The sequence below is a fragment of the Paenibacillus shenyangensis genome, from assembly GCF_000346635.1.
Taxonomy (GTDB): domain Bacteria; phylum Bacillota; class Bacilli; order Paenibacillales; family Paenibacillaceae; genus Saccharibacillus; species Saccharibacillus dauci.
In genome coordinates this window covers 115,344-173,014 of record NZ_AOIG01000016.1, presented here as the reverse complement: position 1 = coordinate 173,014, position 57,671 = coordinate 115,344, and the positions used below count along the sequence as shown (strand labels likewise).

At 46.3% G+C, this 57,671-nt stretch carries 57 protein-coding genes (2 of these 57 cut by a window edge); all 57 read right to left on the bottom strand.

Going from position 1 to position 57,671, the window contains the following annotated elements; translation table 11 throughout:
* A protein-coding gene (locus H065_RS0114150) for an FtsK/SpoIIIE family DNA translocase (protein ID WP_017813734.1) crosses the window boundary here: on the bottom strand, positions 1-782 show its 5' portion. The gene continues 2,023 nt to the left of window position 1, outside the view; the window shows 782 of its 2,805 coding nt (coding positions 1-782); it begins with the start codon at positions 780-782; the stop codon falls past the left edge of the window.
* 261 nt (positions 783-1,043) lie between these two features.
* Entirely contained in the window at positions 1,044-2,723 is a 1,680-nt protein-coding gene (locus H065_RS0114145; protein ID WP_017813733.1) for a ribonuclease J, read from the bottom strand.
* Between the two features lie 524 nt (positions 2,724-3,247).
* Positions 3,248-4,123 (bottom strand): 4-hydroxy-tetrahydrodipicolinate synthase, encoded by an 876-nt coding sequence (gene dapA, locus H065_RS0114140; RefSeq protein WP_017813732.1) that lies wholly within the window; start codon positions 4,121-4,123, stop codon positions 3,248-3,250.
* Positions 4,124-4,157: 34 nt separating this feature from the next.
* Positions 4,158-5,396, bottom strand: a complete 1,239-nt coding sequence (dapG, locus tag H065_RS0114135; protein ID WP_017813731.1) for an aspartate kinase — start codon at positions 5,394-5,396, stop codon at positions 4,158-4,160.
* An 18-nt stretch (positions 5,397-5,414) separates the two neighbouring features.
* Entirely contained in the window at positions 5,415-6,464 is a 1,050-nt protein-coding gene (locus H065_RS0114130; RefSeq protein ID WP_017813730.1) for an aspartate-semialdehyde dehydrogenase, read from the bottom strand.
* A gap of 211 nt (positions 6,465-6,675) precedes the next feature.
* On the bottom strand, positions 6,676-7,131 hold the full coding sequence (gene dut, locus H065_RS0114125) for a dUTP diphosphatase (RefSeq protein WP_036629987.1): 456 nt from the start codon (positions 7,129-7,131) through the stop codon (positions 6,676-6,678).
* Positions 7,115-8,368, bottom strand: coding sequence for a M16 family metallopeptidase (locus H065_RS0114120; protein WP_017813728.1), 1,254 nt, complete (start codon positions 8,366-8,368; stop codon positions 7,115-7,117). Before H065_RS0114120 ends, dut begins: the two co-directional genes overlap by 17 nt.
* Positions 8,369-8,512: 144 nt before the next feature.
* A complete protein-coding gene (pnp, locus tag H065_RS0114115; protein WP_017813727.1) occupies positions 8,513-10,621 on the bottom strand; it encodes a polyribonucleotide nucleotidyltransferase in 2,109 nt (702 codons plus the stop codon).
* Positions 10,622-10,801: 180 nt separating this feature from the next.
* Complete coding sequence (gene rpsO / locus H065_RS0114110; protein WP_017813726.1) at positions 10,802-11,071, bottom strand: 30S ribosomal protein S15; 270 nt, start codon at positions 11,069-11,071, stop codon at positions 10,802-10,804.
* Positions 11,072-11,258: 187 nt separating this feature from the next.
* On the bottom strand, positions 11,259-12,197 hold the full coding sequence (locus H065_RS0114105; RefSeq protein ID WP_017813725.1) for a bifunctional riboflavin kinase/FAD synthetase: 939 nt from the start codon (positions 12,195-12,197) through the stop codon (positions 11,259-11,261).
* 79 nt (positions 12,198-12,276) lie between these two features.
* The gene (truB, locus tag H065_RS0114100) at positions 12,277-13,236 is read right to left on the bottom strand and encodes a tRNA pseudouridine(55) synthase TruB (protein WP_017813724.1); all 960 of its coding nucleotides are present in this window, start codon (positions 13,234-13,236) and stop codon (positions 12,277-12,279) included.
* A complete protein-coding gene (locus H065_RS0114095) occupies positions 13,233-14,210 on the bottom strand; it encodes a DHH family phosphoesterase (RefSeq protein ID WP_017813723.1) in 978 nt (325 codons plus the stop codon). The genes truB and H065_RS0114095 overlap by 4 nt, the downstream gene beginning before the upstream one ends.
* Before the next feature lie 17 nt (positions 14,211-14,227).
* Positions 14,228-14,590, bottom strand: a complete 363-nt coding sequence (rbfA, locus tag H065_RS0114090) for a 30S ribosome-binding factor RbfA (RefSeq protein ID WP_017813722.1) — start codon at positions 14,588-14,590, stop codon at positions 14,228-14,230.
* 17 nt (positions 14,591-14,607) lie between these two features.
* Positions 14,608-17,172, bottom strand: a complete 2,565-nt coding sequence (gene infB, locus H065_RS0114085; RefSeq protein WP_017813721.1) for a translation initiation factor IF-2 — start codon at positions 17,170-17,172, stop codon at positions 14,608-14,610.
* The gene (locus tag H065_RS0114080) at positions 17,147-17,488 is read right to left on the bottom strand and encodes a YlxQ family RNA-binding protein (RefSeq protein WP_017813720.1); all 342 of its coding nucleotides are present in this window, start codon (positions 17,486-17,488) and stop codon (positions 17,147-17,149) included. The genes infB and H065_RS0114080 overlap by 26 nt, the downstream gene beginning before the upstream one ends.
* Positions 17,481-17,789, bottom strand: coding sequence for an RNase P modulator RnpM (rnpM, locus tag H065_RS0114075; protein WP_017813719.1), 309 nt, complete (start codon positions 17,787-17,789; stop codon positions 17,481-17,483). Before rnpM ends, H065_RS0114080 begins: the two co-directional genes overlap by 8 nt.
* A 117-nt stretch (positions 17,790-17,906) precedes the next feature.
* Positions 17,907-19,004, bottom strand: a complete 1,098-nt coding sequence (gene nusA / locus H065_RS0114070; protein ID WP_017813718.1) for a transcription termination factor NusA — start codon at positions 19,002-19,004, stop codon at positions 17,907-17,909.
* A gap of 35 nt (positions 19,005-19,039) precedes the next feature.
* Positions 19,040-19,501 (bottom strand): ribosome maturation factor RimP, encoded by a 462-nt coding sequence (gene rimP, locus H065_RS0114065; RefSeq protein ID WP_017813717.1) that lies wholly within the window; start codon positions 19,499-19,501, stop codon positions 19,040-19,042.
* A gap of 293 nt (positions 19,502-19,794) precedes the next feature.
* Positions 19,795-24,120 (bottom strand): PolC-type DNA polymerase III, encoded by a 4,326-nt coding sequence (locus tag H065_RS0114060; protein ID WP_017813716.1) that lies wholly within the window; start codon positions 24,118-24,120, stop codon positions 19,795-19,797.
* The gene (locus H065_RS28465; RefSeq protein ID WP_269430649.1) at positions 24,104-24,238 is read right to left on the bottom strand and encodes a hypothetical protein; all 135 of its coding nucleotides are present in this window, start codon (positions 24,236-24,238) and stop codon (positions 24,104-24,106) included. The genes H065_RS0114060 and H065_RS28465 overlap by 17 nt, the downstream gene beginning before the upstream one ends.
* 159 nt (positions 24,239-24,397) lie before the next feature.
* A complete protein-coding gene (gene proS, locus H065_RS0114055) occupies positions 24,398-25,855 on the bottom strand; it encodes a proline--tRNA ligase (protein ID WP_017813715.1) in 1,458 nt (485 codons plus the stop codon).
* Positions 25,856-26,217: 362 nt separating this feature from the next.
* Positions 26,218-27,489, bottom strand: a complete 1,272-nt coding sequence (gene rseP / locus H065_RS0114050) for an RIP metalloprotease RseP (RefSeq protein WP_017813714.1) — start codon at positions 27,487-27,489, stop codon at positions 26,218-26,220.
* Positions 27,490-27,754: 265 nt separating this feature from the next.
* The gene (locus H065_RS0114045) at positions 27,755-28,906 is read right to left on the bottom strand and encodes a 1-deoxy-D-xylulose-5-phosphate reductoisomerase (protein ID WP_017813713.1); all 1,152 of its coding nucleotides are present in this window, start codon (positions 28,904-28,906) and stop codon (positions 27,755-27,757) included.
* Between the two features lie 183 nt (positions 28,907-29,089).
* The gene (locus H065_RS0114035) at positions 29,090-29,890 is read right to left on the bottom strand and encodes a phosphatidate cytidylyltransferase (RefSeq protein ID WP_017813712.1); all 801 of its coding nucleotides are present in this window, start codon (positions 29,888-29,890) and stop codon (positions 29,090-29,092) included.
* Positions 29,891-29,936: 46 nt separating this feature from the next.
* On the bottom strand, positions 29,937-30,701 hold the full coding sequence (gene uppS / locus H065_RS0114030; protein WP_017813711.1) for an undecaprenyl pyrophosphate synthase: 765 nt from the start codon (positions 30,699-30,701) through the stop codon (positions 29,937-29,939).
* A gap of 66 nt (positions 30,702-30,767) precedes the next feature.
* Positions 30,768-31,322, bottom strand: a complete 555-nt coding sequence (gene frr, locus H065_RS0114025) for a ribosome recycling factor (protein WP_017813710.1) — start codon at positions 31,320-31,322, stop codon at positions 30,768-30,770.
* Positions 31,322-32,050 (bottom strand): UMP kinase, encoded by a 729-nt coding sequence (gene pyrH / locus H065_RS0114020; RefSeq protein ID WP_017813709.1) that lies wholly within the window; start codon positions 32,048-32,050, stop codon positions 31,322-31,324. Before pyrH ends, frr begins: the two co-directional genes overlap by 1 nt.
* A 197-nt stretch (positions 32,051-32,247) precedes the next feature.
* Positions 32,248-32,898, bottom strand: a complete 651-nt coding sequence (gene tsf, locus H065_RS0114015; RefSeq protein WP_017813708.1) for a translation elongation factor Ts — start codon at positions 32,896-32,898, stop codon at positions 32,248-32,250.
* Between the two features lie 252 nt (positions 32,899-33,150).
* Positions 33,151-33,849 (bottom strand): 30S ribosomal protein S2, encoded by a 699-nt coding sequence (rpsB, locus tag H065_RS0114010; RefSeq protein ID WP_017813707.1) that lies wholly within the window; start codon positions 33,847-33,849, stop codon positions 33,151-33,153.
* 221 nt (positions 33,850-34,070) lie between these two features.
* Positions 34,071-34,691 carry a hypothetical protein gene (locus H065_RS0114005; protein ID WP_017813706.1) on the bottom strand — a complete coding sequence of 207 codons (621 nt, stop codon included), beginning with the start codon at positions 34,689-34,691 and terminating at the stop codon, positions 34,071-34,073.
* Positions 34,688-35,158, bottom strand: coding sequence for a hypothetical protein (locus tag H065_RS0114000; protein WP_443146859.1), 471 nt, complete (start codon positions 35,156-35,158; stop codon positions 34,688-34,690). The genes H065_RS0114005 and H065_RS0114000 overlap by 4 nt, the downstream gene beginning before the upstream one ends.
* Positions 35,159-35,361: 203 nt before the next feature.
* Entirely contained in the window at positions 35,362-35,667 is a 306-nt protein-coding gene (locus H065_RS0113995) for a hypothetical protein (RefSeq protein WP_238557960.1), read from the bottom strand.
* A 32-nt stretch (positions 35,668-35,699) separates the two neighbouring features.
* Positions 35,700-37,106, bottom strand: a complete 1,407-nt coding sequence (locus H065_RS0113990; protein WP_017813703.1) for a flagellar assembly protein A — start codon at positions 37,104-37,106, stop codon at positions 35,700-35,702.
* Between the two features lie 32 nt (positions 37,107-37,138).
* Positions 37,139-37,927 carry a FliA/WhiG family RNA polymerase sigma factor gene (locus H065_RS0113985; RefSeq protein WP_017813702.1) on the bottom strand — a complete coding sequence of 263 codons (789 nt, stop codon included), beginning with the start codon at positions 37,925-37,927 and terminating at the stop codon, positions 37,139-37,141.
* Positions 37,928-37,942: 15 nt separating this feature from the next.
* Positions 37,943-38,386, bottom strand: a complete 444-nt coding sequence (locus H065_RS0113980) for a hypothetical protein (RefSeq protein WP_017813701.1) — start codon at positions 38,384-38,386, stop codon at positions 37,943-37,945.
* A gap of 3 nt (positions 38,387-38,389) precedes the next feature.
* Complete coding sequence (locus tag H065_RS0113975) at positions 38,390-38,887, bottom strand: chemotaxis protein CheD (RefSeq protein ID WP_017813700.1); 498 nt, start codon at positions 38,885-38,887, stop codon at positions 38,390-38,392.
* Entirely contained in the window at positions 38,880-39,506 is a 627-nt protein-coding gene (locus tag H065_RS0113970; RefSeq protein ID WP_026136230.1) for a chemotaxis protein CheC, read from the bottom strand. Before H065_RS0113970 ends, H065_RS0113975 begins: the two co-directional genes overlap by 8 nt.
* 1 nt (position 39,507) lies before the next feature.
* On the bottom strand, positions 39,508-39,966 hold the full coding sequence (locus H065_RS0113965; protein ID WP_017813698.1) for a chemotaxis protein CheW: 459 nt from the start codon (positions 39,964-39,966) through the stop codon (positions 39,508-39,510).
* 29 nt (positions 39,967-39,995) lie between these two features.
* Positions 39,996-42,098, bottom strand: a complete 2,103-nt coding sequence (locus H065_RS0113960) for a chemotaxis protein CheA (protein WP_017813697.1) — start codon at positions 42,096-42,098, stop codon at positions 39,996-39,998.
* Between the two features lie 44 nt (positions 42,099-42,142).
* Positions 42,143-43,600, bottom strand: coding sequence for a protein-glutamate methylesterase/protein-glutamine glutaminase (locus H065_RS0113955; RefSeq protein WP_017813696.1), 1,458 nt, complete (start codon positions 43,598-43,600; stop codon positions 42,143-42,145).
* Between the two features lie 27 nt (positions 43,601-43,627).
* The gene (locus H065_RS0113950) at positions 43,628-44,518 is read right to left on the bottom strand and encodes a MinD/ParA family protein (protein ID WP_017813695.1); all 891 of its coding nucleotides are present in this window, start codon (positions 44,516-44,518) and stop codon (positions 43,628-43,630) included.
* Positions 44,515-45,852, bottom strand: a complete 1,338-nt coding sequence (flhF, locus tag H065_RS0113945; protein WP_017813694.1) for a flagellar biosynthesis GTPase FlhF — start codon at positions 45,850-45,852, stop codon at positions 44,515-44,517. The genes H065_RS0113950 and flhF overlap by 4 nt, the downstream gene beginning before the upstream one ends.
* On the bottom strand, positions 45,849-47,882 hold the full coding sequence (gene flhA, locus H065_RS0113940) for a flagellar biosynthesis protein FlhA (protein WP_017813693.1): 2,034 nt from the start codon (positions 47,880-47,882) through the stop codon (positions 45,849-45,851). The genes flhF and flhA overlap by 4 nt, the downstream gene beginning before the upstream one ends.
* Positions 47,883-47,904: 22 nt before the next feature.
* Entirely contained in the window at positions 47,905-48,975 is a 1,071-nt protein-coding gene (gene flhB, locus H065_RS0113935; RefSeq protein WP_046228133.1) for a flagellar biosynthesis protein FlhB, read from the bottom strand.
* A 42-nt stretch (positions 48,976-49,017) separates the two neighbouring features.
* Positions 49,018-49,815, bottom strand: coding sequence for a flagellar biosynthetic protein FliR (gene fliR, locus H065_RS0113930; RefSeq protein ID WP_026136229.1), 798 nt, complete (start codon positions 49,813-49,815; stop codon positions 49,018-49,020).
* Between the two features lie 11 nt (positions 49,816-49,826).
* Entirely contained in the window at positions 49,827-50,096 is a 270-nt protein-coding gene (fliQ, locus tag H065_RS0113925; protein WP_017813690.1) for a flagellar biosynthesis protein FliQ, read from the bottom strand.
* A gap of 36 nt (positions 50,097-50,132) precedes the next feature.
* Positions 50,133-50,900, bottom strand: a complete 768-nt coding sequence (fliP, locus tag H065_RS0113920; protein ID WP_017813689.1) for a flagellar type III secretion system pore protein FliP — start codon at positions 50,898-50,900, stop codon at positions 50,133-50,135.
* Complete coding sequence (locus tag H065_RS0113915) at positions 50,897-51,406, bottom strand: flagellar biosynthetic protein FliO (protein ID WP_026136228.1); 510 nt, start codon at positions 51,404-51,406, stop codon at positions 50,897-50,899. The genes fliP and H065_RS0113915 overlap by 4 nt, the downstream gene beginning before the upstream one ends.
* Before the next feature lie 33 nt (positions 51,407-51,439).
* On the bottom strand, positions 51,440-51,805 hold the full coding sequence (locus H065_RS0113910; protein WP_017813687.1) for a response regulator: 366 nt from the start codon (positions 51,803-51,805) through the stop codon (positions 51,440-51,442).
* Positions 51,806-51,832: 27 nt separating this feature from the next.
* Complete coding sequence (gene fliY, locus H065_RS0113905; protein ID WP_017813686.1) at positions 51,833-53,140, bottom strand: flagellar motor switch phosphatase FliY; 1,308 nt, start codon at positions 53,138-53,140, stop codon at positions 51,833-51,835.
* On the bottom strand, positions 53,130-54,128 hold the full coding sequence (gene fliM / locus H065_RS0113900; protein WP_017813685.1) for a flagellar motor switch protein FliM: 999 nt from the start codon (positions 54,126-54,128) through the stop codon (positions 53,130-53,132). Before fliM ends, fliY begins: the two co-directional genes overlap by 11 nt.
* Before the next feature lie 66 nt (positions 54,129-54,194).
* Positions 54,195-54,677 carry a flagellar basal body-associated FliL family protein gene (locus tag H065_RS0113895; protein ID WP_017813684.1) on the bottom strand — a complete coding sequence of 161 codons (483 nt, stop codon included), beginning with the start codon at positions 54,675-54,677 and terminating at the stop codon, positions 54,195-54,197.
* Positions 54,674-54,898, bottom strand: a complete 225-nt coding sequence (locus tag H065_RS0113890) for a flagellar FlbD family protein (RefSeq protein WP_017813683.1) — start codon at positions 54,896-54,898, stop codon at positions 54,674-54,676. Before H065_RS0113890 ends, H065_RS0113895 begins: the two co-directional genes overlap by 4 nt.
* Positions 54,899-54,972: 74 nt before the next feature.
* The gene (gene flgG, locus H065_RS0113885; RefSeq protein WP_017813682.1) at positions 54,973-55,791 is read right to left on the bottom strand and encodes a flagellar basal body rod protein FlgG; all 819 of its coding nucleotides are present in this window, start codon (positions 55,789-55,791) and stop codon (positions 54,973-54,975) included.
* 96 nt (positions 55,792-55,887) lie between these two features.
* Entirely contained in the window at positions 55,888-56,268 is a 381-nt protein-coding gene (locus H065_RS0113880; protein WP_017813681.1) for a TIGR02530 family flagellar biosynthesis protein, read from the bottom strand.
* Positions 56,265-57,050: a flagellar hook capping FlgD N-terminal domain-containing protein gene (locus tag H065_RS25980; protein WP_017813680.1), complete on the bottom strand. Its 786-nt coding sequence runs from the start codon at positions 57,048-57,050 to the stop codon at positions 56,265-56,267. The genes H065_RS0113880 and H065_RS25980 overlap by 4 nt, the downstream gene beginning before the upstream one ends.
* 22 nt (positions 57,051-57,072) lie before the next feature.
* Positions 57,073-57,671, bottom strand: the 3' portion of a protein-coding gene (locus H065_RS27030; protein ID WP_017813679.1) for a flagellar hook-length control protein FliK. It continues 826 nt past the right edge of the window; the window shows 599 of its 1,425 coding nt (coding positions 827-1,425); its start codon lies off the right edge, out of view; the stop codon is at positions 57,073-57,075.

Below are 57,671 nucleotides of genomic sequence, written 5' to 3'. Positions count from 1 at the left end.
TTTTTCTTATGAGGATGATCTTCCTCGTCAGCATACTCTTCTTCCGATTCATCATAGGATTCCAGCTCTGCTGCTTCTGAAGCCAGTTCGCGTTCACGACGCTGTTCGGCGAGAGCTTCACGAGAAGCGTTCCATTGCGACTGTACAGCTGTTCCTGCTTTGGCTCCATACATACGCATACGTTCCAGTAAATCGACCACAGACAGCTGAGTGATTAGCATCAAGCTGATCACCAGCATAACTCCGGCGATTAATTTGGTGCCAATCACACCAAACAGCATCATGAACAGCCACATCTGTACAGCACCAACATAACCTCCCGCCGCCTGCCGTGCTGGTAGTGAGAGTAGCTGATCCTCTGGTACATAAAGGAGTACACTCCATAGCGTCAATGTACATACAAGCATAACCAGACCGCTCCATCGACTGTTCCATCCCTGTGCCCAGCGCTGCCGCAGCATGGTCATTAATCCGATATAGGCTCCCGCCAGAGGAAGTACAAAGTACATTTTCCCCAGAATAAATGACGTTATGTAATATAGAAAATGTCCGACAGCTGCCTGACGGGATAAAGCAATGACCGATATCGTAATGAGAATGATTCCGTAAATTTCATATTTTAACAGGCTCAGTGCGGGAGCCTTGGGTTTACGTTTACGGCTTGTTGTTTTGCGCCTTGTCGTCTGCGTAGTTTTGGTTGTTTTGCGCGCAGTGGATGGCGGCGATTTGCGGGTTGATTTTTGTGTTGTTTTAGGTTTATCGGCCGTTTTGGTCTTAGCCACCTGTCACCACCTCCAATGCATTATTATATCACACTCTACCCGGTATAGGGCTCCTTTGTACCGGTATATTTACTACTGGATTCTCATAACATTACGATCTGGTTTCATTCATTTTTCATTCATCCAAATTGCAATAAAACTTTAGATTTTTGATTTTGGACATGACAAAACCCCTGTCCTCGCATGGGACCGTCCAATATACCATGCGAGGAGCAGGGGCGACTGGTTGCCTCTTACTCGTTATGCTTATTTAACATGTGATTAAACTTCCATAATGATTGGCAGAATCATAGGTCTACGGCGTGTTTGCTCATACAGGAAGCGGCCCAGTGCGTCTTTTACGCTAGTCTTCAGGGAAGCCCACTCATTTACATTTTCACTCATCAGACGCTGCAGTGTGCTGGTTACGATGCGGTTCGCTTCATCCAGTAATCCTTCGGATTCACGTACATATACAAATCCGCGGGAGATGATATCCGGACCGGATACGATCTGGCCGTTCTGCTTGCTCAGTGTAACTACAACGACCAGGATGCCATCCTGAGACAGCAGTTTGCGGTCACGCAGTACGATATTACCTACATCACCTACACCCAGACCATCGATCAGTACGTTACCGGAAGTAACTTTACCGGCTTTGCGTGCAGAGCCACCATGGATCTCTACTACATCACCAATATCTACGATAAAGATGTTATTAGGATCTACACCAACGGATTCGCCCAGCAGAGCATGTCTGCGCTGCATACGGTATTCACCGTGAATCGGCAGGAAGAATTTTGGTTTCATCAGGTTAAGCATCAGTTTGAGCTCTTCCTGGGAACCGTGACCGGATACGTGAACGCCCGGGTTAGCACCGCTGTAAAATACGTTAGCACCAAGACGGAACAGCTCATCGATTGTACGGCCGATATATTTTTCATTACCCGGTACTGGTGTAGCCGCAATAATAACGGTATCTCCAGGCAGGATATCTACTTTGCGATGTGTGGAACGGGCCATGCGTGTCAGCGCTGACATCGGCTCGCCCTGGCTGCCAGTGGACAGGATAACAACACGGTCCGCTGCCATTTTATTTACTTCTTCAGGCTCAATCAGCATTCCATCCGGAATCTCCAGATAACCCAGATCTTCGGCAATGCCTACTACGTTAACCATACTGCGTCCGATAACGGTAACTTTACGGCCTGTAGCTGCTGCTGCATTGATAACCTGCTGAATACGGTGTACGTTGGATGCAAATGTAGCTACAACCACACGCTGTGAAGCTTTGCGGAAGATATCTTCCATTACAATCCCTACGTTTTTCTCGGAAGGCGTGTACCCTGGTCTGTCAGCATTGGTACTGTCGGACAGAAGCGCCAGAACGCCTTTGCTTCCGATTTCAGCCATGCGCTGCAGATTGGCAAACTCATCATTGACCGGAGTATGGTCGAATTTGAAGTCACCTGTGTGTACAACGTTTCCTTCCGGGGTAGCCAGGCAGATACCGACGGAATCCGGAATACTGTGATTGGTACGGAAGAACGTAGCTGTCAGGGTGCTGCCTAGCTTCACTTCCGAATCTTCATTAATCAGAATCCGTTTGGTTTCGCCAAGAAGGTTAGCTTCCTTCAATTTGTTCTCTACCAGACCGATAGTTAATTTGGTACCGTATACAGGCACATTCAGATGTTTCAGTACATACGGCAATCCGCCAATATGATCCTCGTGACCGTGTGTTAAAAGGATACCGCGAACTTTGTCACGGTTCTCTGTCAGATAAGAAATGTCTGGTATAACGATATCAATACCCAACATATCTTCTTCCGGGAATTTGAGACCGGAGTCTATTACGACAATATCATTTCCATACTGGACAACATACATGTTTTTACCAATTTCACCGACGCCGCCCAGCGCAAAGATCGTCAGTTTTTCGTTGTTTGTTTTTTTGGACAATGTAATCTATACCTCCTATGAATGTTGGACGTCGTTTTAATATTTATAAACAAAAAATGATACACTTATACATACGTTATTTGGCAAAACTAACCAAAATGTTGGCTATGACAATATAAACTGGCTGTTCCGCCAATTGAATATGCAAGAAACCAGCATCCGAAAGTTTCATTTTCTTGCATGGTTTGCCGATTTTACCGAACGCTCTGCCTGACAAAGAATTCTATCAGCAAACTCTATTACTTTATACCGCACCCAGTCACTTGAGAATATTATACATGATTAAAAAACAAAAACACAAGTCATGTTTATTGGATGTTATTATAGCGTATGTAAAATCCTTTTGTAGCAAGGAATTTCCGCTCTCCCAAGATAGAGTTCCTTTTCTTCTCGAGAAGTTCTGTACAGATTCTATCCGTTTATTTGCATAAAAATAGCCGCCTGTTCCCAGACGGCCATAATTACTGTATTCAATACTACTGGTGAATCTATTGAAAAGGTCATCTTACCCCTTGCCCATTAAATTACAGCAACGCATCGATAAATTCACGTTCAGCAGCAGATGGAGCCAGCAAAGGCAGACGTACATTACCATTGCCGTATCCTCTTTGGAACATCGCATATTTCACTGCAGCCGGGTTAGGCAATGGATCCGGGCAAGCAAATAATCCCTGGAACAAAGGCAGCAGTTTTTGATTGATATGAGCTGCTTTTTGATAGTCTCCCTGCAGATGTGCCTGAATCATCTCGGCCATCTCGTCACCAGCTACATGGCTGGCTACACTGATAACACCATAAGCACCCACTGCAATCGCAGCAAAGCATGTTGCATCATCACCGGAATATACCCGGAATCCTTCAGGAGCATGTCCTGTAATATGTGTAACCTGCTCGATCGTGGCACACTCCTTGGTTCCAACGATATTATGGATCTCTGCCAGTTTCAGTGTCGTTGCTGCTGACAGACTGACTACGCTGCGTCCGGGTACATTGTAAAGAATAACCGGCAGCTCTGTCGCTTCGGCAATTGCTTTGAAATGGGCATACAGACCTGCCTGGCTAGGCTTGTTGTAATAAGGTACCACAAGCAGTACACCATCTACACCCAGCTTGGCTGCTTCCTGTGTCAGATGAATAGAGTGTTTGGTATTGTTACTACCGGTTCCTGCAATGATCTTGCAGCGACCCGCTGCATGCTTGACAGCAAAATCAAACATCTCCAGCTTCTCTTCGTCGCTGAGTGTTGGTGATTCACCGGTTGTTCCACATACGACGAGCGATTCCGACTTTTGCTCATTGATCAAATAATCTATTAGCCGGCCTGTCGCTTCCCAGTCGATCTCATCCTGATCATTAAAAGGAGTAATCATTGCCGTCATTAATCTTCCAAAATCCACCACTAAACTTCCTCCTTCGATAGAGGGCCTGCGCCCATCAGACATGCAGCTGGAACTGATTATGCAGCGCTCTTACGGCCTGCACCATATCTTCCTTTTTTACCAGCACCCATATGGTAGTATTGGAATCTGCTGATTGCAGAATAGATATATTCTGTTCACTAAGTGCTGCAACAATCCGGGCCATAATGCCTGGCACTCCGTTAATCCCGCCTCCGACAACAGATACTTTGGCACAGCCGGACAAGATCGAAGGACGAAGATTCATCTCTTCCAGTACAGCCTGTGCACGCTGCGCTTCATTGTCGAACACGGTATATACCGCACCATAAGGGGTAACATTAATAAAGTCTACGCTAATCCGGTTTTCAGCCATGGACTGAAATACTTTGAGCTGCAGCTGATCAATGCCTTCCTGCTGTCCTACGGTAATCTGGGTCACATTATTTACATAGGTAATCCCGGTTACGAAACGGTCTACGACACCACCAGGTGAATCTACAAACTGTTCCGGTTGGGTAACCAGCGTGCCTTCCCCTTCTGCAAATGTGGAACGGACACGTACAGGTACCTGTGCCTGCATTGCAATTTCCACAGCACGCGGATGAATAACCTTGGCACCCTGATGAGCCATATTGCAGATTTCTGTATAGCTCACATAAGTAAGCGGCTTGGCGTCTTCCACAATACGCGGATCAGCGGTCAAAATGCCGTTTACATCTGTATAAATATCTACCATGTCGGCATGCAGTGCAGCACCAAGCGCTGTAGCGGATGTATCGCTGCCTCCGCGTCCGAGAGTAGTCATATCTCCCAATTCACTTTGCCCCTGAAAACCGGTCACAATAACTACTTTGCCGGCTTCCAGCTCGCGCAGTACCCGATCCGGACGCACTGCCAGAATGCGGGCATTGCCAAAATTATCATCTGTAATAAAGCCGGCCTGAGCTCCTGTAAGAGCTACAGCAGGTATGCCTTCGCTGGACAGCATGCCGCTCAGGGTAACCGCAGATATAATCTCTCCGCATCCCATCAACAGATCACGTTCTCTGGCTGATGGAATACTGCCGTTTAACGCTGTACTATCCAATAACGTATCTGTTGCATAAGGATCACCGCTGCGTCCCATCGCGGATACAACAACAACAAGCTTGACCTGCTTGGCAAGCTCTCGTCTGATATGACGCAGCACATGCTCTCTCGCTTCAGGAGTGGAGAGCGATGTACCGCCGAACTTTTGTACCAGTATATTTTGTTTTTGCATTAAAGTTGCCATAATGACAATATGCCTCCGTTAGCTGCTAACTGCTGCTGTTTTTGCTGCAATGATCTCGGCGATTTGTACAGCATTCCATGCTGCGCCTTTGAGAAGGTTATCGGATACAATCCACATATTCAGACCGCGTGCATCTCCCAAGTCGCGGCGCAGACGACCGACAAACACATCGTTTTTGCCTGCGGCTTCGGTAGCCAGCGGATACGCCTGATTGGATGGATCATCCACAAGAGTAACGCCCGGCGCATTCTGGAGCAGCTGCTTTACTTCGTCCAGATCAAAGTCTTGTTTGAGTTCTACAAAGACGGATTCGGAATGACCATATACGACAGGAATACGTACACACGTCGTTGTTACTTTGATCGATTCGTCTTCCATGATCTTCTTGGTTTCCCGTACCATTTTCATTTCTTCCAGTGTATAGCCGTTATCCTGAAATTTATCAATCTGCGGGATCGCATTAAATGCAATCTGGTGTTTAACCGGCAACGAACCAACTGGCAGAATATCCGGTTCTACGGTTTCGTTATCCAGTACCGATTTGCTTTGACGTTTCAATTCTTCAATAGCCTGGTTGCCTGCTCCGGATACCGCCTGGTAGGTAGACGCAATAATGCGTTCGATACCATAACGATCATAGAGCGGCTTCAGTGCAGCCACCATCTGAATAGTAGAACAGTTCGGATTAGCGATAATTCCCTTGTGATCAGCGATACGATCGGCATTGACTTCCGGCACGATCAGAGGCGTATCCGGGTCCATACGATAGGCATTCGTATTATCGATACATACTGCGCCATGACGAACAGCATGTGGAGCCAGTGCCTTGCTGATATCACCGCCTGCACTGAACAAAGCGATATCCACACCTACAAAACTGTCAGGGGTAGCTTCTTCCACAGTCACTTCCTGGCCTTTAAAAGTAACCTTTTTACCGGCAGAACGTGCGGAAGACAGCAGCTTCAGTGTCTTCACCGGGAAATCCCGCTCTTCAAGCAATCTTACGATTTGTTGTCCTACTGCTCCTGTCGCACCAACGACAGCTACATTAAAGAATTGATTAGACATCTAGCATCTCTCTCCCCTTTGGTATTCCAGAGTCTATGTACAACAAGACCTGATCAAATACACAAACGGCGGTCTTTTACAGACCACCGCAGACCCTGGCCGGCTTGCACCGGAATATAATTTCAGTATCCTGCAATAATTGTAGAAATGATATCATTCCCTGTTATATCTTTCAACTGTTTCGCAAAAATGAATTTAACACAATAAAGTATTACTTCGTTCCTGTATGTCCGAAACCGCCTGCTCCACGTACAGTCTCCGATAATTCTTCTACCTGAATCAGGTCGGTATCAGGTACGGTCTGGAATACCATCTGTGCAATTCGCTCGCCGCGATTGATCACAAACGGTTCCTGCCCCAGATTAATCAGCAATACCTTGATCTCTCCGCGATAATCTGCATCGATGGTTCCGGGTGTATTCAGGCAGGTAATGCCATGTTTGAAGGCGAGTCCGCTTCGAGGACGAATTTGTGCTTCCAATCCGGCTGGCATTGCCAGCGCGATTCCGGTAGGTACCAGAGCACGTGTGCCGGGTTCCAGTGTCATCGGTTCGGTGACCGATGCATACAGATCATAACCGGAAGCAAGTTCCGACATTCTCCGTGGAAGTTCCAATCCTTCGCTTCCAGGAAGGGTTTTGATTTCTACTTTAATGGACAAGTTCATCTCTCCTTACATGTGCAATGCTTTTATCCGATCCGCCAACCATTGCCAGAGCATACGGTTCAGCGAACATATCGTCAATGACTGAACGAATATCTTCCATCGTCACTTCTTCGATATAGCGGATTGTCTCGTCTACGGTATTATGCTTTTGCAGCATAATCTCGTTTTTGCCGAGACGGTTCATAATACTGCTGGTGCTCTCCAGACTGAGAATCAGACTGCCTTTGAGCTGCTGTTTGCCCTGCTCCAGTTCTTCTGCTGTAAGACCATTTTGCTTGAGATCCTGTAACAGCGCATGAGTCAGTTCAAACACATCTCCGGTCTGCTTCGGTGCTGTACCTGCATAGATGGTAAACAAGCCACTATCAGCATGAGCCGTATAATAAGAATATACCGAATAGGCCAGTCCACGCTTTTCCCGGATTTCCTGGAACAGTCTGGAGCTCATACCTCCACCGAGTGCATTGTTAAGTAGTACCATGGCATAATATCTCGGATCATCTATTTTACCGCCAGGGAAGTTCATACAGATATGATTTTGCTCCGTTTTTTTCTTGCGGAAAATAACTTCTCCTTTAAAAACAGGTGCTGTTACAATCGGCTCCGGTCCATGTACATCAAAATCACCAAAATACTTGTCCAGCAGTGGAACAACACTATCATCGATATTACCGGCAATGCTGATCACCGTATTTTCGACCGTATAGCGATCTTTCATAAACAAACGCAGCTGTTCCGGCCCCATTGGTTTCAGACGTTCTTCTGTGCCGAGGATCGGATAGGCCAGTGGATGATTGCCATAGGAAGCCATCGTGACCAGGTCATGCACCAGATCGTCGGGATCATCCTCATACATGGAGATTTCCTCCAAGATGACGTTTTTCTCTTTGGCCAGTTCATCAGGGTCCAGTAGGGAATCGAAAAACATATCGGATAAAATATCCAGTGCAATCTCCAGATGTTCATCGAGCACTTTGGCATAAAAACAAGTATATTCCTTACTGGTAAAGGCATTTACATTACCGCCGATACCATCGAAAATCTCGGCAATCCGTTTGGCGTCGTAACGCTTGGTGCCTTTGAACAACATATGTTCAATAAAATGCGAAATTCCATTTGTCACCAGACTTTCATTGCGTGATCCGGTTTTGATCCAGATCCCGAATGTGACAGAACGGAAAGTAGGCATTTTTTCCATAACTATTCGAAGACCATTATTCAGTTGTACCCGTTCCATAGGCGGACCTCCCGTTTCATAAATGCATTCCTATCCTAACAGAATATGAGTATTGACTCAACATGATGGAATGAAAAAAAGAGACAGAAGAATTTCTGGCTCTTTTGGTTACTGCTATGAAGATGCGTTGTATAAAGGAATGGATTAGGAATTCGTTTTTTCGGATGTTTCTGCTGTCAGCAATACTTTGCGAGACAGGTTCACACGGCCCTGGTTATCGATTTCCGTAACTTTAACGGTAATCATATCTCCAATGGCAATAACGTCTTCCACTTTGGCTACACGCTCTGTAGAGAGCTGTGAAATGTGTACCAGACCATCTTTACCCGGAAGAATCTCTACGAATGCGCCAAACTTCTCGATTCGTTTTACTTTACCCAGGTACGTCTCGCCTACTTTCACTTCACGAACCAGATTTTCGATCATGGTTTGTGCTTTCTGGATCATTTCTTCATCGGACGAACCGATAAAGACGCGACCATCCTGCTCGATATCAATTTTCACGCCAGTTTCATCGATGATTTTGTTGATAACTTTACCACCGGGTCCAATAACGTCACGGATTTTATCCGGATTGATATTGATAATAACGATTTTTGGAGCATACGCAGACAGGCTCGTTCTTGGCTTGTCCATGATCTCATTCATTTTGCCAAGGATATGCAGTCGTCCTTCACGTGCCTGTGACAATGCTTCGGACAGGATCGCACGATCGATACCGTTGATTTTGATATCCATCTGAATAGCAGTTACGCCTTCAGCTGTACCGGCTACTTTGAAGTCCATATCGCCGAGGTGATCTTCCATACCTTGAATATCGCTCAGAATAGATACATGATCCTGATCTTTGATCAGACCCATTGCAATACCCGCTACTGGAGCTTTAATCGGTACACCCGCATCCATCATAGCCAGTGTGCTGGCACAGATACTTGCCTGAGAAGTAGAACCGTTGGATTCCAGAACTTCGGATACTACGCGAATCGTATAAGGGAATTCTTTTTCGGAAGGAATCACTTTGGACAATGCGCGTTCACCCAGTGCACCATGACCGATTTCGCGGCGGCCCGGCGGACGAAGTGGACGTGCTTCCCCTACGCTGAACGGCGGGAAATTGTAATGATGCATAAAGCGTTTGGATTCTTCTGGTGCAATACCATCCAGAATCTGTACATCGCCCAGTGCACCCAGTGTACAAATGCTCAGTACCTGTGTTTGTCCACGTGTGAACAGACCGGAACCGTGCGTTCTAGGCAGCATTTTTACATCACATTCGATTGGACGAATTTCTTCCAGACGACGTCCATCCGGACGTACTTTGTCATGGGTAATCAAACGACGTACTTCTTCTTTGACGATATCATGAAGGATTTCCTTCACATCATCCATCAGATCAGGAGTCTCGGCATACAGCTCTTCAAAATGAGCTACAGCTTCGTCGTTTACTTTGTCGATCGCTTCCTGACGTGCCTGTTTTTCGGCAATTTTCAGCGCATCAACCAGACGTGCAGATGCATATTCACGAACAGCAGTATTGGCATCACTGTCTACCGTATGCAGTTTTACTGCCATTTTCGGTTTACCGGCGACTTTAACCAGCTCTTCGATAGTTGCAATAATATTCTGGATTTCGCTGTGACCAAACATAATCGCTTCCAGCATGATATCTTCCGGCAGCTCATTAGCTTCGGCTTCTACCATCATGATTGCGTCTTTGGTACCGGCTACTACCAGATACATTTCGCTTACTTCCTGTTGTGCCAGTGTAGGGTTAACGACGAATTCGCCATCTACACGACCTACAGCTACGCCACCAATCGGTCCGTCAAACGGAACATCCGAAATGCTAAGTGCTGCGGAAGTACCGATCATTGCAGCGATCTGAGGCTCACAATCCTGTTCTACGCTCATTACGTAGTTGGCTACCTGTACATCATTACGGAAGCCTTCCGGGAATAATGGACGAATCGGACGGTCTGTCAGACGGCTTGCCAGAATAGCTTTCTCGCTCGGTCTGCCTTCACGCTTGATAAATCCACCTGGAATCTTACCTACAGCGTACAATTTTTCCTCGTAGTTGACTGTTAACGGGAAAAAGTCCAGATCTTTGGGTTCAGAGGAGGCTGTTACTGTACACAGTACCGATGTGTCACCGTAGCGTACCATTACGGCTGCGTTAGCCTGTTTGGCCAAACGGCCGGTTTCCAGTATCAGAGTTCTGCCTCCGAGCTGCATTTCAACTCGCTGTTCCATGAAATTCCTCCTTTTTAGGTCATCATCACTATTCTATAATCAAATCCAAATTCCCTGCCGGAAATGATAATCCATAACTTCAAAAATATGTGTACTTACAAAAAGCAACCCGGTCGTTGCCGTTGGCTCCGAAAAGACCATACGGCTGAACAACCAGGCTGCTTTGGAATTGCTTTAGTTTTAGCGACGAAGGCCGAGTCTTTCGATCAGCGCGCTGTAACGTCTAACATCGGTTTTCTTGAGGTAAGCCAGAAGCTTACGACGTTGACCTACCATTTTCAGAAGACCACGACGGGAATGATGATCCTTTTTGTGGCTGCGGAAATGATCCTGCAGGTTAACGATGTTTTCAGTCAGGATAGCGACTTGTACCTCTGGAGATCCTGTATCGGACTCGTGAGTTCTGTACTCTTCGATCAGCTGTTGTTTACGTTCTTGAGTTAATGCCATCCTATTCACCTCCTTAGAATTTTCATAATAATAACCACTAGCCTCGTTATCGGCGGTGAGACTCGAGTAACCAAGCTAAGGTTGTGTTGACTGTTTACTTGAAACAGCAACGTTAATCAGTATAGCACAACCTGATCGGGAATATCAATGTTGTACTCTAAATTTATTACGGATAAGTGCAAAGAAATCAGATCAATCGTCTTCTGGCTTCTTCGGCATCCAGTCTGATCTGGGTAACCAGTTCGTCAATCGAACCAAACTTTTGCTCCGGACGGATATAGTCAATCAGTTCTGCAGCCAGCTGCTGACCATACAGGTCTCCCTGATAATCGAAAATATGTGCTTCAAAGCTAGGACGTGTCTCTCCGGTCTGGAATGTAGGCTTGTAGCCAATATTCATGACGCCAGCACGCCATGCGCCTTCTGCCATTACCCTTACGGCATACACACCTGATTTGGGTACAACATACTTTTCGCTTAAATCCAGATTGGCGGTAGGGAATCCGATCGTCCGACCGCGCTTGTCGCCATCAATAACGGTTCCACGGATCTGGTAGGGACGACCCAGCAGACGGGCTGCCAAGGCAGCATCCCCTTCACGAAGCGCACGGCGAATCGCTGTACTGCTGACTTTGGTTCCTTCCAGCTGAAAAGCAGGCACGGTATCCACTTGCATGGATTCCTGTCCCAGCTCCCGCAGAAGCTCGGGAGTACCTGCACCTTTGTGACCAAAATGGAAATCAAAACCGACTACTGCCGTATGCACTTTGAGAGGACGCAGCATTTCATAGTAGAATTGCTCCGGTGTTACCGTCGAGAAAGCATGATTGAATTGAGCAACATACAGTGTATCCACACCCATGTTACGTAAAATCTCTTCCTTGATGGACAGAGGCGTCAGATAACCTTCATAATCTCCTTTGCCCAGAATTTCTTTGGGATTGGGATTGAAAGTCATGACCGAGGCTGCTATGCCAAGGCTTCTGGCCAGACGGATTCCGTGTTCAATCACACTCGTATGTCCAAGATGCAATCCATCAAACTGACCGATCGCCATGATCTGACTGTGGTCTGCATGAGGTCTGCTGCCCTCTGCCCAGGGATAGGATAACCTTACGATATTCACTATGATATCACCTGCATTTCCGCAATTAGTTCATTTCAGCTCTGCTGCCTGTATTGTAACTCATGAAGATAGCTTCACACTAGGCAGGCAAAAATACCTTTACAGGCACAATTTGTCCTGTCTGTTCATCTTTACGGAAAATTCCGATAAAAATCTGCTCCGGGCCATATAGCTTGAACAAGCTCATATCATTCTGTTCAGGCAGGTTAGCTGGAGGAGTGCCAGATACCGAAGCATCTTCTACAGGATGAATATGACGCTTATCGATCTTTTTGCCCTGCAGTGTTGAACGATATACTTCTTCATCAACTGTAAATGAAGGCAGCTCGGACATAGCCTGATCCGCGGGGATAAGATGCTGCTCTAATTCACCGTTCTGCACAAGCTCTTCGATCTGTTCAAAAGTCAAACATTGCTCCAGACGAATTCCTGCCGACTGTGTACGCACCAGCTGTACCATCGTGGAAGGAACATGCAGTGCACGCCCCACGTCCACACAAAGTGTGCGGATATAGGTACCTTTGGAACACAGTACACGGAACGATACTTCCGGATGGATACCCGGCTTCCAGCCTGTCATTTCCAGACTGTAAATGGTCACTTCACGCGCCTTGCGTTCAATCGTCTTTCCTTCACGCGCCAGCTCGTACAGACGCTTGCCGTCCACTTTGACAGCAGAATACATAGGTGGCACTTGAGATATAGTCCCGATCATGCTCTGCAGCGCCTCGTGCACCTGTTGCTCTGTCAATTGTACTTCGTCCACCTGCTCGGTAATCTCACCTGTGAGATCCTCCGTATCGGTAGCAATACCAAAGCGCAGAGTCGCCTCATACTCTTTGGGCATTTCCTGCAAATATTCCACAATACGTGTAGAACGTCCCAGACATAGCGGCAGCACACCGGTAACAGCTGGATCAAGTGTACCGGTATGACCGATACGCTTCATACTCACCAGACGGCGGACTTTGGCAACTACATCATGGGAGGTAAATCCTGCCGGCTTGTGTACCGCCAGTACTCCGTCAAACTGATTCATAAGGACTCCTTCACCCGCTGCACTACTTTTTCTACAACTTCATCCAGACTGCCTTCGAGCCGGCATCCTGCTGCCTTGATATGTCCACCACCGTCAAAATGTTGAGCAATCGCGGCTACATCCACTTTGCCGGCAGAACGCATACTTGCTTTTACCGCATTATCGTTGATTACTTTGAAAAAGATACCGACTTCTACACCCTGTATGTTGCGCGTGAAGTTAACGATTCCTTCCAGATCCTCGTTCTCTGCCCCTGACATAACCATGTGCTCTGGCGTAACATGCACATAGGCAATTTTGCCGTCTGCAGTCAGTTCCAGGGTAGACAAAGCAAGTGCAAGTACTTTGACCTGAGCCAATGTCACTTCTTCCAGCAGCGTCTCTGCCAGTTCTGGACCGTTCACTCCCAATTCCAGCAATCGGGAAGAAATCTCCATTACTTTGGGAGAAGTACTGGAATAGCGGAATCCGCCCGTATCTGTCAGCAGGCCTGTATAAATGGCCTCTGCTGCCGCAGTGGTCCATTCTACATCAAAGCAGTTAATCCAGTCATAGAGTACTTCAGCTGTAGCCGCAGCATCGGGCTTGATCACATTAACTGTGCCATATCCGTCATTGGTCGGATGATGATCTATGTTCAGAATAGCGGCGGATTCTGCCATCCATTCCTTTACCATGCCTACTCGCTTAAAGTCTGCACAGTCGACGCAGATTATGTTCTGATATTCACGTTGTCCGCCATCAGACAACTGGTTGATAATCTGATCCGACAGTGTAAGATAGCTCATACGCTTCGGGATCGGACCTTCATTTACCAGTGTGAATTTTTTGCCCAGACAAGACAGAAGCCAGCCCACTGCTACAGTGGAACTGACTGCGTCTCCGTCCGGCTGAACATGCGAAACCACCAGAAAATCATCGTGCTTCTCAACGAATGCTTTCGCATCCAGAAGCGCTTGTTCATAGGTTTGCATTGCCGTCTCCTTTGAAGTTACTCTTTGGAAGAATCTTCATCACGGTGGATCTGATTAATCAGCTGGTCAATCCGGTTGCCATAGGCAATGGACTCATCAAACTTGAAAATCAGTTCCGGTGTATGACGCAACCGGATACGCTTGCCGATTTCGGAGCGCAGGAACCCGGATGCTTTTTCGATTCCTTTCAGAGAACCTTGTTTTTGTTCATCATCACCCAGTACGCTGAGGTATACCTCAGCTTGGGAGAGATCATTGGTAACATCTACACCTGTAACGGTCACAAAACCGATACGCGGATCTTTGAGTTCATTTTGGATCAGCAGGCTCAGCTCTTTTTTGATCTGCTCGCCTACACGTCCTGTTCTAATCTTAGCCATTTCTTTTCACCTCGCGATTAGCGCTCTACAGCTTCCATGATAAAGGCTTCAATTACGTCGCCTTCTTTGAGATCATTGTAGCCGTCCAGCGTAATACCACATTCGTAACCTTGTGCCACTTCTTTGGCGTCATCTTTGTAGCGTTTGAGGGAATCGATCTTACCCTCGAAGATAACGATACCGTCGCGGATCAGGCGGGTTTCGGCAGATCGAGTGATTTTGCCGGAAGTAACCATACAACCTGCAATCGTACCAACTCTGCTGATTTTGAATGTGCTGCGGACTTCTGCATGTCCAATAACAACTTCTTTGTATTCCGGATCGAGCATACCTTTCATAGCCTGCTCAATTTCTTCAATAGCATTGTAGATAACGCGATGCAGACGGATATCTACCTGTTCCTGATCAGCGGTTTGTTTCGCTTGTACATCAGGACGTACGTTAAAGCCGATAACGATCGCATTGGAAGCTGCGGCCAGGATAATATCGGATTCGTTAATTGCACCTACGCCGCGGTGGATAATCTTGACGCGAACGCCTTCCACCTCGATTTTTTCCAGAGAGCCTTTGAGAGCTTCCACGGAACCCTGTACGTCACCTTTGATGATGACATTCAGATCTTTGATTTCACCGTCTTTGATATGTTGGAACAGATCATCCAGCGTTACACGCGTATTCGCGCCCAGCTCGGATTGACGATGTGTAATTGCACGCTTGTCGGCAATCGAACGTGCTTTGCGCTCGTCTTCGAATACCATAAATGGATCGCCCGCTTGTGGTACTTCTGTCAGACCGGTAATTTCTACCGGTGTAGAAGGACCAGCTTCTTTGAGGCGGCGTCCTTTATCATTTACCATCGCACGGATACGTCCGAAACAGTTACCTGCAACAAAAGCGTCTCCGACTTTGAGAGTACCATTCTGTACCAGAATACGAGCTACCGGACCGCGTCCTTTATCCAGTTCGGCTTCGATAACTGCACCACGGGCACGTTTGTCCGGGTTCGCTTTGTAGTCGTTCACTTCAGCGATCAGCAGAATCATTTCCAGCAGTTCTTCGAGACCTGTACGCTGCTTCGCAGACAAGTTAACGAAGATGGTGTCTCCACCCCACTCTTCCGGTACGAGTTCATACTCGGTGAGCTCTTGTTTTACTTTATCCGGATTCGCACCCGGCTTATCGATTTTGTTGACAGCAACGATAATTGGCAGACCTGCCGCTTTGGCATGGTTGATTGCTTCTACCGTCTGTGGCATAACGCCGTCGTCTGCTGCAACCACGATGATTGTAATGTCAGTTACCTGTGCACCACGAGCACGCATAGCAGTAAATGCTTCGTGACCAGGTGTATCCAGGAACGTAATTTTTTTCTTGTTAATTTCTACCTGGTATGCGCCGATATGTTGAGTAATACCACCTGCTTCGCCGCCTGTTACGTTCGTGGAACGAATAGCATCCAGCAATGTGGTTTTACCATGATCGACGTGACCCATGATGGTTACGACCGGCGGACGTGCTTTCAGATCTGCTTCATCATCGACTTCTTCCACTGTCTCGAAGCGATCATCTTCCACTGCGATCTTCACTTCTACTTCTACGCCATAATCATCAGCAAGCAACTGGATAGTATCCAGATCAAGCTCCTGGTTGATTGTAGCCATAACGCCGCTGCTAATCAGCTTTTTGATAACTTCGGAAGCATCTTTGTGCAGCAGTTTGGCTGTCTCGCCTACTGTCATCTCACCGCGAACGATGATTTTCTTAGGCGTGTTATCGATTTTCTCGCGTGGAGGCTGATTGTAGTTTTGGTTACGTCCGCCACGGCCTTTGCCGCCACGACCATTACGGTTACCACCGCCACCACGATTGTTATCGAAACGGCCACCACCGCCACCGCTACCACCACGGTTATTGTTGTTACGGTTACCGCCGCTGTTGCCGCCACGATTACCACCAGAGTTGGAAGCTGAACCTGTGCCACCGCTATTACGGTTGCCGGAAGCATCACTGCTCTGTGCAGTTCTTACTTGACCGGAAGGCTGACGATTCTGGGAACTCGATTGAGGGCGGGAAGCTGCACTGCTAGGCTGACGATTGCCACCCTGGCTATTGCTGTTACTGCGGTTACCCTGTTGACCCGTGGAGGATCCACCCTGGGAGCTGCGGTTGCCCTGTTGGCTAGATGAAGATCCGCCTTGTGCACTACGATTACCTTGTTGACTGGACGACGAGTTAGAGCGGTTACTGCTTGTACCGCTTTGGGACCTAGTATTCCCGTTGGTTGAGTTGTTCTGATTTTTTATATCCATACCTACCTGCTTTTCCTGTCTATTTTTTTCGCGTGACGTCGAAGAAGCGTCCGCTATGGTTGACTGTCCATTGCCTTGTTGCTCTGCATTGGACTTGATATTTTTAAAAAAACCTTCGACTTTGGTAACAGCGTCATTTTCCATAACGCTCATATGATTGTTGACCGGTACATTCAGCTTTTTCAAGATCGTAATGATTTCTTTGCTGCTCATATTGAGAGATTTCGCATATTCATAAACTCTCAGTTTATCCTTCTGCTCCTGTGTGCTCAATATATTCCACCTCCGACGAATCCCCTATTCGTTTGCGGAGAAGCTTGGCGAACCCGTTGTCGGTTAATGCCAGCACGACACGGCCATCCTTTCCGATGCTTGTTCCCAACTGATCACGATCATAGCCGATCAACAGCGGGATATGGTAACTACTGCACTTATCACGGAATTTCTTTTGCGTGTTGGCTGAGGCATCACCCGCCAGTACAACAAGTGAAGCGTCGCCGGAACGAATCGCTTTGAGAACGAGTTCGTCCCCGGATAATACTTTACCAGCCCGCATTGCAAGACCGAGTAGGGATAATTCGTTATTCATTAGCGTCTCTCTCCTGCACTGAACTAAAATTGCTTTCTACGCTGCTAAATTCGCTGGCAAGCCGTTCATATATTTCCGGACTTACCGGCACTTTGAGTGCGCGATCAAACGCACGACTCTTCTGTGCCAGCTGAAAGCAGGCCATATTGCCGCATACATAGGCGCCACGACCTGATTTTTTACCGGTCAAATCAATCTCTACCGTTTCTTCCGGTGTACGAACAATGCGCACCAGTGTTTTCTTGGGCATCATTTGCTGGCAAGCCACACATTTGCGCAGCGGTATCTTTTTGGTTTTCAATTATACCATCCCCCTTCAAACTTAGGAACTCTCCCGATTGCCATCGTGCACACACATCAGAACGGCCCTGGCAAACAGCGGCCTGTAAGAGTCCAATTCTGCAAGTAATGGGAAAGGTTAGTCCACCGATACGGAATCCTGATGCATTTCTTCGCCCATTTCTCTCGGACGGCCGAATTCCTCTTCTGCCTGAGTCTCGCTCTTGATGTCGATTTTCCAGCCAGTCAGTTTGGCAGCAAGACGCGCATTCTGACCTTTGATACCGATCGCCAGGGACAGCTGGTAATCCGGCACAATCACACGAGCCATCTTCTCTTCCTCGAATACTTGAACTTCGAGTACTTTGGAAGGACTGAGTGCATTGGCCACATATTCTTCCACGCTCTCCGAATAACGAACGATATCGATTTTCTCACCGCGCAGTTCACCGACGATGGTCTGTACACGTATTCCGCGAGGTCCTACGCATGAACCGACCGGATCAACTTCTGCATTGCGGGAGTAAACCGCAATTTTGGAACGGAAGCCGGCTTCACGAGCCACCGAGCGGATCTCTACTACGCCATCAAAAATTTCAGGCACTTCCAGCTCAAACAGACGCTTGAGCAGACCCGGATGTGTACGTGAAAGTATGATCTGAGGTCCTTTGGTTGTGTTTTCCACTTTGGTGATGTAGGCTTTGATGCGCTCGTTCATGTTGAACTTCTCATTCGGCATCAATTCGGTTAAAGGCAGTACAGCTTCTACTTTACCCAGATCCACGTAGATGTTGCGTGCATCCTGACGCTGTACAATACCGGTAACAATATCTTCTTCTTTATCAATAAAAGCGTTATAAATGAGCCCGCGTTCAGCTTCACGGATACGCTGTGTAACAACCTGTTTCGCCGTTTGCGCAGCAATACGCCCGAAATCACGTGGAGTGACTTCGATCTCGGCTACATCTTCCAGTTGGAAGTGCGGGTTAATCTCACGAGCGGAAGCAACCGAAATCTCTGTACGCTCATCCAGTACTTCTTCTACAACCATTTTACGGGCAAAGACTTTGATCGCCCCGGTGTTGCGGTTCATATCGACCCGCACGTTTTGCGCAGTGTTGAAATTGCGCTTGTAACTGGAAATAAGCGCTGCTTCGATCGCTTCGAATAGAATATCCTTGCTGATCCCCTTTTCGCGTTCCAGCTCATTCATTGCTTCAATAAAATCCATACTCATGGCTTTCAAGATCCCCCTTTCAAAAAACTACCGTTTTAAAAAATGATTGCCAGTCTGGCGCTGGCTACTTTTTCATATGGAATAGTGTAACGTTTCTTGCCCGCTTCAATGAGCATGTCATCATTATCGAATGAGAGCAACCGTCCTTCAAATTCCTTTGATCCATCTACTGGTTCATATGTTGTTACAAATACATCTTTTCCTACTGCTTTGAGAACATCCGACTCTTTTTTGAGAGGACGTTCAGCTCCCGGTGAGGAAACTTCCAGAAAGTAAGGATCTTTGATCGGATCATTGGCATCCAGCTTCTCACTCAAATACTCACTAACCCGGCCGCAATCATCGATATCGATGCCGCCTTCTTTGTCTACAAATACGCGCAGAAAAAAGTTCTTACCTTCTTTTACATATTCCACATCGACCAGCTCAAACCCATGTTCCTCCAAAAATGGCTGTACCATTTCCTCGACGGTCGTTTTAATCTTTGGTGTACTCAAACAATCCAACCCTCCATCGCCTTTAGAATCCTTTATTCAAATGAGCGCTGCCGAATGGCGTATAACTGCTGCATCTTAAAGAAAATCGAACCAAATAAAAATCTTTCGGTTCGATCTTTTCCATAGGCTATACCGTATACCTGAATTCAACAACCTCATACCAAACAGTAAAGAGTGGGTTTCCCCACTCTTTACAGGACGGTTATTTCTTTCTTAGCTCCCTAAAATTATATCATAATCCTGCATTAGTGACAAGTGAAACGCCTTGACCACATTTGGCACCCTTACGTCTCCTAGAAAAGGGACAGCTGGTTGCTTTCAGGCAGACCACGGAAGCAGCCCATCTGAGTCATTAGCTCGACAATCGTCTTGGTTGCTTTGGATTTCTGCTGGAAATCCTCAATCGACAGGAATTCGCCATGCTCACGTGATGCCGCAATATTACGTGCTGCGTTATCACCAATGCCCTGCACAGCAGAGAATGGTGGAAGCAGACTTTTGTCATCCACGATAAAGGAAGTCGCATCCGAACGATACAAGTCGATCGGTTTGAACGAGAATCCCCGTGCTGTCATTTCAAGTGCCATTTCCAGTGCCGGCAGCATGTTTTTTTCTTTTGGCGGTGCCTGGAAGCCCATTTGCTCAATCTCTTCAATCTTGCGATAGATGGCTTCGTATCCTTTACAACAAAGATCAACATCAAAATCTTCTACACGTACCGTAAAGTAGGTTGCATAGTATTCAATCGGATAATACAGTTTGAAGTAAGCCGTACGCACTGCGGAGATAACATAGGCAGAGGCGTGGGCTTTCGGGAACATGTACTGGATTTTCAGACAAGAATCAATATACCACTGTGGTACTTTGCATTTCTTCATTTCATCGATCCATTCCGGGGACAGACCTTTACCTTTACGTACACTCTCCGTAATTTTGAAGGCCAGACCGGCATCCATGCCCGCTTTGTAGATCAGGAAGAGCATAATATCATCACGACAACCGATAACGGTCTTGATTGTACATGTATTATTCTTGATCAGTTCCTGTGCATTGCCGAGCCAGACACCCGTTCCGTGAGACAGACCGGAAATCTGCAGCAAATCGGCAAAAGAAGATGGCTGTGATTCAACAAGCATCTGACGTACGAACTTGGTACCCATCTCCGGCACGCCATACGTCGCTACCGGGCTGCGCAGCTGCTGCGGAGATACTCCTAGCGCTTCTGTAGAGTTGAACATGCTCATAACCTTGGGATCATTCATTGGGATCGTTGTCGGGTCTACCCCGGTCAGATCCTGCAGCATCCTCATCATCGTCGGATCATCATGTCCCAGAATATCCAGTTTGAGCAAATTCGCCTCAAACGCATGATAGTCAAAATGTGTTGTTTTCCACTCGGCATTTACATCATCTGCTGGGTATTGCACAGGTGTAACATCTTCTACATCAATATAGTCCGGTACAACAACAATACCGCCGGGATGCTGACCCGTACTGCGCTTAACGCCGGTACAGCCGGAAGCCAGTCGGTTCAACTCTGCTCCGCGCCACTTTTTCTGATGCAATTCTTCATACTTTTTGGCAAACCCGTAAGCTGTTTTCTCAGCGACCGTACCAATCGTTCCGGCGCGGAATACATTTTCTTCTCCAAATAGTACTTTCGTGTAATTATGCGCTTTGGGCTGATAATCACCGGAGAAGTTCAAGTCAATATCGGGAACCTTGTCCCCTTTAAAACCCAGGAATGTCTCGAACGGGATATCCTGTCCTTCTCCTTTGAGTTTGCCTCCACACTGTGGGCAATCTTTCTCGGGAAGGTCGAATCCACTCGGTACACTACCATCGAGGAACCACTCGCTATGCCGACATTCCGAATTGATGCAAATATAGTGTGCAGGCAGTGGATTAACCTCAGAAATCCCGAGGAATGTAGCGACTACCGATGAACCTACCGATCCCCGTGAACCTACCAGATAACCATCCTGGTTGGACTTCTTAACCAGTTTTTCGGAAATCAGATAGTTGGCAGAGAATCCGTATTTGATAATCGGCTCCAGTTCCTTTTCCAGACGGGCAATTACGACTTCCGGCAGATCTTCGCCGTATATCGATTTGGCTGTCTCATAGCAGGTATTACGTATTTCTTCATCTGCACCATCAAGCAGTGGTGTAAACAGCTTGTCAGGGAATAACGGGAAATCTTCGAAGCGCTCGGCCAACGCCTGAGTATTGGTTACGACCACTTCGTAAGCTTTGTCTTCACTAAGGAAAGTAAACTCTTCCAGCATCTCGCTGGTTGTACGCAAATGAGCATCTGGCTTGCGCTGATCCTTGAGCGGGCTAAAGCCGGTAATACCGTTAATGGTAATATCGCGGAACAGCTTCTGCCGTGGTTCAAGATAATGTACATTACCTGTAGCGACAACCGGTTTGTTCAGACGTTCACCCATTTCGCATACTTTGGTCAGCGCCGTTTCAATCTCTTTTGGACTTCCTACCAGTCCTTTATCTACCAGATGCATATACATGGTCATCGGCTGAATTTCCAGTACATCGTAGAATTGCGCAACTTCTTCGGCTTCTTCTACTGTTTTGTTCAATACAGCTTCGAAAAATTCGCCTTTTTCGCAACCGGACATGACGAGTATGCCTTCCCGGTATTCGGTCAGTACAGACTTGGGAATACGTGGTACACGTTTGAAATATTCAGTATGCGACAGCGAAATCAGCTTGAACAGATTCTTTTTACCTTTTTCATTAAGAGCATAGATCGTACAGTGGAACGGTCGCGCATTGGACAGATCCTGACCGACAAACTCATTCAGACGATCGAGGCGGGTCAGACGCCGTTCCTGTTCTGCATCTTTGAGGAGGCCAAACAGCACACCGCCCAGGGCAATCGTATCATCTATCGCACGGTGATGACTTTCCAGAGAAACTTTATATTTATCCGCCAACGTATTCAGACGGTGGTTTTTCAATTTCGGATGAATCAATCTTGCGAGTTCCAGTGTATCAAGTACCGGGTTTTTCATTTCCGGCAGATCATGATTTTTGAGTGTAGCCTGAATAAAGCCAATATCGAATCGTGCGTTGTGCGCAACCAGAATATGATCTCCGGCAAAAGCAACAAAGTCGCGAATTACCTGATCAATCTCGGGAGCACCTCGAACCATCTCATCGGTAATATTGGTCAGTTGCTGGATATTGTAAGGAATACGTTCATGTGGATCTACAAATGTCGCATAACGATCCAGTTCCTTGCCATCCTGCATTTTAACTGCAGCGATCTCGATAATCTTGTTCTGTGTAATCGACAAACCGGTGGTTTCAATATCGAATACAATATACGTAGCATCCTTGAGTTCAATAGGCTGCGGCTCCAGTACAATAGCAACCGAGTCATTGATTACATTGGCTTCCAGTCCATATAGCACTTTGATACCGTGTTTTTTGGATGCTTTGTAGGCTTCCGGATAGCACTGTACGCCGCCATGATCGGTAACTGCAATTGCCGAGTGTCCCCAGGCAGCAGCGGTTTTTACATACTGGTCAATTGGTGTTACGGCATCCATCGTACTCATCGTCGTATGCAAATGAAACTCTACCCGCTTTTCTTCTGCATCATCTTTGCGTCCCGGAGGAGCTTTGATCTCATTCAGATCGGAAGGAATCATTGCGAGTTCGGGAATTTGCATAAACCGGTCATACTCCACACGCCCACGTGCCTTAACCCATTTACCATTCGCCAGCAGGCTCATGATTTTAAGATCTTCTTTATTTTTGGCAAACATCTTCATCTGCAGGGAATCGGTGAAGTCGGTCAGGAAGAATGTAAACAGGGTGCTGCCATTACGCAGTTCCTTGCTTTCCAGTCCAAAAATGGTTCCTTGAACCGTGACCTTTTTCTCCTCATCCTGAAGATCCTGCAGCGGAACCGCCGGGTCTTTGATCTCATAACCAACCTGGAGACGTACCGGTTCTCCATCTTCATCGACTTCTTCTTCCAGCTCGGACTCCATGCTGGTCATCAGTCTTTCAATCTCCTGCAGCTCTTCCTGACGACGCTGTTCATGGAAAGCCTGTACCGCTTCGGTAGTATTCTCGCCTACTTCCACTTTGATACGCAGCTGCAGACCGAAGTAATCTTCATAAAATCTTGCAATTGCCTGATCAATCTGCTTTTTCTTGGCCAGTTCGAGTGCCATCTGATCAGTCATGGTCAGTGTCAGTACATCCCCATCCAATGCAAATTTGGCACGGGTCATCCAGCCATTAACCGATGGAATCTGTCGCTGTACCCACTCCAGGAACAAGCTCCAGTATTCTTCCACAATCTGTACATGATCAATATGATCACTATACCGGAACAGGAAACGGATTTTGGCAATATGGCTCATTTTGTCCTGAATATGTTTGCAGAATGTACGATAAGTTGGTGAAGGAATAAGCGTCTCTTTGGTAATGATGAGCTTCCATTCCTTGTTGCTGCGGCTAATCTCCACCTGCTCAATTGCTCCATCTGCAAAATAGGGCTCCATCAATCCGGCAGGCACCTGCGCCTGCTTCATCAACAGCTCGAAACGTTGTCTTTTCTCTCCGCTAGCGCTCACGCTCATGAGGTCCCCCTTCAAAAAAGTGGCAAGCTCCCGTTAAAGTCGGTGCCAGACTGACGTCTACTCCGCTCTCCGGAAGCTTGCCTGCTTGATCTAATGCTTCTGTATAACTGGTTTGCATATAACCACCAGGCATACGATATATTTCGGATTAAATTAAATAATCATTTGCTGCACTATTGATTAAATGCAGAACTGCTGACGTTCTGTCGCTATTACTGACGATCTTGTCAACTTGTATATAGAGACAACTTGTATCTCTCAAAAAGAAAGCCGGGAATTAATAAGCGCGTGCAAACACAACAGTGTGTTTGGCAGGTTGTCCGGTTACCAGACATTTTTCTTTTTGTACATCCAGCTGGAAAGGAATATTACGAATCGTTGCGCCTGTCTCTTCTTTGACTTTACGCTCTGTTTCTTCCGTACCATCCCAACCTGCGATAAAGAATCCGCGTTTTTCTTCCATAATTGCTTTCATCTCGTCCAGCGTGTCGATCACATGCATGTTCTCTTCACGGAATGCCAGGGCACGAGTATACATTTCCTGCTGAACCTGCTCCAGCATCGCTTGTACTTCTGCAACGATGTTTTCCAGAGGCACTTGTTTCTTCTCGCCGGTAATACGGGATACGAGTACACATACACCATTTTCGATATCGCGAGGACCTACTTCCAGACGTACTGGAATACCGCGCATTTCATATTCGTTGAACTTCCAGCCTGGACGTACATCGGCACGATCATCAATGCCTACGCGTACTCCTGCTTTTTTCAGTTCAGCAAACAACTCATCGGCACGACCAACAACCAGTTCGCGCGTTTTAGGAGGTCCGATCGGAATGATCATTACCTGTTTTGGTGCTACTTTTGGCGGCAGTGCCAGACCACGATCATCTCCGTGCACCATGATCAGTGCACCGATCAGACGGGTACTTACACCCCACGAAGTGGTATGTGCATATTCCTGTGTATTTTCACGGCTCAGGAACTGAATATCAAATGCTTCGGCAAAATTGGTACCCATGTAGTGGGAAGTTCCCGCTTGTACCGCACGTCCATCCTTCATCATCGCTTCGATGGAGTATGTAGCTTTGGCACCTGCAAACTTCTCGGACGGGCTCTTTTGTCCTTTGATTACCGGGATTGCCAGGAAATCCTGAACAAACTCGGTGTATACATCCAGCATACGCATTGTTTCTTCCATGGCTTCTTCCTGAGTTTCGTGAGCAGTATGACCTTCCTGCCACAGGAATTCACTTGTACGCAGGAATGGCAGTGTACGTTTTTCCCAGCGTACTACGTTTGCCCACTGGTTAATCAGTACAGGCAGATCGCGATAGGACTGAATCCATTTGGAATACATGTGACCAAACATCGTCTCGGAAGTTGGACGAATCGCCAGACGCTCTTCGAGCGGATCGCCACCTGCTTCAGTTACCCAAGGCAGCTCCGGGTTAAATCCTTCAACGTGTTCTTTTTCTTTTTCAAAAAAGCTCTCTGGAATAAAGAGCGGGAAGTATGCGTTACGATGACCGGTTTCTTTGAAACGGCGATCCAGATCCTGCTGAATATGTTCCCAGATTTCATAACCGTCCGGACGGAATACGATACATCCACGAACCGGAGAATAATCCATCAGATCGGCTTTTTTGATCACGTCGATATACCAACGCGAGAAATCTTCATTCTGTGGAGTGATTTCTGTTACAAATTGTTTATCCTGCTTTTCGTTCGACATAAAAATGGATATCCTCCTGTAAGTAACCAGTATTTAAATGAGCAGGCTGTTCGGCTGCCAAAATGCAGTCCGCATCGACTGTATTTGGACAGTGTTCACCAACGTATTTTCATCTATTGTAGCACGATTGGCAGAACTTGTTGAACCCTTTCAGACAAAGAAGCACAAGAGTGATGAAATGCAATCCGCCTGAAGGGCTTCAAAGCGTACAGCTGCATTTCTGTTCGACTCTTCTGCTTCTCTCTGCTGCTTGTATGAATGCTGCATTTGCCTGATCCATAAACCATCAAACAAATAGTATCCTGAACCTGTTAAATTAACAAGTCATTTCACAAATTGTTCTGCTTGCTGCCTCTTTGCCGTTAACCACGGATCAGTCTCACAATATCGTTGTAGGTTACTGCAATCATTAGCAGGAACAGCATAGCGAATCCAACGACATGTACAAGACCTTCCTTGCTAGGTTCCAGCGGCTTGCGGCGAATCCATTCCACAAAGATGAAAATCAGACGACTGCCATCCAGTGCAGGAATCGGAAGCAGATTGAAAATTCCCAAGTTGATACTAATAATAGCTGTCCAGCGGATCATCTCTTCCAGTCCCAGCTTGGCCACTTCATTGGTAGCTTGAATTGTACCCACCGGGCCTGCAAGCTGATCCAGATGAAACTGTCCGAAGATCAACTTCTTGAGACTCTCCAATATAATTTTACTCATGTCTACAAAAGATTGTCCGGCATACTTGAATGTTTCCCCAATCGTCGCACTACGCGTCTCTACATTAGGGCGAACACCAATTTTACCTACATTGCTTGCATCAGGTCTTGGAGTCACAGTGATAGTCTGTTCCTGACCATCACGATCGATAATCCACTGCATCGGCTTATTTGGAGAATCTTGCACCAATTTGACCAGCGTCTGTGGATCTGCGCCCACGGAAGCACCATTGATCTTTTCTACCAGATCACCTTTTTGCAAACCTGCCTCAGCAGCTGCACCATCACTCATGACCTGCGTAAGTTCTATACCCTTTGGATTTTCTACCGGTACACCAACCATACGCACATAGATCAGACAGAGTACGATAGCCAGAATAAAGTTCATGGCAGGACCTGCAAAAATAGACAATGCACGCTGTCCAACCGAAGCACTGTTAAAGTGACGATTGCGCGGTGCAATCTGAATCTCCTGCCCTCTTGCCATCATCATCGCCTGCGGATGAACAGCAAAAGTCTGGACTTCGCCATCCACATCCATTACGATCTTCAGATCATCAACCAGATCAATTGACTGTACTTCTCCGCGGATGACATTTTTGCGGTTGTCCAGCTGATCTACAAAGATAGTCTTGACCACGTTATCTGATGTACGTACCGCGATGGTCTGACCTGGCTGAATCTCTGCCAGCTCGGGATCTTCACCCGCCATACGGGCATATCCACCAAATGGCAGCAGACGAAGTGTAAATACCGTTTCATTTCTTTTATATGAAAAAAGCTTGGGGCCAAATCCTATCGCAAATTCCCGTACCAGTACACCGGCACGTTTGGCAAAGAAATAGTGTCCCCACTCATGCACAGTCACGATCGTAAAAAACATGAGTACAATCATAATAATTCGTTGAAGTGTCTCCAAATTGCCAAATCCTCCTTTTATGCTTGCGACCGAAGGTCTTACTATTAGATTATCATTTCTGTAAGGCTATATACAAGCATAGCTGGCGAAGACAATGTGACAAATTACTTTAATTGGTAATTGCAACCCGAGTTATCCCATTGACCCGGAATACTCAGCTTTATGCATAGAGCCTATCTGCAGTAAAAAACGCCAGCAGCTGCAACGAGGCTTCATTCGTGTTCCTACCTAGCTGCTGCATAAGACTCAGCGACTTGACTGAAGATTATGTTCTTTCGGAAAAAGCCATCGCCTGCGCGCGTGTTTCTTGATCTACACTCTGTATAACTTCGAGCTCCGGATTCGCTGTTGTCTGATGATGCTCCAGTGCATCCGCAATAATATCCTCTATGGTTAGGAATGCGATCTCTCCTTTAAGGAAACGTGCGACGGCTACTTCATTTGCGGCATTGAATACAGTTGGCGCTGTTCCGCCAAGACGTCCTGCTTCAAACGCCATTCGCAGACAAGGAAACCGCTCATAATCCATTTCTCTAAAGTTTAACTGCCCTACCTGGGCAAGAGATAGACGAGACGATGGCGAAGTCTGACGATCCGGGTAAGTTAAAGCGTACTGAATCGGCACCCTCATATCCGGGTTACCGAGCTGCGCAATAATACTCGTATCCACAAATTCCACAAACGAGTGAATAATGCTCTCGGGATGCAGCACTACCGAAATCTGATCATAAGGCATATCAAATAACCAGTGGGCTTCTATGACCTCCAGCCCTTTGTTGGCCATACTGGCAGAATCGATAGTGATTTTGGCTCCCATCGACCAGTTGGGATGTTTGAGTGCATCGGCAACGGTTACTCCATGCAGCTCTGCGCGGGTACGATCACGAAACGAACCGCCTGATGCAGTTAGCGTCAGCTGGGCGATCCGTTCACGAGGCTCTCCATTTAAAGACTGAAAAAGAGCCGAATGCTCACTATCAATAGGCAGCAGCTGCACACCTTTTTGACGCGCACGTTCTGTCACAAGATGCCCTGCTGTAACGAGGGTTTCTTTGTTAGCCAGACCAATCGTTTTGCCTGCCTCGATCGCTGCCAGCGTAGAAGGCAGCCCCATACTGCCCATTACCGCAGTAACAACTGTATGTGCTTCCGTACCTGCAGCCACTTCGATCAGACCTTGCTCTCCATAATGTACCTGCGTTCCTGCAGGCAGCTGATGACGAATTTGTTCTGCCAGCTCTTTGTTTGCTACAGAGACGATTCGTGGCTGGAATTCATTTGCCTGCTGCACAACCAGATCCACATTCGTACCTGCTGCTATCCCTTCTACCTGAAAGGCTTCCGGATGGGCACGTACTACATCCAGCGTCTGGGTACCAATAGAACCGGTTGATCCGAGAATTGCTATCTTTTTCATTGTGTCCTCCGTCTGCTCTTCATTTGCTTGAGTGCCAGCATGTTCAGTGCAGGCTTAACTATCCTGATTTATTATAATTAAATATTTTTATAAGGAAGCTTAGCGATTTCCAAGTACATACGCATACGAATGGAAATCTCCAAGCAAAAGAAGGAGAACTGCATTAATCGTTCTCCTTGTCTATTAATAAGGTAATAGCATCAAAATGTGCACAAATGGAAACACCATCAGCCAGCTGTCACAACGATCCAGAATACCACCGTGTCCAGGCAATATTTTGCCTGAATCCTTGATTCCGTAAATGCGTTTGTATGCAGACTGAATCAGATCCCCCATCTGCCCTACAATAGATGCTGCTACACCAATCAAAACAGCAATCCATAGCGGGAATAATGTTGGCGACATTAATGAAAAGACAATAGCAACTATAATCGCCCAGCATATTCCGCCAATAGCACCTTCTATAGTTTTGTTGGGGCTGATTGAAGGCCATAGCTTGCGTTTGCCCAGCGCTTTCCCTGTAAAATATGCGCCAATATCACTCGCCCAGATGGAGGCCAGCAGTACAAATGTCCAGTATAAGCCATGACCATCCGGTGCCTGACGTGTGTATGCAATATAAGCAAACCCTGTACCTATATAAAAGGCTCCAATGAACAGAAGTGCCATTTGTTTAATATCCAGATTATTCTTGGATATCACAGTGATAGACAGCAATAATAGCATTACAATCCAAATACTGTGATCAACGGACAATGGCGGTGTCAGATTCATTAGTGTCCAGGGAAAGAGCATATACGCGACACTAATGTAGCCGATCACCGCCGGTGCTCCGAATGGAGCCGCCTTTGTCATGGTTACAAATTCATAATATCCAATTAGAGCCATTGCCAGTATCAAGCCCTGGTAAGCGTAGCCTCCAAGCAGGCAAAAGCTGACATATACGGCTGCAGCTATGATACCAGTGATTATCCGCTCTTTCACAATCCATCCTCCATCCGAACAACATACAGAACGTTCGCCGGTACTTCTAGAGACCGCCATACCTCCGTATTCTGCGCTGATATTCTGCTACTGCTTCAATCATATGTTCTTTGCCAAATTCCGGCCAGTAAATCGGTGTAAACCATAATTCACTGTAAGCCAGCTGCCAGAGCATAAAATTGCTCAGCCGAAGTTCTCCACTGGTACGGATCAACAGATCAGGATCGGGCAGACTTGACGATTGTAGTACGGTGCCAAATGTATCGGGATTGATGTCTTCCATGGACATCGTACCGTTTTGGACAGCTTCTACCATCTTTTTTACACCTTCTGTAATTTCAATCCGGCTGCCATAATTCATGGCAAAGGTCAATACCAGCCCTGTATTGCGTGCAGTATCGCGGATTGCTTTTTCCAACGGTTCCAGTGTAAAAGAAGGCAGTACGCTTTTATCACCCATTAATCGGACCTGTACATTTTTCTCAACCAGTTCTTCAAGCTCTGTAGCTACAAATTCCCCAGGAAGTTTCATCAGAAAATCCACTTCTTCCCTGGGTCTTTTCCAGTTTTCTGTTGAGAAAGCATACATGGTCAAATATTTGACTCCAAGTTCATCTGCAGCAATGGTGGCCCGCTTTACAGCTTTCATTCCGTTTTGATGCCCGATGACACGCGGCATACCTAAACTTTTCGCCCAGCGTCCATTTCCATCCATAATAATGGCAATATGCTGTGGAATATTCTCCTGCGAAAGTTCGCCGGAACTTTGTTGCTCTTCTTTTTCCCACCACGAGCGAACACGCTTGAACATCACTTTTCCTCCATGCCAGTAGTGAAAAGAGACAAACCCCACCAGTTCGGAGGGGTCGCCAGTCTCTTACACTTCCATAATCTCTTTTTCTTTCGCAGCCAGTACATTGTCAACTTCTTTGATGAAGCGGTCTGTCAGTTTTTGTACATCTTCCTGATGACCATGGGATTCATCTTCGGAAATATCCGTTTTTTCCAGCTTTTTGATATCATCATTCGCATCGCGGCGAATATTGCGGATAGCCACTTTGGACTCTTCACCGAACTTTTTGGTCAGCTTCACCAGTTCTGCACGACGCTCTTCAGTGAGTGCCGGAATAGACAGACGAATGATGTTACCATCGTTGGCTGGAGTCAATCCGAGATCCGATTTCATGATAGCACGTTCAATATCGGACAAAGAGGATTTGTCCCACGGCTGAATCAGCAGTGTACGGGAATCCGGTGTACTGATATTGGCCAATTGATTCAGAGGCGTCATGGAACCATAATATTCTACCTGTACACGATCCAGAATGGATGGTGTTGCGCGTCCGGCGCGCAGTGTAGCGAGGTCACGGCTCAGAGCTTGAATCGCTTTTTGCATACGATCTTCTGCGCTTTTTTTAACCGATTGAGGCATTAATCTACACTCCCTTTAACAACCGTACCGATCTTCTCACCGAGTACGACTCGTTTGATATTTCCCTGTTCTGTAATAGCGAATACAATTAGCGGGATATTATTATCCATACACAGAGAAGACGCTGTCGAATCCATAACACCCAGATTCTGATTCAGCACTTCCATGTATGTAAGCTGTTCGAATTTGACAGCGGTCGGGTCCTTGAATGGATCTGCCGAGTACACACCATCGACTTTATTTTTAGCCATCAAAATAACTTCTGCTTCGATCTCAGCTGCACGCAGTGCTGCTGTTGTATCTGTGGAGAAGAATGGATTACCTGTTCCGGCTGCGAAGATAACGACACGTCCTTTTTCCAGATGACGGATTGCTCTTCTACGGATGTATGGCTCAGCGATCTGCTGCATTGCGATCGATGTCTGTACACGTGTCGGAACATTGATTTGCTCCAGTGCATCCTGCAGAGCCAGCGAGTTCATTACAGTAGCCAGCATACCCATGTAATCTGCCGTTGCACGGTCGATTCCATTTGCACTGCCTGCAATACCGCGCCAGATGTTACCACCGCCGCATACTACTGCTACCTCCACGCCCAATTCAACAACTTCCTTGATCTGATCTGCGATCGAAGAAATCATCTCTGCTTCAATGCCGTAACCCGTCATACCTGACAGCGACTCACCACTGACCTTCAAGACCACTCTTTTAAATACAGGCTTATTCAAATTCATACCCTCCACTTTGCGAATTTAGTTCTGATAGCGGTATAACCGGCTATAGGATGTCTTTTAATCTGTTCCGGTTCCACTTCTAGGCTGCCGTAATTAAACGATCTTACAAAAGAAGGAACACAGTCTGTGTCCCCTCCTTGTTTGTTATTACTGAATCGTTTTCCGGTGATGCAACCCGAGATGAATTCGGATTAGCGGTTAACCTGTGCCATAACTTCTTCTACAAAGTTGTCTTCTTTTTTCTCCAGGCCTTCACCCAGTTCGAAACGGGCAAAACGACGGATAGAGATATTTTCACCAATTGTGCTGATTTTTTCGTTCAACAGTTGGTTGATTGTTTTGTCTGGATCTTTAACGAAAGATTGCTCCAGCAGGCAGTACTCTTCATAGTACTTGTTGATGCGGCCTTCAACCATTTTTTCAACGATTTTCTCAGGCTTGCCTTCGTTCAGAGCTTGTGCTTTCAAGATTTCTTTTTCTTTTTCGATCGCTTCAGCAGGAACTTCTTCACGACGAACATACAGCGGGTTAGCTGCTGCGATTTGCATAGCGATGTCGCGAGCGAAAGATTTGAATTGATCTGTTTTACCTACGAAGTCAGTTTCGCAGTTGATTTCTACCAGTACGCCGATACGTCCGCCAGCGTGGATGTAGGATTCAACAGTACCTTCAGTTGCTGCACGGCCAGCTTTGTTTGCTGCTGCAGACAGACCTTTTTCACGAAGTACGTCTACCGCTTTTGCGATGTCGCCGCCTGTTTCTTCCAGTGCTTTCTTACAATCCAGCATACCTGCGCCTGTTTTTTCACGAAGCTCTTTTACTGCGCTTGCACTAACTGCCATTATTGTGACCTCCATATAATTGAGTATTTAAGTAACATCCATCCGATCAGTACCATATAGGTGCTAATCGTTTTTCACCCTGGTATCCTTTACCGGGATACACCCAGTAGAAGCTTACCATATTTCATCAGGAAATTGAATTTGCAATTCCTCTGATATCTTAAAAAAAGGGCAGTGAAAGGCTATACACCTACCAACCACCCTTTTATTTTTACGCAATCTTCATTGCAATGTTAATGCGTGATCAGCTAATTATGCAGTAGTTTGCTCGCCTTGGTTAGCTTCGATAACCGCATCAGCCATTTTTCCAGTCAGCAATTTAACCGCGCGAATCGCGTCATCGTTACCTGGAATTACATAGTCGATTTCGTCCGGATCACAGTTAGTATCAACGATACCTACGATTGGGATACCCAGTTTGCGAGCTTCTGCAACAGCAATACGCTCTTTACGAGGATCGATGATGAACAGGGCACTAGGCAGGCCTCTCATGTTTTTGATACCGCCCAGGAATTTCTCCAGACGATCTTTCTCTTTGCGAAGCAAGATTACTTCTTTTTTAGGCAGTACTTCGAAAGTACCGTCTTCTTCCCATTTTTCCAGTTCTTTCAGACGGTTGATACGTTTTTGGATCGTTTCGAAGTTAGTCAGTGTACCACCCAACCAACGTTGGTTGATGTAGAATTGACCTGCGCGCTCAGCTTCTTCCTTAACGGAATCTTGAGCTTGTTTTTTAGTACCAACGAACAGTACAGTACCGCCGTCAGCTGCTACGGATTTTACGAAGTTGTAAGCTTCATCAACCTTTTTAACTGTTTTTTGCAAGTCGATGATGTAAATTCCGTTTCTTTCTGTAAAGATGTAACGATCCATTTTTGGGTTCCAGCGACGAGTCTGGTGTCCGAAATGTACGCCAGCTTCCAAAAGCTGTTTCATGGAAATAACTGCCATTTGTGTTTCCTCCTAAGATTTGGTTTTTTGTGTGCCTCCGCTTTCGTCCACTTTCGGCAAGACTTTTCATTGAAAAGCACCTTTGCCTGAAATCAAAAAGCGTGTGTTTTAACACCACCAATTAATATATCATAACGCTGAGCTAATGTGCAACACTTAATATTGATACTGTATTTTACAAATAGAAAAACAGCCATCTTCCTGCTGCTTTTCGCAACGTCTCATGAAGATGGCTGTCCTGTAATAATACTAATGATATCGTTATAATCCTGCTTGGTTCCGATCTCGAAGGTACCTACCTGCAACTTGGTATTGGCTTTGCGTTCCGAAGCTTTATTAATAAACTCACTTTGACTGTTGATTAACCCTTCTTTTTTGAGAGAGAAAGCTACATCATTGAGATTCTCGCCAGGATTAATTGTAAAACTTACATTGGGAGATTCAGGAGATGAGGGTGATTTGGATGACTGTGTTTTATCACTGCTGGTGCTGGCAGGCTGCCTGGGTTGACTCGTCGATTCATTGGTCGCCGCCTTTGGTTGCTGCGGACTGGTTGGTGCTGTAGGCTCTTTGGTGGACGATGCTTTGTTTCCTTTTTGAGCTTCTTTTTTGGCCGCTTCCTCAGCCTGCAGCTGCTTCCACTGCTCACTCGTGTATACTTTTTGATCGGAGCTGAATACCTGCATATTCTGTGCCTGTGCGGCCTCCTGAAGCTGCTCAGGGGTGAGCTGTGCTCCACTCATCATCGTCTGGCCTTTGCCGATATTCATTAACTGAAGCAGGATTGCTCCTACAATAATACCTATCCCTATTCCAATAATAAAAGAGCGGTTTTTGATCACGATTGTTCCTCCTGTTTGGCCAGCTGTAGAATCAGCAGTATCTCTCCACGCTGTAAACCAACCGCTTTGGCAATGGTGTCAACAGACTTCCCGCTCTCATGCAGCTTGAACAGTTCGGGATAACGATCCTGAATTTTTTCGGTAGGTGGTTCTTCCGCTTCTACAGGAGAGGCTGCTACCTGTTCCTGCATCATACGGGCAGCCGATTGGCGCAGCGCCTCTCCCTGCTGATTAAACACCTTCATTTCCGCAGGTGCAGCTACCATCTCTATACCGGCAGGAATTACAGGGACAGGCTGATAAACCGGCTGTACAGGGACGATAGACGTCTTCTGCTCCAATTCCATTAGACGCTGTCTCATCTCGCTTACCTGCTCCTGAAGAGCAAGCTGCTTGGCTGTAGATTCCTGTTTGATCTGGGAGACCAGGTCAATAATTTCTTCGTTTTCTTTTTCGATCTCGGTCATATAGTGTTCCAGCGTATCTTCGACTTTCTCCACGGTGGCGGATACGGCTGTGTCTGTTGTTTTAGCATTACCTTTTTTGGGAATCATAATACCGTATACAACGGCAATAGCCCCTATGATAACAATGTATACCCACGGCGGAAACTCGCCCATATTTACTCACCCTAATAATTATGTCTTGGAATGGCAAACAAAACCTGTCTTTAAAAGGACAGGTCGATATGTTTACCCTTGTATGGATGTTCTGCAGGAGCAGGTCCCTGAATGGCTGCCTCTTCCTGCTCATGATGTCTGCCAGAAGCATGATGCTCATCGGAATGACCATCATGAATAGAGGCGGAGGAAGACTCCTTGACTCCATCGCTTCGTGTACGTGCACGGTCTGCCTGCTCTTTCATCTGATCCGAAAGCATCGACTGTTCCAGAGCCGGACGTATAAGATGCTCCTGTTGAATCTTTCCTGCATCACTTGTACGAGGTACAGCAATTTGTAATTCTACAGCTCTCATTCCCATGACGTACACCTGCCCTCACAATTTAATTAGTGATTGGACAGCATTGCGATGTCTCCATTTTCAAAAATGAAGTGAACGCGCTGTGCCGTATCTTTAATATACTTGGTATAACGGCCAATGACCAGCTTGGATCCTCCATAAATCGTATGAACAACCTCAATTTTTGCATTAGCAGACTGCTCCAGTGTTCTCTCAATATTGAGAATGTTGTCCTTGATCTCATCACGCTCACGCAGCTGACTTTTTTTGGTTGCCGACAATTTGATACGCAGTGCCATTTTATCCGCACCAAGCTGTCCCACTGCCGCCAATTGATCCAGCAAATTCAGTGCTTTCTCGGTTTTATCAAGGTTCTCCATATGCGTTTTGAGCTCATTTCTCAAAGTAACAAGTTGGTTGCGCAGTTCGGGCAGTACACCTACTTCCAGTTCAGTTACGGTGTAGGCAGTATTACCGATCGTGCGAGCCACAATAATTTCGCCTGCCTGCAGATGTCCACCTACTACAAGACCTTTGGGGCCGTTACAGAATATGCTGTTCCCCGCTTGTACCTGGGAGTGCATAATACTCTGGGAAACAATAACCGATTCTCCAGCCTGTACGTGGCCGTCCTGGATAAAACCGGTTTTCACATCTACTGCAGCTTTGATGAGTCCTTTATGGTAACCGATAATGCCGCCTGTAATTTCGATAGAACCGCCGGCTTCCAGTTCAGCACCTTCCACTCCGCCTATTACACGGATATCTCCAGATGCTTTTACCCGGAAATTGGAAAGTACATTACCGCGAATTACAACGGTTCCCACAAAATCAATATTGCCTGTATGGTAATCAATATCCCCATTGACTTCGTAAACGGGAAATACATTGATTTTGCCGTTATCTGTGCGTGAAATCATTCCGTCAATCGCCGCATACATGGCAGTCTGTTCGGGATTCAGTACAATATTTTTGCCGATCTTGAAGCGCGCTTCTTTGCCGGGCTTGTACGGAATGGGCTCGCCGTTGACATCTATGCCAGGCTCACCGGGCTGTGGATCGACCTTCTCGGCGATCAGTTGCCCCTTCATTGCATTATTAAGTCTTATAATTTCTTTGTAGTCCACTTTTCCATCTTCTGTTTCAAGTGGTCTTCTTGGATTGGAGTCCAGTGATACATTGTATTGAATTTTGCCGTCGATCCCGTTAACCGGTTTTATTCCAAAGGCTACTGCGATAGCTTCTGATCCATATTGTTCCGGCTGAAGGGCAATCTTTTGCAGTTCTTCCATACGTATACCGTAGGTCACTCCCTGTGTACGCAAAAATCCCTCCAGTTGTTCAGCAGTACATTCAAACTGTTCATCGTGTTTCGTAAGTTCCAGATAAGCTATAGACTTGTCATTTGAAAAGCTAAGCTTCATGTATTCGTCCAGCAATAGTTGAGAGGTCACGCCATATTCCCCTTTCCTGCTTATAGCGGCGTTCACATATCTTGCATTAACAGACCTCTTTGTTTGTCAAGAGCTCCGCGGAGACGAAGAATTGCCTTGGAATGCAATTGCGAGATCCGTGATGGAGACAGTGACATAACTTCTGCGATTTCACTAAGTGACAGGTCTTCATAATAAAGTAGTGACACAACCGTTCTTTCTTTTTCTGTAAGCTTCTCGATCCCTTTCATCAGCAGATCTTTCAGTACAAAATCATTGACGGAACGATCCGGATTTTTGGCTTTTTCATCCACAATCAGAGACATCCGTGTTTCTGATTCTTCTTCCCGGATAGGATCTTCCAGTGAAGTGATGGTCATAACTGCGACATCCTGCAGCATGGTCTGGAATTCACGTTCACTTACATCAAGATAATCGCTGATTTCTGCATCAGAGACAGAGCGCATATACTTTTGTTCCAGTTGTTGATAGGCATCTTCAATTTTGCGGGCTTTTTCACGTACAGAACGAGGAACCCAGTCCCCTTGTCTTAATCCGTCCAAAATAGCGCCTCTTACCCGCCAGGACGCATACGTCTCGAATTGCAGACCGCGTTTATAATCAAATTTCTCAATGGCATCAATTAATCCCATAACCCCATTACTCATCAGGTCATCTTTGGATACATTTTTGGGGAGACCGATAGCAAGGCGGCTTGAGACATATTCAACAGTACCAAGGTGGTTTTCGATCAATCTTTTTTTGGCTTCTACATCGCCATGTTCTTTCCATTGGATCCATAATTCGATGTGGTTAAGATGACTTCCTTTTTGCTCGCTCAATTGCTTTCACCCTCCTTACTTTTGTGTCAGATGGCGTACAGCCTTCGCCAGTTCCTCTGGATCTTGTTGCTTGGTTGAAACCAGTTTGGGAGGGTTGAGAGGAGCAAATTCGTCCTTCTGCCCTGAATCTGCTGGCTTCGGTGTCAGCAAATCATGCAACTCGTTGTCCTGATCAGGTGTCACAACATCAAAATGGCTTCCTCTGTCCTGATCGTCCTGAGAAAGCTCCTGTTGAGTTGGTACTTCGTCCCCGTTCGGCATTTTCGGTACTGCGCCTGCGGGATTCGCGAGAATCCCCAGAATAAAGCGCAGTACGAATGCCAGTAGGAACCACACTATAAATCCTAATATTCCTCTAAAGAGACTTGTGGTCCATAAATTATTTCCAAAAGAGACAAGGAAGGTAATAACAAACCCTATTATCCCAAACCAGAGGTTAAGTTTAATATTCCCTGCCATACCCTATATTTCCTTCTTACCCATTTGTACACTGCGAATCGACAACATACCCGTAATACAATTCATTTCGATGGTACGTCCATAGTTCGCGCCTGTATCCTCGGCAAGTAAGGGAATATTATATTCTTTTAAAAATAATTTACAGGCTTCCACATTGCGAGGACCAATACGCATGTGATCACCACCACTTGAAAAAGTAAACATCTGTGCTCCGCCAGCCATTTTGGCGACCAGACGTGAGCGTATAGCCCCCATATCCGTCATTCTTTTCAGCAGTTCCGGCAATGCCGTATCTGCATACTTCGCAATATTAAGCTGCCCTTCGCGTGCGATATCAGAAGAAGGCAGCATGACGTGGGCCATACCAGCCAGTTGAACATTTTTGTCATACAGCGTAAGGCCAACACACGACCCTAATCCCGTCGTTCGAATAACTCCGGATGTCTTCACGACGTTCAAATCGGCCATACCTACTTTAACGACATTTTGTTCTTCAATCATCTTGGAGCGGAACTCCTAACGATTTAAATATTTTATCAAATGATTCGGGATCCGGAATCAGGAAAAACTGTCCCTCTACTTCTTCATTCCCTTCCAGGAATGTGGTATCGATCAGCAGAGCATCATCGCCCATTTGACCGAACTGGAGAAGTCCGTAATTCAGAATAGCACCTGCCATATCCATTGACAGTCCCGGAACGGTAGGGCTCATGGACAGACCGGTAAAATCAGCCAGGGAAGATAAATAAGACCCTGCTAATATATTACCAATTTCTGCGAGTGCTGACTGCTCCATTTCAGTAAAAAATTCTTCATCGCTGGCTTCAATGCCCGCCAAACGCTTCAATAGACCTTTGCCTGCTTCCGGAGTAAGAACGAAAAACAGGTTACCCGGTGCTTCTCCTTCGACCCGGAAAAAGATAGCCAGAACGATTTGTTCGGGACCACCCACCTTCTCGGCGATCTGTTCGAAAGGAAGAATCTGCACTTTGGGTACAGCCATATCGATAGGCTTGTCCAGAAGTTGGGAGAGGGCAGTGGCTGCATTCCCTGCCCCGATATTCCCCACTTCTTTGAGCACATCCATCTTGAACCCCTCAAGCTTTTTGAACAGGTCCATATTAGTCCTCGATGCTTTCTAGCTGAACAACTTCGGTCTTGTCCAGCACTTCCGCAAGATTGAGCATAACCAGCAGCCGTTCTTCATCAAGCTTTGCTACACCATCCAGATATCTGGCTTTGACGCCGCCTACTACTTCAGGCGGTTTTTCAATGCTGCTGCGTTTGATATCTACTACATCATTTGCGGAATCGACGATAAAGCCGACTTGCATTTTCTCTACTTCAACAATGATGATACGTGTCTGATCATTATATTCTTGACCTGGCAGGTTAAAACGACCACGCAGATCAATAACCGGAATTACCACACCGCGCAGGTTGATTACCCCTTTGACAAAACCAAGTGTTTTTGGAACGCGGGTAATCGGCATCATACGCTCAATGGTCTGTACTTTATCCACTTCAATGCCGTATTCTTCTGTTGCTAGTTTGAAAACGATAACTTTTAATTCATCCATGGGTAAATCCTCCTCAATAATGGGCTGCATTATTTGATAAATGCATTCGGATCAATAATCAAAGCAACCTGGCCGTCTCCCAAGATAGTTGCACCGGAGATGCCGCGTGTTTCCGGCAGGTAACTTCCCAGACTTTTCAGAACGATTTCGTTCTGGCCGATGAAGTTCTCTACTGCAATAGCTGCCAGTTTGTCACCTTTGCGGATAACAACAATCTCGGTTTCTTCCTCTTCACGCTCATCGAAGTCAGGAACTTCAAATACACGGCTGAGGGACAGAAGCGGGATATGCGTATCGCGATAAGGGATCAGCTGACTGCCATGCAGATCACGTACCTGCTTCGCTTTGATGATGCCGGTTTCCACAATTGAAGTCAGTGGAATCGCATATTTTTCCGATCCGACACGGATCAGCATTGCTGAAATGATGGACAGTGTCAGTGGCAGCTGTACGGAGAACTTCGTTCCTTTTCCAAGTTCGGAAGTAACCATAACATGGCCACCCAGGGAAGTGATTTTGGATTTAACTACATCCAGACCAACACCGCGTCCCGATACGTCAGAGATAACCTCAGCCGTACTGAAACCTGGAGCAAACAGAAGTTGATATACTTCCTCGTCCTTCATGGTGTTAGCTACATCCTGTGATACAATGCCATTTTTGATTGCTTTGTTGAGAACATTCTCACGATTGATACCACGGCCATCATCCTCGATCTCGATGAATACATGGTTACCGCTATGGAATGCACTCAGTTTGACTGTACCTGTCTCTTCCTTGCCAGCTGCTATACGATCGGCTACCGGTTCTACACCATGGTCTACCGAGTTGCGGAGCAAGTGAACGAGCGGGTCGCCAATCTCGTCAATAACCGTACGATCCAGCTCGGTTTCGGAGCCGATGATGATCAGATCCAGCTTCTTATCAAGCGATTTAGCAAGGTCGCGTACCATACGAGGGAAGCGGTTGAATACTGTATCTACCGGTACCATCCGTAGTTTGAGGACGATATTTTGCAGATCCGTGCTTACACGTCCCATATGCTCTACAGTATCGGTGAGTGCCGGAACTTTCACTTCACTTGCCAGCTGTTCCAACCGAACACGGTCAATCAACAGTTCGCTGAACAGATTCATCAGTACATCCAGACGGTCGATATCGACACGAATCGTACGTGATGGTGCTGGTGCCGGTGCTTTAGCTGCCTTTGGAGCCGCTGCAGGAGCCGCTTTTGGCGCAGCTGGAGCAGGCGTTGGAGCTGCTGCTGGCGTTTGTGCTACAGGAGCCGCAGCTTCAGTTGCTTCAGGCTCTACTGCCGGTGTAGCAGACATCTCTTTGAGGGATTGTGCATCCAGGCGTGTTACATTCACACTCTCTATTTCGGAAATGCTCGTTACCATCGGTTCCAGCTCGGCTGGATCTTTTTGTGTAACATAATACAGAGAGAAACTGCGTTCGAATTTATCCTGCTCAATATCCTGAGTGGAAGGTTCGGATTTGATAACGTCACCGTAACGTTCCAACAGATCGAACACCATATAGGCACGAACTGCTTTGAGCTGACAATCTTCACGAATGGCTACTTCCATATACAATGCCTGATGGCCTTCTGCCATGGATTGTTCAATAACCGATTGCTGGAATTCATCCAGCTGAATGCCTTTGCTGTCTTTAACAGCAATATTCGCTGAAGCAGCTGGTGCTGCAGCAGGAGCCGTTGCGGCCGCTGCCGGTGCGCCGGCAGCAGGAATATCTCCGCGTACGATTGCCTGTAGTGATTCCACAATGGCAGTAACGTCCGCTTTACCTTCTCCGCCCTGTGTAATGTCCTGTACCATCGATTCGAGGGCATCCAGTCCTTTGAACAGGGTATCAAAGATAAATTCCTGCATAGCGAGCTTTTCGTTACGTACCAGATCCAGTACGTTTTCCATCTGGTGCGTCAACGCCGCCAGATCTTCAAATCCCATTGTAGCAGCCATCCCCTTCAGCGTATGCGCTGAGCGGAAAATAACCTGTACAATACCCAGGTCTGTAGGGTTGCTTTCTAGTTCCAGCATTTTTTCATTCAATGACTGCAGATGATCGTTCGACTCATCAATAAACATGGATAAATATTGATTCATGTCCATCGTGAGACACCTCCTCCATAAAGTAACATAATGCTTGTTATAAGCTATTTAACGATTTGTACAAGTTTAGGCGCAATTTCAGGTAATGGCAGGAGGTGGTTTACACATCCAAGCTCTACAGCCGATCTCGGCATTCCGTACACGACACAGGTATCTTCGTTTTCTGCGAAGGTAGGGATTACTCCACTGTCGTATAAATTTTTCATTTCCTTTGCGCCATCGCTTCCCATTCCCGTCATAATGACAGCGTAACGCTGAAGATCGGAGAATGGACGGATTGAGGCAAAAAGAGTATCCACAGAAGGACGATGCCCATTGCGCGGAGGTTCCTGCGAAAGTTGGATACGATAGCCGCCCTGACTACGGGATACTGTCATATGATAACCTCCTGGCGCAATATAAGCTGTCCCTGGTTGAAGCGGCATTCCATGTTCGGCTTCTACTACAGTAATCTGGCTCAGGCTGTTTAGTCGCTGAGCAAGAGAACGTGTGAAGTTCGGCGGCATATGCTGCACGATCACGATAGGAGCCGGGAAATTTGCTGGGATCTTCTCAAGAAAGCTTTTTAATGCTCTGGGTCCACCAGTTGAGCAGCCTACAGCCACCAGTTTGCCAATAGAAGCCGCAGGAGCGTCTGTATGGGACATTTTACCTGTAACAGGACCCGAAGGAGCAGAAGCAGGCGAAGATGGAACAGAAGGCTTCTCAGGCTCTTTACGCGACAACGGATTTATTGGTGCCCCTGGCGTTTTTGGTACTTTCGGTTCAGCAGGCTTAAGTGGGCTCGCTGCGGTAGACCGTGACTCCGTTGATTTTGGAGGCACAGCTGGTCTGGTTGGACCAAGATCTTCATTACGTCCAGGCCGAGCTAACCAGTTATTAAGCGGTGGTGCAGATTTGCCGGCAGGCGGTGGATTAAGAATTCCAGGTTGAGGACGCCGGGAAGAATCCTCGATAGACGATTTATTAGGATGAGGCGCTGCCTGAGAAGAAGAAGGAGTAATGCTCTCTTCACGTTTCTTCTCAACTTCCGGCAGGGATGGCGACGGAGCAGCGTCAGCCGCCATGGTTTTCTGTTCCGCCCGTTTGCGGCGTCTTTCCAATACATGTACAGCTGTATTGAGCTGTCTGAGCAGCTGTTGTCCCACCTCTTCGATATCCTGGGAATTACTGACTGAAGGTTTACGGATAAAGTCAAAGGCACCATTCTCCAGCGCCATGATTGTCTCTCGCATTCCTTGCTCATTAATGCCCGACAGCATAATGACCGGAACCGGACGCTGAGCCATAATCACTTTCAGCGCTTCCAAACCATTCATTTCGGGCATTTCAACATCCATTGTAACTACATCGGGTTTAAGCTCCATAACTTTCTGGGTAGCTTCTAATCCGTTATTTGCTGTGTCAATTACCTGGAAAGTAGCGTCAGCCTCAATCAAGTCAGAAATAATTTTTCGCATGAACGGGGAGTCGTCTACAACCAGTACTTTATAAGTTGCCATAGTGATAGCACCTCTGTCCCTACAGAATCATTTAGTACGCCGCATCCACTTCTGTATAAATCCTTTGATTCCTGTTAAGCTTCCTTCCTGATGTGCATCCGGTGAAACCACATATTGCATCGCCAGGTTTTGAATGTCCCTCGAAGCGTGACATCCAGGAGCATGGATTGAAAAGGGAACCTGCTTTTTGACCGACTGGCTGACATGAGCATCATCACTTACAAATCCCAGCATTGGAATTTCGAGATTCAGAAAGCGGCTGGTAACCAACCTGATTTTGTCGGAGGTTTGCACCGCTTCCTTTTGACTCTCTGCCCGATTGACTACCAATTTGAAGTTTGTACTCTCTTCCATACCGTAGACTACTTTGATCAGCGCATAAGCATCGGTGATCGCTGTTGGCTCCGGAGTCGTGACTACAATACATTCATCAGCCGACATAATAAACTGCAAAGTTTCCTTCGAAAGTCCCGCTCCTGTATCAAACAGGATATAATCCATATCGGCAGCAATTTTTTGAATTTGAGTAGTAAAGTAAACTAAATCTTTCTCAGAGAGCGAAAATAATGAATTTAAGCCCGATCCACCGGCAATATAAGGCAGTGAACCCGCACCTTTTTCAATAATTTCATCAATCTGTTTTTCCCCGCTTAAAAGATGCGAGAGATTGTATTGCGAACGCACGCCCATCAAAACATCGATATTTGCCATTCCTATATCTGCATCGAATACAAGAACTTTACGTCCAAGGCGCTGCAGGGCAAGTGCAAAATTCAATGTGAAATTCGACTTTCCCACACCGCCCTTCCCACTCGTCACGGCAACAAACTTAGCGTTTTTCGCACCGCGTTCAGGAGCTTCAAGAGCTTTGGCTTTGGCAGACATCAGGTTTCTTAACGATTGGGCCTGGTCCATCATGGCAAGATTTCTCCCAATAACAGATTTGCCAGAAAATCAGGACTTGGCATAAGCAGATCATCCGGCACATTCTGTCCATTGGTCATATAGGACAGACGCAGCGGATGATCTTGCAACAAGTTAAACAGCGCACCATAACTTCCTGTCTCATCAGCCTTGGTAAAAATCACTTTATCCAGTGGGTACTTGCTGAAATGATCAGTAATTGTGCGCATATCTTCCGTTTTGGATGTCAGTGCCAGCACCAGATACGTCTCACTTTGTTCCAGCGGAGCCAGAAGGCTCTGCAGTTCAGATACCAGTAGCTCATTTCTGTAATTGCGCCCAGCCGTATCCATCAGAATCAGATCACATTCGGATAGACGCTGCAGAGCACGCTGCAAGTCTCCTGGTGATTGAGCTACCTCAAGCGGTACACCAAGGATGGAAGCATAGGTTCTTAGCTGTTCTACCGCCGATATACGATACGTATCCGACGTGATAAATCCTACTTTGCGTTTGTATTTGAATAACTGCTCGGCAGCCAGCTTGGCGATGGTAGTCGTCTTTCCTACCCCGGTTGGACCGGCAATATACACGATACGGGTCTCTGCAGCAATACCGCCACCAATTCGTGAGTCGGTAAACTGCTCAATTTGTGCTTTTGCTGCCAATTTGGCTTCACTGGCTGTCATGGACTCCAGATTGGCAGACTGCTCTACAATGCGGTCCATCCATTGATCCAGCAATGGTTGTTCAATGCCCTGGGATTTAAGCTGGTTCATAAGATTATGAAGTGGCTCCGGCAGTTCGGCTCTTTCCTTGTCCCGTGTCAGATCGGCCATCATCTGCTTCATCTGTCGCAGTTCTTCAAAGAGACGCTGCTCGGACATCTGATCTGCCGGATCGGATAGGGGACTTGCTACCGTAGCTGCTAGTGCCTGGACGTGCTGCAATCTTGCACGATCCACTTCAGGTACAAAAGGCTCTTCTTCCGGCAATGGAGATACCGCTGCCGGTGCAGAAGATACAGCCGCCGGTTGATCCGCTGCAAGTGCCTGACGCATAGATTCTGCAAAAGCCTGGCTAGACTTACGATAAGCATCCGGAACGGCTTTTTTGGGAACAGGAGTAGCTGCTGTGACAACAGGTTCAGGCTGCGCTTTGGGTGCTTCCTGGACCTGTTCTTTTTCTACTGCTGCGATAACTTCGATTTTCTTTTTTTGGAACATGCCCAGAAATCCGCCGGTTTTCAGTTCCTTGGTGCTCAGTATAACGGCGTCACTGCCCAGATCTGTGCGTATTTTCAGCATGGCGTCCGGCATCGTATCAACGATATAGCGTTTTACTCTCATAAGTTCACCACCCCGACACTCTGAATTTCAACATTCGGTTCCAGTTCGCTATAGGATAAAACGGGTATATCCTGCATGGTACGTTCAATCAACTGTCGCAGATACATACGTATTGCTGGTGAAGTCAGCACAACAGGCTGTTGTCCCATTTGGAGCAGACGGTTAACCTGCTCGTTAATCTTCTGATACATCGATTGCGTAGATACAGGGTCCAGTGCAAGGTAGGTACCCTGCTCGGATTGCTGCACACTTTCTGCAATTTTCTTTTCCAGGTTAGGACCGACTGTAATCACGCGCAACGTCTCGCCTTGGCTTGTAAACTGCTGTGTAATCTGACGTGACAGAGATTGGCGTACATATTCGGTCAATACATCCGGATCTTTGGTGTAAGCTCCATAATCTGCTAATGTCTCAAAAATGGTTACCATGTCGCGAATGGATATTTTCTCTTTTAATAATTTAACCAATACTTTCTGTACATCACCTACAGATAGTACAGAAGGAATAAGTTCATCTACCAATACAGGGTAATTCTCACGCAGATTGTCGACCAGCGAGCGTGTCTCCTGGCGTCCCAGCAATTCATGGGAATGCTTTTTGATCAGCTCGGTCAGATGTGTAGCTACGACTGAAGGCGGATCAACTACCGTATAGCCCGATAATTCAGCACGATCTTTGGTCAGTTCATCAATCCATAAAGCAGGCAGACCGAATGCTGGTTCTAAAGTCTCTATACCCGTAATGGAATCATCATCAAAACCAGGACTCATGGCCAGGTAGTGGTTTAGTAATAATTCACCACCGCCTACAATATTCCCTTTAATTTTGATTACATATTCATTTGGTTTCAACTGGATATTATCGCGAATACGAATAACAGGGACCACAAGACCCAGTTCCAGTGCGCATTGACGACGAATCATAATAATCCGATCCAGCAAATCTCCGCCCTGCTGTGTATCTGCCAGCGGAATCAATCCATAACCAAATTCGAATTCGATTGGATCGATCTGCAGCAGATTGATTACACTTTCCGGACTGCGCACTTCTTCGATCTGCTGTTCTTCTTCGTGTTGTTCGGCTTCCACCATCTTCTGAGTGAGATTTGCCTGCATACGGCGCGCTGCAATAAACAGCAGAATCGCCAGCGGGAAAGTCGTGAGGAAGTGAATAGGTGTAAATAAACCCAGCAGCGTAATAACGCCCGCTACAATATAGAGCAAAGTTGGATAGGAAAACAGCTGCTTGGTAATATCATCAGCCAGATTGCCTTCGGAAGATGCACGGGTAACGATCAGACCTGCTGCTGTAGAAATAAGAAGCGCCGGAATCTGACTTACCAGACCATCACCGATCGTCAATATGGAATACGTCGAAAGAGCATCAGCGAATGCCATTCCATGAATCGCTATCCCAATAATAAATCCACCAATCAAGTTGATCAGGAGGATAATAATACCTGCAATAGCATCCCCTTTAACGAACTTACTCGCACCATCCATTGCACCATAGAAATCGGCTTCACGTTCAATTTTGCTGCGTCGTTCTCTGGCTTGTTGTTCGTTGATCAGACCTGCGTTCAAATCCGCATCGATACTCATCTGCTTACCGGGCATTGCATCGAGTGTAAAACGAGCTCCTACCTCTGCTACCCGTTCCGAACCTTTGGTAATAACGATAAATTGAACAATAACCAGAATCAGGAAGACAATGAAACCTACTGCAATCTGTCCACCAGCTACCCAGCTGCCGAATGTGGCAACAACCGACCCTGCTTCGCCTTGTCCGAGGATCAATTTGGTTGTAGATATATTAAGCGCCAGGCGGAATAATGTTGTAATCAACAGCATTGCAGGGAATATGGAAAATTCCAGCGCTTCCTTGGTATTCATCGCAATCAGCAAAATAATCATTGCCAGTGAGATATTGACGATGAGTAATACGTCGAGCAGCCATGCCGGGATCGGAAGAATCATCATCATAATAATTCCAATAACGCCTACAAGGACAACCAGGTCTTTTTTCTTCAATGTTATTCAGCCCTCCGATCCCTTACTTTGTTTTACCTCTGACTTTGTATACATAAGCGAGAACTTCCGCTACAGCCTGGAACAAATCTGCGGGTATGGACTCACCAATTTCAGTTCTTGCAAACAATGCTCGTGCCAGTGGTTTATTTTCCATAATCACTACACGATTTTGTTTTGCTACTTCTCTAATTCGTAATGCCATATGATCCTGCCCTTTTGCGATTACTTGTGGTGCAGCCATTTGTGAATTGTCATATTTCAGGGCTACTGCAAAGTGAGTAGGGTTGGTAATGATAACATCAGCATTAGGAACTTCTTGCATCATCCGTTGCATCGCCATACGGCGCTGTCTTTCACGGATTTTACCTTTTATTAACGGATCCCCTTCCGACTTTTTGTATTCATCCTTGATATCCTGCTTGGACATCCGGATTCCTTTGTTATGCTCGTATCGCTGATACATGTAATCAAAGATAGCGAGTATAAATAGAGCCACGCCTACTTTGATTCCAAGATTGACTGTCAGCCCGCCTGCAAAATGAAGAATCGCTTCAACAGACATATACGCTGTTTTGGAAATCTCATGAAGCGCTCCATTCAGAGTGGTATACACCAGATATCCAATCACACTCATTTTTAGTACTGATTTAACAAATTCCACTAATGAGCGTATAGAAACAATATTTTTAAAACCTTTAATAGGATCCAGCTTGCTAAACTTGGGCATGATCGGCTCTCCTGTAAGCAGAAAGCCTACCTGCGCATAACTCGTCGCTAATGCTAATACCACCACAATGCCGAAGACCGGAGCCAACAGCAGTAAAATCTGTATGGCGTATTGACCCAACATCTGCATAATGTTGGCAATCGTTACATCGGTAGACAGCCGATGAATGAAGGCATCCGTAAACAGCCAGGTAATACGTTTCATATAAAAGTCATTAAACATAAGCAAGCAGAATATCCCACCCAGCATAATTGCTGATCCTGGTATATCCATACTTTTTGCAACCTGCCCTTTTTTACGGGTCTCCCTGCGTTTCTGGGGCGTTGCCTCCTCTGTTTTCTCACCGGAGAACAACTGCAGATTCATACGTAACCTGAATGCCAATGGACAGCCTCCTTTCTTCGAAGTCTACTTGGATGGTGGTGCTGTACCCATTACTTTTAGTAAAGATTGCATCGCCTGAAACAACTGTCCAAACAAGTGTTCAAATATAAAAGCAAAACTTGGTGTCAGCAGCATCAGCATGATCAAACCAATAATGATTTTGACAGGTACGCCAATGACAAAAATATTGAACTGTGGAGCACTTCGTGCCAGAAATCCAAGTCCCACATCTGTCAGGAACATGGCTACTACGATAGGTGCGGCCATCTGAAAAGCAATCATAAACGAGTTACTGAATGTACGAATCAAAAACTCACTGATCGATCCATTCGTCATTTTGCTCATGATCTCTGCATCCAGCGGTATCCAGTCATAGCTGTACAATACGGATTGAATCAGATAATGATGACCATTCATACTCAGAAACAGCAGGATGGCAAACATGTATTTGAAGTTACCGATCATCGGAGCAGAAGCTCCAGTCAAAGGATCAAATACGCTGGCAATACCAAACCCTGTCTGAATATCGATAAATGAACCGGCCATCTGGATAACCGTAAACATCAGATAAGCGACATAGCCGAGCAACAAACCGATCATAACTTCACGAAGCACCAGCAGTACATATAATCCGGCTTCTTCCGGTATAGTTACCGATGTTCCTTTGATCAGATAAATCAAAAGTGAGATAAAAAAAGCGATGCCTATCTTAAAGGTGTTAGGTACGCTTCTGGATGAAAAAATAGGTGATATTACAAAAAAAGCGGTCATTCGACAAAAAACAAGCAAAAAAACAGGAAAACTTTGTAGCAGTGTCTCCATAAGCAATCAGCCTAACCAATGTATTTGTATAGATTGCCCAGGATATCGCCAGTGTAATCAACCATAACTGTTAATATCCATGGACCAAATAACAGCAGTGCGAGCATTACAGCTACGATTTTAGGTACAAAGGCAAGAGTTTGCTCCTGGATCTGGGTAGTGGCCTGAAAAATACTGACGATCAGACCCACTACAAGTCCCAGAATAAGCATCGGTGCACTGATTTTTAAAACGGTGTATACCGCTTGTCCTGCCATACCGATGATAAACTCCGAACTCATGATTTACCTCCCTTAATCAGGTGTTTGGGTGCTGCACTAATTAAAACTAATCAATAGCGATTTGACGATGAGATACCAGCCATCGACCAGTACGAATAGTAAAATTTTGAAAGGAAGTGAAATCATTACAGGTGGTAGCATCATCATACCCATCGCCATCAGAACACTCGCAACTACGATGTCGATGACAAGAAACGGTATAAAGACCATAAAGCCCATCTGGAAAGCAGTTTTCAATTCACTGATTGCATAAGAAGGAACCATAACCGTAAGCGGAATATCCTCTACATTTTTGGGTTTGGCTGTACCGGTGTATTCCAGGAAAAGCAGTAAATCCTTTTCTCTCGTATGCTTGAACATGAACTCTTTGATTGGCTTTTCTGCTGCACTTAAAGCCTGTGTCTGACTAATATCGCCTTTTAGATAAGGTTGCAATGCCGTTTGGTTCATCTGAGATAAAGTAGGCGACATAATAAAGATAGTTAAAAATAAAGCCAGCCCTACCAGTACCTGATTGGGAGGCATCTGGTTAGTCCCTAATGAAGTCCGGACAAAGCTGAGCACAATCACAATACGTGTAAAACTGGTCATTAATACCAGAAAAGATGGCGCGATGCTGATGAGTGTAATCAAAAGCAAAATAGACAGCGAGCTGGTCGCCGGGCCATCTGCTGCGTTATCATTATTTCCGATCTGAATATCAATATTCGGTATCGGATCAGCTGTTGCAGCAAATATGGGGTGAACCGATAAGAAGCTAACTAGAAAAAGCATCATAAAGGTTAATATCAGCTTTTTTTTCATGAATCCCTCGACCGATCTGTAGAATCTTCCTCTTTCAGCAGTTCTTCCATCTTCTGCCGGCGATTCGGAATCTGGCGCAGTTTGCTTTCAAACACTTCCTGGAAAGCATCCGTATCACCAATTTCTTCTTCCTGCACGGAAGACTTAGGACGGAAACGGTTGCTGAGTTTGGAGATTAGCGGAGTCAGAATATTGTTCTGATCCACCGATTCGGATTGAAAAGAGCTTATAATCAGTTCTGCCTCTTCAGGATCAGAGATTTTATCTACAAGAGTGATATCTTCTCCTACACCGATTAGATAGACGCTGTTGCCAATTTCAATCACCTGTAACGACTTGTTTGGGCCCATAGCTACCCCGCCTATAGTGCGGATGGCACGGCGGGACAACCAGGTTTGATTTTTCCTGCCCAGGAACCGGAGCAGTAAAATAATTAGGCCTATTATTACAGCCAAGACGATTATAACCCAAACTAGGTTTAGGATATAATCGCCTGTTCCTCCCATTGTGGCTGCTGAACCTGACATGGGAATATTCTCCTATACTCCGAGCGTTTTGCTAATCGCTTCAATAACACGATCAGCCTGGAAAGGTTTTACGATGAAATCTTTGGCTCCTGCTTGAATAGCATCAATAACCATAGCCTGCTGACCCATCGCCGAGCACATGATTACTTTAGCTCCGCCATCCATTTTTTTGATTTCTTTCAGTGCAGCAATGCCGTCCATTTCAGGCATTGTGATGTCCATAGTAACGAGGTCTGGACGAAGTTCTTTGAATTTCTCTACTGCCTGTGCTCCGTCTTGCGCTTCTCCTACAACTTCGTAACCATTTTTAGTTAAAATATCCCGGATCATCATTCTCATAAAAGCTGCATCATCCACGATAAGAATTCGGTTTGCCATTGATTTAAAATCCTCCCTGAGTGATCATTATTGTATTTTTTGAATTCGGTCCCACTGGCTTACGATATCTGTGACACGGACACCAAAGTTTTCATCAATAACAACAACTTCGCCTTTGGCGATCAATTTGTTGTTAACCAGAATGTCTACTGGTTCCCCTGCCAATTTGTCCAGTTCGATAATGGCTCCCTGGGACAATTCGAGTATATCCTTAATTTGCCGTTGGGTCCTTCCTAATTCTACGGTGACTTTGAGTGGAATGTCCATCAATAAGTTCAAATTATTTTCATCCAGGTTAGGAGCTGCTCCTGCGCCGAAGTTAGCAAATTGAACAGGTTGGACATTAACCTCTCTGCCTGCCGGTGCGCCATAATGCTGTGGTGCCTGCGGATATGGCTGAGGCGGCATACCGTAACCCGGAGGATACGGATATGGAGGATACTGCGGATACGGCTGATCTGGCATGCCATACGGTGGTTGTTGACCGTAAGCTGGCATTCCCTGCGGCGGCATCATAGGAGGCGCTGCAGGCTGTTCAGGAGCTTGTTGCGGAGGCATTGCTGCCTGCGGTGCTGCTGCCTGTGGAGGCGCTACGGGAGCCGCTGGTGCACTTGCAGCAGGTTGCTCAGGTGCTGCTTCTTCTCCACCATTGATCAGAATATCTACCATATACTTAGCAAATTCTACAGTGATCAGCTGCATAATAGTGGAATCAATCAAATCCCCTATCAGTAAGCGGAAAGAGATTTTTATGAGTGTCTCTTCGGCTGGCAGCATGCTGACACCTTGATCATTGCTTACGTCCAGGATATCAATTCCTGGTGGTGAGATATTAACAAAACGGTTGAAGATGGTGGACATCGAAGTTGCAGATGAACCCATCATCTGGTTCATGGCTTCCTGTACGGCGCTGACATGAATTTCATTCAACTCTTCGTCCTTTGGATGGCCTTCACCTCCGAGCATCAAGTCCGCGATCACCTGAGCATCCCGTGTCTGGATAACAAGGGAATTGATTCCCTGGAATCCATCCACATACTCTACGTGAACCGCTACATGCGGCTTAGGAAATTCATTTTCAAATTCAGTACGGGTTATAATACCTACCTGAGGAGTCGTAATATCAACTTTTTGTCCCAGCAGGGTAGATAACGCAGTCGCTGCACTACCAAATGTAATATTCCCGATTTCTCCAAGGGCATCCTGTTCCAGCGGAGTCAGAAAATCATCTACACTCTTACCTGCCGTTCCGGATGCTGCGCTATCATCATCACCGGACGACTGCTTGAGCAAAGCGTCAATCTCTTCCTGTGACAAATAATCTTTACTCGTCAACTTCTTCCACTCCTTCACTGACGATCTCGTCAATCTGAACGGCTACCCGGTCTCTTACCATACCCGGGCTTCCTATAAATTTGAGCTGATTGCCTACTTTTATGGATAGTGAATCATGTACTGGCTTATTGAGCGAGATAACATCTCCGACCGATAAACTCAAAAATTCTTGAATCGATAATCGGGAATCGCCCAGTTCGGCAATGATTGGCAGCTGCGCACGGTTCACACGGTGCTCCAGCGCTGCTACTTCTTCAGGTGCCGGTTCTTTTTTCTGAGAAACGAACCAGTGATGTGCCGACAGCTTCGGCATTACAGGTTCAATAACTACGTGTGGAATACAAAGGTTAATCATCCCTGTCGTATCGCCAATTTTAGTGCTTAGCGAGATCAGGGCAATTGTCTCATTGGGAGATACCAGTGACATAAATTGTGGGTTAGTCTCCAGCGCTTCCATACGTGGTGACAGATCAATAACAGTCTTCCACGCTTCCTGTAGGCTCTCGAACGTTCGGCTGAACACACGCTCGATGATCGTTGTCTCAATCTCAGTCAATGCATTGATTTTGGAAGGTGCTGCCCCTGTACCACCAAGCAGGCGATCCAGCATGGCAAAAGCGATATTCGGATGAACTTCCAGTACCATCCGGCCTTCCAGGGGCTCCGCTTCAAAAATATTCAAAATCGTCATTTTGGGAATAGAACGTATAAATTCATCATAAGGAAGCTGCTCAACCTGAACGACGCTAATCTGTACAAAAGTACGAAGCTGTGCCGAGAAATAAGTAGTCAGGTAACGCGCAAAATTCTCATGAATCCGGGTCAAGCTCCGGATATGATCTTTTGAAAAACGGACAGCCCGTTTAAAATCGTATACTCTGACCTTTTTCTGGGTATCTTCCTTTTTAAGTTCCTCCGCATCCATTTCCCCGGAAGAAAGTGCCGCTAAAAGGGCATCTATCTCTCCTTGGGATAATACATCTACCATAATCTCACCCCCTTACGATTGTAAATTGATTTATTGTTAAGATTAGGTTGATTCCAGCTTTCTCTATTAAATGGAACTTACGATGCGGTCGGATACTTGTACGTCGATCAGCTTGCCACCTTCGGCAGGCAATGCACTGTTGATCAATTTAAGCAGTTTGGCATCCAACTGGTCAATGCCTTTGGCACTGTTGAGCTCATCCGGATTGGTATCTGCCAGTGTTCTGACGATAATCGGCTTGATTTTGAGATCTTTGATCAGATCAAAACCTGCTTTGGCTTCTTCATCAGCCAGTTGAAACGAGAAGCTGATTTTTACTACATAAGAAGGATCTGCCAGGTTGGTAGTCATATCTGTGATGTCTGATGATACAGCGGCAATCTCGGTTGCTGTCATACTCTCCAACTTGGCTTTCTCGGCCGCCGCGGCTTCGGCAGCAGTCGTTGGTTTTTTGTCCCCAAAAACATTTCCCATCAGGAAAAATGCGACAACACCAATCAAACCCAGTGCCAATACCCCGCTGATTATCCAGGGTAGTAACTTTTTCATTCCAATTCCTCCATATGCTGCACCTTAATTGTTCCAGTAAGTGTGCCTATACTTTTGTTGTATTCTTGAACCAGACTCGTCACTTTTGCCGCCTTTTCCAATACAATCATACGCTTACCTGTAATTAATGTGATGTAGGTATCAGGCGTTTCTTCCACCATTTCAATTAGCAGGGCATTAACCCACATGGGGGAACCGTTAAGCCGCGTGACAGGGATCATATTACCCCTCCTTGAATGTTACTTGCTATTTAAGAAGAGGGAGAAGATATTATTCCTCCCTCTAGCTGTCTAGATTATCGTTTCAGGTTTACAACTTCCTGCAGAATTTCATCAGAAGTTGTAATGATACGGGAGTTCGCCTGGAAACCACGCTGTGCAACGATCATCTCGGTAAATTCACCTGTCAGATCGACGTTGGACATTTCCAGCTGACCTGCTACGATCGCGCCTGTACCATTCGCTGGATCTGCAGCATTTACCAGTTCAATCGTGCCATCTGGATTGGCGTTAGGAGTTACACGGTACAAACTTCCACCAATTTTCTCCAGACCACCCGGGTTTATTACTTTTGCAACTCCCAGCTGAGGACCAGCAGCAGTTGTTCCATCAGCCATCGTGTACAGCAAAGTACCATTGTTCTGGATACTGAATGATACCGCACCTTCATCGATCTGAATTGGAGCTCCACCATTATCGACTACAAATGCACCATCTGAAGTAACCAACTGACGGGAAGCATCCACATGGAAGTCACCGGCACGTGTGAGGTAAGGAACTTCTTGATCCGCAGAAAGCTTGATTGCGAAGAATCCATCGCCATCGATACGCAGGTCTGTCGGGTTATTCGTAGTCTGTGCACTACCAGCCAGATGAAGAGTATCAATGGAGGAAGTTTTCACACCCAGACCTACCTGTTGAGCATTCACACCGCCGCTCTCGCCTTCTGTTGGAGCCGTTACGCCTTTGGTTGTCTGGCTGAGGATATCCTGGAACATAACACGGGAGCTTTTAAAACCTGTTGTATTTACGTTTGCGATGTTGTTACCGATGACGTCCAGTTTAGTTTGAAAACCTTTCATACCTGACACGCCGGAATACATGGATCTTAACATTAATATTTCCTCCTAATGAATACATAATGTGATGGTTGAGACTGCGTCAGTCGGTCGGCAGTCTCCTGGCTCTCCATTACTGGTCCGGCCAGAGAATTAGATAATTACAGCACTATCAATTTGAGTAAATACATTATCTTTCATTGAGTTGCCATCCATGGCGGTAACAACGGTCCTATTAGGCACATTGACGATAAGAGCGACATTGTTTTGCATCAAGATCAGGGAATCTTTGGAGCCTTTAGCAGCAGCTTTATCAATAGCCTGATTCAAGCTGTTCATTTGTTCCTTGCTGAATTCAATTCCTCTTTGTTCCAGACGTTTGGAGGCATGATTGCTGAACTTTAGCAGGTTCTGATCAAGAATGTTTTGAAATTCATTGGGTTTGGAACCTGATGTGGTATTCTTGCTGCGTCCTAGCAATCCGGAATTGATATTGGACGGATACAGCTGGCCTACCTGGATCGGGCCGCTCATGACACTGCAGCCTCTGAATCTGCTGCTGTAGTACTTTCTTCAGTGGCACTACTTTCCGCATCCGTTGTAGATGAAGCAGGTACTGACGGTGCTTGTTCTGCAGCTGGCTGTGCAGTGCTGGTTGTTTCTTCCGCAGCGGCTGCCGGTTGTGCAGGTGCATCATTTGAAGATGTAGTATCTGTGTTGCTCTCGCTAGCAGGTACTGTAATTGGGCTTTCAGTTGCCGTAGGTGCTGTTGTACTGGCTGGTGTCGTAGAGTCCGGTGTAGCTGCAGCCGTATCTGCTGCGGTACTTGCTGCAGGTTTTGTTTCAGCTGCTTTGGCGGTCGCTGGCTCTACTTTGGCAATCAAAGTGAGTGGAACTGCGTCTGCGCCTACCTGTGCGTACTGTACTCCACCTTTCATTACGATACCTTCTACAACGCCTGTTTCGTAAGTGGATGTCTTCTCGCCTGTCTTGCTGTCTGTTTTTTCATTCAACCAGGTGACCTTCTTGCCAATCAGTTCTGAAGAAGCCCCTAATGATGTATCGACAGATCCCTTCAAATTATCAAGCTTTTCTCCGATTTTTGTTAATTGTGTCAGTGAGGAGAATTGAGCCATCTGAGCGATAAACTGTGAATTGTCCATTGGTGACATAGGATCCTGGTTTTTTAATTGAGCAACCAGCAGAGCCATAAACTGATCTTGTCCCAATTCGGACTTTTGTGTAGCTGCGGCCGTTTTTACATTACTTGCAGAATAATTGGGCCATGTGTTCGATGTGGAAATCAAATTCGGCAAAACATTCACCTCTATTTCCTAATTATGCTTTTGCTACGTAAGTGCTGCCGTAAGGCGTTCTGTTGGCACCTCGCATGTTCACTCGCTCTTCACGCCATTCGTTTAGTTCATTACCAAGTTCTGCTGCAAGAACAGCATCACCATTTTGTTCTTCTTTGGATTTGGAGCGACGACCCGATTGTTGTTGATCCGAACCTGACTGGAATCCTTGCCCTCCATTATACATATCGGATTGCATTGAAGAACTTTGAGTAACTTCGAGTTTTTCGACTTGAAGTCCCTGTGCCTGAAGCGCTGAACGAAGCTGTGCCATTTGCTGCTCCAACATATCTTTGGCTCCATGTTTTTCAGTAATGAATTGAGCCATCAGCTGTCCATCCTGAATGGTGATCTTCACATCAACCTGTCCCAGATGTTCAGGATTCAAGATGATTTTGGCTTCGGATACACCGTTTAATTGCTGAACATCAAATTTGCTTACGATGAATTTGCCCATTTCCTGAGAAAAGTTCTGAGCATTCATTGTAGGTGGTGGTGCAGTCGTTGTTAGTGGAGCGGCATCTGCTTTCATAGCCAGCTGTCCAGCTGTTACGATGACGGGTTCCTGATGCTGTGTCTGAC

Bases quoted from the DNA above. Each gene is read 5' to 3' on its own strand.
- proS (WP_017813715.1), bottom strand. From the start codon at position 25,855: ATGTCGAACGAAAAGCAGGATAAACAATTTGTAACAGAAATCACTCCA.
- H065_RS0113970 (WP_026136230.1), bottom strand. From the start codon at position 39,506: ATGGACCTGTTCAAAAAGCTTGAGGGGTTCAAGATGGATGTGCTCAAA.
- dut (WP_036629987.1), bottom strand. From the start codon at position 7,131: ATGAACTTGTCCATTAAAGTAGAAATCAAAACCCTTCCTGGAAGCGAA.
- H065_RS0113950 (WP_017813695.1), bottom strand. From the start codon at position 44,518: ATGATGGACCAGGCCCAATCGTTAAGAAACCTGATGTCTGCCAAAGCC.
- H065_RS0113995 (WP_238557960.1), bottom strand. From the start codon at position 35,667: ATGAGAGCTGTAGAATTACAAATTGCTGTACCTCGTACAAGTGATGCA.
- fliQ (WP_017813690.1), bottom strand. From the start codon at position 50,096: ATGAGTTCGGAGTTTATCATCGGTATGGCAGGACAAGCGGTATACACC.
- H065_RS0114080 (WP_017813720.1), bottom strand. From the start codon at position 17,488: ATGAATAACGAATTATCCCTACTCGGTCTTGCAATGCGGGCTGGTAAA.
- pnp (WP_017813727.1), bottom strand. From the start codon at position 10,621: ATGGAACAGCGAGTTGAAATGCAGCTCGGAGGCAGAACTCTGATACTG.
- dapG (WP_017813731.1), bottom strand. From the start codon at position 5,396: ATGGCAACTTTAATGCAAAAACAAAATATACTGGTACAAAAGTTCGGC.
- frr (WP_017813710.1), bottom strand. From the start codon at position 31,322: ATGCCTCAATCGGTTAAAAAAAGCGCAGAAGATCGTATGCAAAAAGCG.
- H065_RS0114120 (WP_017813728.1), bottom strand. From the start codon at position 8,368: ATGGAACGGGTACAACTGAATAATGGTCTTCGAATAGTTATGGAAAAA.
- H065_RS0113965 (WP_017813698.1), bottom strand. From the start codon at position 39,966: ATGGATGAATTAAAAGTTATCGTTTTCAAACTAGCAACAGAAGAATAC.
- rbfA (WP_017813722.1), bottom strand. From the start codon at position 14,590: ATGGCTAAGATTAGAACAGGACGTGTAGGCGAGCAGATCAAAAAAGAG.
- fliM (WP_017813685.1), bottom strand. From the start codon at position 54,128: ATGGTAGATGTATTATCCCAAGGAGAGATAGATGCCCTTTTAGCGGCA.
- H065_RS0113890 (WP_017813683.1), bottom strand. From the start codon at position 54,898: ATGATCCCTGTCACGCGGCTTAACGGTTCCCCCATGTGGGTTAATGCC.
- H065_RS0113960 (WP_017813697.1), bottom strand. From the start codon at position 42,098: ATGGACATGAATCAATATTTATCCATGTTTATTGATGAGTCGAACGAT.
- flgG (WP_017813682.1), bottom strand. From the start codon at position 55,791: ATGTTAAGATCCATGTATTCCGGCGTGTCAGGTATGAAAGGTTTTCAA.
- fliP (WP_017813689.1), bottom strand. From the start codon at position 50,900: ATGAAAAAAAAGCTGATATTAACCTTTATGATGCTTTTTCTAGTTAGC.
- H065_RS0114045 (WP_017813713.1), bottom strand. From the start codon at position 28,906: ATGAAAAAGATAGCAATTCTCGGATCAACCGGTTCTATTGGTACCCAG.
- H065_RS0113915 (WP_026136228.1), bottom strand. From the start codon at position 51,406: ATGGGAGGAACAGGCGATTATATCCTAAACCTAGTTTGGGTTATAATC.
- rpsB (WP_017813707.1), bottom strand. From the start codon at position 33,849: ATGGCAGTTATTTCCATGAAACAGCTTTTGGAAGCTGGCGTACATTTC.
- H065_RS28465 (WP_269430649.1), bottom strand. From the start codon at position 24,238: ATGCAAACCAGTTATACAGAAGCATTAGATCAAGCAGGCAAGCTTCCG.
- H065_RS0113895 (WP_017813684.1), bottom strand. From the start codon at position 54,677: ATGAAAAAGTTACTACCCTGGATAATCAGCGGGGTATTGGCACTGGGT.
- H065_RS0113980 (WP_017813701.1), bottom strand. From the start codon at position 38,386: ATGGCAGGGAATATTAAACTTAACCTCTGGTTTGGGATAATAGGGTTT.
- flhB (WP_046228133.1), bottom strand. From the start codon at position 48,975: ATGAATCTGCAGTTGTTCTCCGGTGAGAAAACAGAGGAGGCAACGCCC.
- nusA (WP_017813718.1), bottom strand. From the start codon at position 19,004: ATGAGTATGGATTTTATTGAAGCAATGAATGAGCTGGAACGCGAAAAG.
- fliR (WP_026136229.1), bottom strand. From the start codon at position 49,815: ATGGAGACACTGCTACAAAGTTTTCCTGTTTTTTTGCTTGTTTTTTGT.
- flhF (WP_017813694.1), bottom strand. From the start codon at position 45,852: ATGAGAGTAAAACGCTATATCGTTGATACGATGCCGGACGCCATGCTG.
- uppS (WP_017813711.1), bottom strand. From the start codon at position 30,701: ATGTTCAAGCGTGTTCGCTCGTGGTGGGAAAAAGAAGAGCAACAAAGT.
- H065_RS0114000 (WP_443146859.1), bottom strand. From the start codon at position 35,158: ATGACCGAGATCGAAAAAGAAAACGAAGAAATTATTGACCTGGTCTCC.
- H065_RS0113910 (WP_017813687.1), bottom strand. From the start codon at position 51,805: ATGGCAAACCGAATTCTTATCGTGGATGATGCAGCTTTTATGAGAATG.
- H065_RS0113975 (WP_017813700.1), bottom strand. From the start codon at position 38,887: ATGATTGAAGAACAAAATGTCGTTAAAGTAGGTATGGCCGATTTGAAC.
- tsf (WP_017813708.1), bottom strand. From the start codon at position 32,898: ATGGCAGTTAGTGCAAGCGCAGTAAAAGAGCTTCGTGAAAAAACAGGC.
- H065_RS0114060 (WP_017813716.1), bottom strand. From the start codon at position 24,120: ATGAGCGTGAGCGCTAGCGGAGAGAAAAGACAACGTTTCGAGCTGTTG.
- truB (WP_017813724.1), bottom strand. From the start codon at position 13,236: ATGAATCAGTTTGACGGAGTACTGGCGGTACACAAGCCGGCAGGATTT.
- H065_RS0113880 (WP_017813681.1), bottom strand. From the start codon at position 56,268: ATGAGCGGCCCGATCCAGGTAGGCCAGCTGTATCCGTCCAATATCAAT.
- H065_RS0114095 (WP_017813723.1), bottom strand. From the start codon at position 14,210: ATGCAAACCTATGAACAAGCGCTTCTGGATGCGAAAGCATTCGTTGAG.
- H065_RS0114130 (WP_017813730.1), bottom strand. From the start codon at position 6,464: ATGTCTAATCAATTCTTTAATGTAGCTGTCGTTGGTGCGACAGGAGCA.
- H065_RS0113955 (WP_017813696.1), bottom strand. From the start codon at position 43,600: ATGGCAACTTATAAAGTACTGGTTGTAGACGACTCCCCGTTCATGCGA.
- rpsO (WP_017813726.1), bottom strand. From the start codon at position 11,071: ATGGCATTAACTCAAGAACGTAAACAACAGCTGATCGAAGAGTACAGA.